Here is a 57,549-nt window from a genome sequence, read left to right as displayed (position 1 = left end):
AAGAAGAGTGCAACGCGGCAGCCGAGATCGGTGACGCAATATCGGAAGTTGTTGGGCGGCGCAATCAAGCCGTTGAGGCGAAGCCGTCGCAGTTGGTAGGTCATAGCGCCGGTGGTGATCGTCGTGGGATCGCGGCCGGACAAGGCCGCAAGATGCTGGCGCAGATCGGCAGCTTGGAAGTCTTGCGGGAGCTGTCGAAACAAGATGAGGGCCTAGTTGCACGCCTGGGTCGGCAAAACGCAGGCCGGACGCGCGCTGGCGACCAGCTGTCACCGGTCGGTTGTTGGCTTGCAAAGTATCTTCGCTGAGGATGCAATCGTGGCTGAGCCGCTCGACCTCGCTCATTGGGTGACATCCTGCGTGACCACCCGGGTGCGAAAGAGGGCCCTCGCAGCCGTAGCCATTTGCGTAGCAATGCATCGGTCATGGCTGCGGGAAGCCCGTCCCAAATTGCCTGCAGCCGCTTGGGATTGGTACACTTCAAGGTGCAGTTGTCGAGGGCCTCGAAGGCAATGCCTTTCCATGCAAGCTGACGCTCGGCCTATTCATGCCCGTTGAGGCAAAGCTTGGCATTGAACGGAAAGTAGCTGCAGAATTTGACCGTTCATCGGTCCTTGAGACGGGTTTTACCAGAGCTCGTCATGAACCGGCGACCGGAGCCACAACGCAACACGCCTAGTCGGTCTGAGGCTAACCCTCGCTAGAGACCCGGCAGCGGCAAAGCGCGCAATGACCTCGCGCTGCGGTTCAAGGCCGAGCCCGCTTTTGCCCTGCTTGTCGGTTGAAACGCGAATGTAGCCAATGATCGCTGCCGGCATGCTCAACCCTATAGCATTGGAGGGAAAAGCAATTGCGAGGACGTAAGATTTCGCGTCAACGCGAACCGATGGTCAGGAATGGCCGCGTGGTGAGACTGTCAGGATTTGCTCTGAGAAGCTCGAGCAGCTGAACACAGCTGTGTAGTGTCCACCGGGCGTTTCTGTTGTTGCGGCCATGGCAATCGGAAGATTAGCTTGGCAGCATCAGATCATCCGGGAAGACCGCCATGCAGCCGAGCAACAGCTAAACCAAAACGTAGCATTGGCCTAAGGGAATGCAGGGTGGGCGCTGAGGAGGCCACCCACCCTGCTGTGGTGCGCGCTGAGGGGCCTCCCACCCTGAGATCGGGCAAGAACCAACCGCCACGGGCACGCTAACTCGCTGGCGCGGCTGCAGGGAGAGATCCCTTGAGACTCGAGAGCCTCCTTCAGGGCCCGCCACAAATGGCGGGCCACTCTTTCATCGCGATCGTAATCGCGAGCATCCTGGCGCGGGTCGCTCAAGGCATTTCGGGAAGGGTCTCGACACCAGATGCTCGGTGAGGCGAACATGTCCACGATCGCATAAATTGCGGAATGCCTGCACACCTCGGGAGCAGCCAAGGAGTGTGCGGGCACCCGCAATTTAGGCGATAGCGCTGAAGTTCGTCGTCTGAAGACCACCGAAGTTCGCAACGGTGGCGTTACTGCCGACAGCCACACCAATCTGCACGGTAATGTTCTCCTCTATGACGATATTGCCGAAATTGACGATATTGCCGAAGTTGGAATTGCCCACATTGCCGAAGTCGAAGAGCCCCACCCGGTCGAAGAGCGCCTGATGTCCTCCGTAATGCCCGTGATGACCTCCCCACACGGCGTCCATCCGGTCCAAGGGCGCCTGATGTCCGCCGCAATCCCCGTGATGACCTCCACTCACGGCGTCGAGTTCCGTATCGATCAGTTCACGCATTTCACTCATGTATTCCCTCCTCAGGGGTTGCAATGAACAACGTCTGGCTCGAACCATACCGGAGGGTGGCTTTTCTATCTGTGACGGAAATCACGGGCGGCAATGGTAACGCGCTCACGGCTCGACATGCTCGCGGCCGTCGCACACAACGAAGACTGCCGCCGGTAAGCGCAAGGGTAAGCCAAGGCCAGGCAGAGGGCCGCTAATGCCGTCCGGTCGATGTCGAGCGCAACAAGATTGCACGCGTGCTGACGGCCAAGGTGTCGAGGTAGATGGAACAATTTTCGACATTGTGAGCGCCGTCACGGAAGATTCGGGTTGATCTCCTTATGGTCCGGCTCATGGCTGCATGATGCAGCCGTTAAAAGGGCGACGAGGCACACAGATGAACCTGAACTACATTGTTAGTCTTATCATCTTCGCGATCGGAGCGCTGTGCTTCGTGGTGTTCATGACCAACTTAAGGCCACCGCTGCACCGCGCAGAAATGGCCGTGGGTTCTATTTATTGCCGCGGGATGGCGACCTAGACTAGCCGATGGATGTAGAAATCATCGTACGGCCTCTGTAATTCACGGCGGGGCGATTCAGCCCCCGCCACCATCAATACAGGCCTCCGAGCTTCTTTTCGGTATCGCGTTTGCAAGCACTGCAAGATGAACTTCAAACCAATGCGCATGGACGCAGTTCTTGCTATCTCTGCCGGCAACGCCTCCGTTTCCAACGGCGGCGGGCGAGCCGAAGCCTCCGCGGCAGCCGTCTATTGTACCTAGGTCCCGTCGATCTCGACTCGAGCGCTGACGTGGATCCATGCCTCGTCCGTGGATGAGCGGTGCGCGTAATTTGAGGCCGGACCGCTCACGGACCCAAGAGGCATCCAAACCGCACCATGTGCGGATGATCACGGATAATCCCTTTTGCGGCCAAGTATGACTCCGACACGTAGGGTCGAGCTTGCTCACCCGGATGTTGCAAGGAGGCGTACATGGCTCAGGTCTATTTTCATTGCTCGAACGCTAAGGAGGTACTGATGGATCGTCGCGGTACATTCGTATCCGACCTGATCGAGGCGTGTGAGGAGGCCACCTGCAGGGTGCGATCCCTCGTCGCAGCCGCCAACCTGGAAGATTGGCGTCAGTGGGCCCTGCACGTCAGCGATGAGGCCGGCGACGAGATTTTCGTTCTGCCGTTCGCATTCGTGCTCGGCAGGCCGCATTGAGAGGATGCCATGCCGTCAGAGCTGCCATCACTTCTTCGTCAGTGGGTGAATGCGATCACGACAGCAATCATCCGGCGTGCCTTCGCCGGAGCGATACTCGCCCAATGGCGCTTCCGCCGCAGCCCGGACACAATCTCAAGAACAGCTTACGGTTCCAAAAGGTATATTTGGGAAAGAATGACCACGTAAGCTCTTGTAGAGTCGTGTAGCGCCTCTCTAATCGAAATGGAGTTTGCGGATTAGGCGGAGCAGCCGAGCCAGTCGCGGCCGCAGGAGCCTGTGTTGGCGCGGGCGCCGGCATCCAAGTAGTCGTGGACTACTGGGCGGCGAGCAAGCAGCACTTCGGAAAACGCGCGCTCTAGAGCGTTAGCCGATCAGATTGCAAATAGCCGGCGGCGGCGAAGTAGTTCCTAGACTCTGCGGGCGTGTAGGTGTCGACGATGCGCCCGATCGCATCCCAAAGGCCGCCGATGGTCCGTTCGGCGGCCTTTCGCAAGTGTGCTTTGAGCTTGGCGAAGGCGTTCTCAATCGGATTGAGGTCGGGGCTGTAGGGCGGGAGATAGAGGAGCGTGGCGCCGGCCGCCTCGATCATCTTGCGTATGCGTGGTCCTTTGTGGCTGGACAGGTTGTCCATGATGACGATGGCGTGTTCCGGCAGCTCGGGGACGAGCACTTTTTCGACATAGGTCTCAAAGGCGTCGCGGTTGATGGGGCCATCGAGCACCCATGGAGCGATGATGCCGTTCGTGGTGAGGGCGGCTACGCAGGTTGTCGTTTTCCAGTGACCGTGAGGAATGCTGGCCCGCAGGCGTTCACCGCGCCGGCAGCGGCCGTGTGTTCGCGCCATGTTGGTCGATGCCCAAGTCTCATCAATGAAGACGAGGCGATCCCGGTCGAGCTTGTCCTGGCTCTCGCGCCAAGCCTCGCGGTCCTTCAAAACGTCCGGACGGTTCTGCTCTGCGGCATGGGCAGTCTTTTTTTGCGCGTGATCTTGTGACGTTCGAAGAAGCGGCGGATCGTGCCATAGCCAAAGGATAGGCCTTGTTTGCTCAAGCTGTGCCGCAATTCCTCAATGGTGATATCGGGCGACGCCTCGAGCAAAGCTATGATCGCCGCCTGGTGAGCATCGATCCGGTGCGATTTGCGATCACCGCCTTGAGCCTTTGGCAGAGCATCGCCTTGCTCCCGCTCGCGCGTTCGCCAACGGCTTACGCTGGCCGGGCTCACTCCAAATCGCTCAGCAGCCTGCCGGCCTGAAACGCCGCTCTCAATACAGCTAAGAACACGTTCGCGAAGATCCATCGACAACGGTTTCGCCATGCTCGCCGGCCTCCGGTCCCGGCCAACAGCTTGAATCAGGAAACCGCTGATTTGGGAATCCCCAACGATTCAGTAAGATGGGCTACCGCTCTAAAATAGCGCGCGATCAGCCGCTACGGCCTCAATCGCTTTTGCCGATCAGGAGATTGATCGGAACGTTTTGGCCGCTGCCGCAGATCAACAGTCCCGAGCCTGATGATCCAGATGCGACAATGCGGCATTGATCCTCGTCCATGATCAACATACCTTCCAGCCGCCCGGACGAAACTTTCAGCTGCATGCGCGCCTGCTTTTGCTCTACGCCGTTGACGCTGCACAGGCCGACATGGCGCAGCGTGATCGTCCCTGAATATTCTTCACCTAGACGCGCAACCGTTTTCGCGAGATTTCCCGTTATCTCCCATTCGTGCAGATAGCCGATTTGCCCGCTTGCGGAGTAGGACTGCGCCCAAGCGGCAGGAACTGCAGCAAGCAACACAAGTATCGCCACGACGATCGCGCGCATTGTTTCTGCGCGCGGCATGATTACGGCAACTCCCGAACGACGCGAAAGCCGTTGGCGTAGTAACGCACGTCAATGTCGTAGCGAAACCTCGCCGAAGATCTGACGTCGCTGGCCTTGCTGAGGAAGTTGCCCCCGCGCAGCACCCGCAGGCGGCAGTCGCCCGACGTCCAAGGCGACGCGTCCTTCGGCGCATTGCGATAGGAATCGTTCCAGCAATCCTCGACCCATTCCGCAGCATTGCCAGAAGTGTCGTAGAGCCCAAAGCCATTTGGCCGGAACGAGCCCGCTGGCACGACCTGCTGCTTGATCGGACTACCACAGCCGTCGCATTGCGCATGACCCGCGCCGGCCTCTCTGCCCCACCAGAATGGCGTTTTGGTCCCCGCGCGCGCGGCATACTCCCATTCCGCTTCGCTGGGCAGACGGTATTTTTGTCCGGTCTTCTGCGACAGCCAGGCGACGAACAGTTTGGCGTCCTCCCAGCTGACATTGATTACTGGGCGGTCGCCGCGCCCCCAGCCGTGATCCTCCGGGCGCACTTTGCACGTGCCGGTATCGGCGCACAGATCCCACTCCGCGAAGGTCACCTCGCGACGCCCGATGGCGAATGGCTTGCGAATGCTGATCAGGTGCTCGGGCTTCTCATAAGGCGTGTCACTGGATCCCATCACGAAATCTCCCGGCGGCACGACCACGAGCTCGGGGCAGTTATCGCAATCGCGAAACAGCTCTCCAGGATCCAGACTGGCGCCCTGTTGTTGAGCCACCCTGGTGTCGGATGACGCGGACCGTGGGTCGCCAGACGGACCGCTGCTCAACCCTCGCTGGGCGCTTGCCGCAGTACTTGCAAATAGCGCTGTGAGAAAAATCACAGACAAGACGGCGGATTTCATCTTGTGATCTCCGGTCGGCTCGAACGATCGGGAGTATGCACACGTCACATTCAATGTGGCATAGAATGCTTCATTCGGCCGCGACCGGCAAGGCGACGGTCGCGCCGCAGGATTTTGGTTTACATTGGGCGGCAAAGGAATATCGTTTCATCCCCGTTCGTTTTGCCCGACGGGCATATTATCGATGTTTGCAATTATTTCAGATTCCCGCGGCTCCTGCGGTCGAGATTGTGGTCTATGCATTGGGAAGATTGCGACGATGCAACGATTGCTCATATCGGTTCTGGTTCCATTTGTCGGCGGTTTGATGCTCTGCCACGCCGCACGGGCCCAAGCCCAAACGGGCGGACCGACGCCGTCGCCGCCTGGGGCGGCCGTCTATTTCATCGGCTTGAAGGACGGCGACACGCTGCCAACAAAGACCACTCTACATTTTGGCCTGCATGGCATGGGCGTTGCGCCGGCAGGTTCGGACCGCGCCAACAGTGGTCACCATCATCTGATCGTTGACTCGCCAACGCCGCCGCTGAATGTCGAGATTCCCAACGATTTCCAGCACCTCCATTTCGGCGCTGGACAGACCGAGGCAGAGATTTCGCTGACGCCCGGCGAGCACACCTTGCAGCTGGTGTTCGCCGATAAGAATCACGTTCCGCATTCGCCGCCGGTGATCTCCGAGCGGATCAAGGTCAAAGTGGCTGACCAAACCGGCCCCGCGATGGCTCAAGCAACTCCCGCGGCGGGCGGACGTCGTCCCTCGCCGAAGGATGCTAAGGTCTATTTCATCTATCCGAAGAACGGCTCCTATATTTCTCCGAACCCGGTTATCCGTTTCGGTTTGTTGAACATGGGCGTGGCGCCGGCGGGCTACGACAAACCCAACACCGGCCATCATCATTTGCTTGTCGATGCCGAGTTGCCTCCACTCAACCAACCGATCCCGAACGACTTCAACCACCTGCACTTCGGGGCTGGCCAGACCGAAGCGAAGATCACGCTCCCGATCGGCCAGCACAAGCTGCGCCTGCTGTTCGCCGATTCTGCCCACGTGCCGCACGATCCAGCAGTGTTCTCCGAAGTCATCAACGTCACCGTGACGGAGAGCGGCCAGCCGCCGAGAAAGCGCAAGTACCGCCATCGCTCCTGGCGGAGTTACGGATATTGATGCAGCGATGAAACCGCGCCGGCTCTTGATCTACGTCCTCTGCCTCATCGTCAGCGCGATGTTCGCCGATGCGGCCGCAGCGGAGCGTCGGGTCGCGCTGGTGATCGGAATCTCCGCCTATACGAATGCACCGACGCTGCCCAATACCGGCAACGACGCCAAAGCGATCGCAGCGCTGTTCAAATCTATCGGTTTCGACGTCGTCATTTCGCGCAACGATCTGGGCGTCGTCGACTTCAAGCGCACTGTGCGCGATTTTCTCATTACTGCAGAGGACGCCGATGTCGCGGTGGTCTATTACGCCGGCCACGGCATCGAGATCGGCGGTATGAATTATCTGATACCGATGGATGCCAGGCTGAGCCACGACTACGACGTCGAGGATGAGGCTATCGCGCTCGATCGCATCATCTGGGCGCTGCAACCGGTGCGCCGCCTGCGTTTGATACTCCTCGACGCCTGCCGCGACAACCCGTTTGCGGCCAAGCTGCGGTCCGCAAGCCGCTCGCCGACCAGAGGCGGGCTTGCGAAGCTTGATGAAATCAGTGCCGATACGCTGGTGGCCTTCGCGGCGAAGGCCGGCTCGATTTCCTATGACGGCGACGGCGGGAACAGTCCCTATGCAACCGCGCTGCTCCGGCACCTTGCCGAGCCCGGTGTCGACGTTCGGATCGCGCTTGGCCGCGTGCGCGATGAGGTTATCACTATGACCGGTGGACGGCAGGAGCCGTTCATCTATGGCTCTCTCGGCGGCGCAACCATCTCCTTAGTGCCGCAGTTGGGTGCAGCAAATGTCGCGCCGGTATCGCCGCCCCTGGCCCGTCCGCCAGTTCCGGCGCCGGCCCCGCCGAAGCCGGTCGTGGTCAATCCACCGCCGCCAAGCGCGCCACCGGCGGTGAAGGCGGAACTGCCCAAGCCGCCGCTTCCCGCGCAGCCGACCCCCGATACGGACCCCTGTGTCCGCGACGAAGCGAGACTGGCGCGTCTGCGCGCCAACCCTGCGCCGGACGAAATCACCAACTTCCAACGCGAGGTCGCCTGCAAGCGCCTGCGTCCACAAGTACAGCGTCTGTTTGAGAGTATTGTTGGCAATACCGCTCTGCCTTCTGGCGGAAATGCGGCGCCGCAACCGGCTCCGAAGCAGCAGGCACAGAATGAGTCTGTCCGTTCCGAAGATACTTGCACCCGCGACATGGCGCGGTTGCTGAGCGTGCGCGCTGAACCGACGCTTGAGGCGATCACCAAGTTCGAGAGGGAATTGGGCTGCGAGCGGCTCCGGTCCCAGCTCCTCCGATTGCGCGAGAGCGTCGCTCCTTGAGCTCGTCTGGACACTTCGCGATGTATCCATAACATTTCTCGCACACCGAGGAGTCGCCTAAATCGGAAGGCGGCATCTTGATAGTCCGCGAAAGCCGCCGTTTGCGCGCAATCGATCGCCGCCTAAGATGTCCCGATACAGTGATTTCAAAGGAGGCGCGATGGCGTTAAGTCGACCGCGGTGACCGGATCGCAGCGCTTTCCAAACGCGCCCTAAGGATTTGCGCCTAGTGTTCCGCGCCAAGAGCGGCCTCTTCTGCGAAATTGCCAGTCACTCAAGTGCGAGAGAACATTCGCTCGAGTGCGTCGCTGTTAAGATCAGTCGCGTTCGAAGACTTTGGCGCCAGGGTAAACTCGTCGGGCGTACGTAACGACCAGCTCCCGGTCCTGCGTCTCCAGGAAGGGAGTTCTGAGCTGGCACGACCCGACGACGAGGTGCCACAGGCCATTAAGTCTTTGAATCACGACGTTCATGGTGTGCTCCTTGAAGAACAGCAAACAACTGATCGACTCGACAATCCTACGAGGCACGCGTTAGGGCCGTGATCCTAATCACACATCGCGGAGCGCAACTCGAGCGGCACCATCGATCGCCGTTGGATCGCCTGCTTTGCGCTCATTCAAGTTTGCAAGCATCGCTTCGAAAATTATGATCGGCAACCAAAACACAAGCATGGCAATTTCCTCCATCGCATAGCAACCCCTCAGCTTTCAGGGCTCGTTTCCCAAAATAAACAGCCGAGCGCCAGGAACGCTTTCGCTTCTCATCAAAACTAAACGCGTGGTTCATCGTTGCCTTACGGAGCGATAGTTAGCCGGCTTTTCGTAGTTGAGAAGTCCCAGCGGCCGCCGCCCGGCCGTATTGATCGTCAGCGATCGTCCAAATTACCTGCAGCGTCACTGAAGGTTGGTCACCTGCCGGCCCGTGTCCGGCCTCGATCTCATTGGCGCCCGCGATAGATTGCGCAGCCTGCCGTCGATAATAGTCAATCAATTCCTAGGAAATGCTCGGCGTCGATTCGTATTCAATCCCAGCGCGCATCTGTCTTGCTGTCGCAATCCGCGGTGCCACATTGCTCGCTGCGGTGATGCTTAGGAGCACCTTCGTCATGTAGTCGAAGTTCCAGTGACGCGCATCACGGTCGTTGACCTTGGGATCGGCTATTCCGGGCGTGTGTTGAAAAGCACGTTGCTGAGACAACCGTTACTGTTCATTGAACCTTGGAGGTTAAATGACTCGGATTAGAATTTCCCATAGCTGGCGGACCATTCGCGGTGCGCGTATCCGTATCGTCCACCGGCGTAGGGTTGCGGTTAAGTCAAGCTCAAGTATTGTCCGATTTGCACGTCAGGGAATGGCCACTTATGGCGACGAAGGGGCCACCATACGGGTGAATGTATCGCCATCATCGTGATCGCCATCCGGCTAGCGGGTGGCGACAGCAGTTAGGCCGTCTTGGTAGGCGGCCTCTTTTGTTTTAGTTTTGCCGCAACCGTCGGCGGTGTGTCGCAGCCGCTGGCGGTGCTTCGTGCGGTGAGATCGGCGCCTGCGCTTCATACGGCGAGTCTCTTCGCCCTCGCCGAGCGATCGCCCGCCGATATCTGTCTCCAGTCCTGCCGCAGATAAACCAGTCGCTTTCGTCCTTCCGCTTTCGTCGCGACCATCGGTTCTTCGCTAAAGTATGACCGCAGAACCATGAGCGCTGAAATCTAAGCGCCTGGATGTGCGTCTAACAGGAAAGGCGGTCAAACCAGAATTCCCCGCGATGCCCGTTAGGGCGCACGAGTGTGAGCGCGATCACATCTCGTAGCCTCCACGTCTGGCAACGTGAGAAGCGGAGCGCTTCTGCGGACCCTATTTCAGCACCCAGAGACCAGGAAACTGCTCATGATCGACGACAGCAAAGTTGCCAAGGACGACGCCAAAGGCCTCGTGCCTGCGGCTCCACGGATCCTCGCCCGCCAGCTCGCGCGGCTGCTTACCATCGACGAGATCGACCACATTGCCGGCGGCATGATTTCGCGCGGCGTGATCGGCGGCGTCACGGTCTCGACTCGTGCCGATACGTGCACGTGCACGGGCTGCCCCACGAACGACAGCGACGCGTGATTTACTTTCTCCCCGCCGACTTCTTGCGTCGGTCAGCGGGGATGCCTTCACTCGAGCCATATTCAAAGCAAGGGGTCGATGTCCGATGACCGTCCTCATTCTAGGCTTTCCACTCGATATCCATATTCATGCGGTCCGCTGGGCGATCGAGCAGGCAGGGGGGCGGCATCAAACCGTCTACACGCCGGACCTGCCGCTGGTGCTGCGGTCATCAATGCACATTGCGCAAGCCCCGCAGGCCGTCTCCGTTGGTGATGGCCGGAGCCATGGAGTCAGCGGCGACTGGAGCACGGTATGGTTCCGCCGCAGCGGGTTACCGATGCGGCCGCCTGGCATGTCCGACGCGGATTGGGCAGTAGCTTCACGCGAATGCGACTACCACATCCGCAACGTGCGGCGGCTCATCGCGCCCGACGCCTTCTGGGTGAATGATATCGCGGCACGTGAGGTGGTGTTGCTGAAGATGCCTCAACTCATTGCAGCAGCGCAGTGTGGTTTTGCCATCCCGGAGACGCTCTATAGCAACGATCCCGATGAGATCCGCCGCTTCTGGGGTGAGCATTGTAAGGCGGGCGTCATCTTCAAGCTGCATTTGCAGACGCATTGGCATGGGCAATCGAGCGGCGAGCGCCACGCGCTTTTCACCACCGAACTGCGCCAGGAGAACCTTCAGGACGATGCGCCGCTTGCGGGCTGCCCAGCGATTTATCAGCGCAAGGTCGAGAAGGCCTACGAACTGCGGGTCATCTGCATGGACGAGCGCTGCGTGGTCATCCGTCTCGACTCGCAGTCGCGCGATTCGACGCGGCTCGATTGGCGATCGGATATGGTGGCGCCGCTCAAGCCGGCGCTTGTAGCATTGCCACGCACGGTCGAGGAGCGGTGTATCGCGCTCATGCGCAAGCTCGGACTTGCCTTCGGCTGCATCGATCTCATCGTTACGCCCGATGGGGAACATATCTTCCTCGAGGTCAACGAGATGGGGCAGTTTCTGTGGGTGGAACAGGACGAGCCAAGATCAGACCTACTCCGCTGCTTTGCGACGCTACTTCTCAATCAGCGGCTTGGGCCGTCGACTCGGCTCGTCGGGGATGAAAGATTGCGTTACGCGGGCTTTCTCGCTTCTGGCGCGTGGGAGCGAGGCTACGCCGAGGACGGCGAGAGCCATGCCAAGTATTCTCCACCGGGCATCATCAACGAGCCTTAACCGGCGATAGGCCCTACACGGGCGGCTGCGAGTTTTTATTTTCGACGCCCCTTCGCCTTGGCCGCCTCCGCCAAACGCGCCTTAGACGCCGTCACCCGCCTCGCGCGCGCGGAAATCCGGGTAACAAAGGCTTCAAATACAGGAGGCAGGAGAGATGAGTCTTCTTTCGGTTATCGGCTGGGATATTATCGGGTGGGATAACCTCACGCCACAGGGCATTCGGTTCGGCATTGCGACCATCCTTGCGCTGTTAGCGGTGGGCCGCCCCGGACCGTCAGTCTTTGAGCTTTTTGCCGGCCTAATCTGCATCCTAGGTGCTGGCCTCATGGTGGCGCAGGCGGTCTCGCTTGGTTGAATCCTTGCTGCCGGGTTGCTCTCACTGACGCTGCCTATGAGCTGCCTATCCTTCGTAGTACTGAGAGGGGGGATGTCCCGATCGCTGTTGAACTACGTCGGGCCGACGTTGCCGGAATGAATGTTACGCGGCCCTCGTGACGTGGGCAACGGGGTTGATCGTCATGCGATTGTGGCGAGCTTGAAGGGCCGCACGCAAAACCGACAATTGCTTATGCGCCTTCAATCGTCGGAAGCCCTTGTTGGCCTCGATCATGCCGGCCGCGACCCATCGCAAGGCCATGCCGGCATCCCGCCAGCGTTTGATGTTGCGCGTGACGCGGCGAATGGTGCCCATCATGTTCTCGGCGATGTTGGTACAAGCGAGCGATCGACGAAGCTCCTTCGGCAGCTTCAACCGGACGACAGTCAGGATTTCGTCGAGGCCTTCGAGGATGCTGGCCGCTACGCCGGGCCATTGCTGGTCGAGTCGACGCGCGAGATTGCGGATCAATTTTTCAGCCTTGTCGGCGTCATCGAGCTCCCAGGCCTGGCGCAGCACCCGACGGGTGGCCGCATGATGCTCTTTCGGCAGGCGTTCCATGATGTTGCGCGCCTTGTGGATCTGGCAGCGCTGGATCGCAGCGGCCGAACCGAAGGTGCGGCGGATCGCCTTCGACAACGCCTTCGCGCCGTCGGCGATGAACAGTCTTGGCACCGTCGGGTCGAGCCCGCGCGAGACCAGGTTGTCCAGCAGGGCCTGAACCGTTGCGGCGTTCTCGGTCGCCCCTTCCACCAGCGCCAGCGGATGCTTGTTGCCTTCGCCGTCAACCCCGATCGCGGCCACCAGCACGAGATCGTCGCCGAGATGCAGCCCGTCGATTTGGACCACCAGAAGGTCGAGCGCGGACAGATCGGCAGCCATGAAGTCGGCCAGCCGCGCCGCCGACAGCGCTACGAACCTCCGCGAGGCCGCCGACTTCGAAACCCCCGATCCGGGCGGTGCCGGCACGTCACCCTCGGGCAGCCGGACAGCGCGGCCGAACCGGCGCGTCGACACATTGATCAGCATCAGGTTCATCGCCCAGCGACCGAGCCAGTCCTCCTCCGCCGCCGTTTCCCAGCTCGGGATCGTGACCTCGCGGCCGTCCACGCCCCGGACCCGCGGGCGCTCGACCTCGATCTTGCCGCCGTGGAAGCCGATCCGTCCCCGCGTTCGGCCCCAACGGTGCGCCCGCCGCGCCGCGTCGCGACCGTGGCGCGGCCCGCAGGCCGCCGTGACATCCGCCTCCATCATCGTGCCGAGCGCCTCGATCCCTGCCGCAAGGCAGAACCGATCGAAGCTCGCCCGCACTTCTGCAAACGCTTCGTCCACAGCCCCGGTCGCCGGCCAACCAGCCGGTGTGATATCTCTCGTCATGGCGTTGCTCTCCTTTGTGGAATCAGCACCCCGAGCCTACCGGCTCAAGGTGGGCAACGCCGACCTCTTCAGAAATTCAACAGAACCCGGGACATCCCCCTGAGAGGGTCCTCGAGGGCATACTCCTGAACGCCTAACTAAGGGCACTGGGTCAGCCATCCTCTTGCCACCCGCTTGGCGGAGAACAAGCTGGTGCAGCTACATGCCGCGAAGCGCGCCGGTCCCGGATCCCGGCCACGCTCGTCGGTCAAGATCCAGTGCACATTTGCCGGCTTTGCGCGGCGCATCCGGGCGCGGTCATCAAGCCCGTCGCGACGCCGCGTGGCGTCGAACTGGCGTCGAACAGCGGTAGTCGGCCAGGAGCTGCTCGCAACGAGGAAGTCCTGGCCCTGACGGCATCTATCTACCAGGAATGCATCCCAGGCACGCGCCAGCTGCGCATCTCGGTCGTTGGCGAGCGGTGCCGCGCACAGCTCTGGATTTCGATCTCGCGATGTCAGATAGCATTGACGTGCTCGTGCAATATAGCGGCACTATGCGTATAGATTTATCTCTTCGATCAGTAACGTCACCGATTGATATTTGGTGCGCGTAATTTCACGGCTCAGCGACAGCGATGAATGGACCCTCGTCGAGCGAATTTGCCGTTGGTTCTCGCATAGAGGTAAAGCTCTCAGCGGGGCCGCGTTTGGGCGGCAAGACCGGAACAGTGGTTGGTCTTGGCTATCATCCGAAGAGCCTCCGTATCCTGTTGGACGGATCAAAATCACCGATAACCCTTCACTTCACGTACCTTCTAGTCGTGGACAAGTGATCCCGGCTCCCGGACTTCGAGGCGCCCCCCGCCCAAGAGCCCCTCCCCAAGAACGCTGCGTTAGACCGAGACCCCTCTCGCAATTTGATTGCTTTCCTCCACAATTTCCGAATGGCTTTTTTGCAACGCTGGGCCCAAGAGCGCCGGACCATAGTGGCGGCGAAGGCCGCGGCACCGTTTAGCACCCCAATGATAACCCCGCACGTCGCCGCCATCGCGCCTTTCGGACAGGCAGCACCTTCAGATGCCACAACAACAGATTGCACCAAATCCACTTCGCCAACGTGTGGTGTCGAGGACCCGTCCGATCGCCAGTGCAAGCAAGGCAAGCAAATGCTTAAGGGGGCTGCGGGTGGATTCCTCAGCCCCCTTCTGACCCGCGACTGGACATGAAAGCCCGTGGGTGCCGATGCCGGCGGGTTTTGCTTGTTATCTTAAAGCTCTGCCGGCGCGACAATCACGATCGGTAAGCCGAGGGGACGAGAGTGAAGCCCCCGCCGATGGCACTCGACGGGGGCCGTGCAGGTGGATGGCGCGAGGCTCTGGCTGGAGGGCTCGAGGTGTCGCAACAAGGACCCGCAGCATCACCAATACAGGATGACGATTGCCCAGAATGTTATGTAGGTCACTTAGCCCACCGATCAGACTGGCTTAATTGGCTGGCGGAACGTGAAGGCTAAACTGATGCGGAGAATCCCGCCGGCAAGCGAAAACGAGCGGGTAGCCGGTGCAGAGCCGCAGCTTTTTCCCACCTCTGGAGAGGAGGTCTGCACTGTGAACAGATGGAACTGAATCCTTTGCACAAGCTTGGTAAATCGAATGCGTGGCCAGCCATATGACCGTTGATGAGTAATGCTCCCCATAATTGGTGGAAATCTGCTGCGATCTATGAGATCGCACTGGTCTCTTTTCAGGATTCCAATGGAGACGGTAAGGGCGATCTGTCGGGCCTTCTGTCCAGAATTGAGTATCTCAAATGGCTTGGCATTGATGCTGTTTGGTTGACACCGATCTACAAGAGCCCTTTTCGCGACTTCGGCTACGACATTAGCGACTACTGCGCTATCGACCCCGTATTTGGCAGTCTCGATGACATCGACCGCCTGATTGCAGAGCTGCACGATGCGGACGTACGGCTCATTCTCGATCTGGTGCCCAATCACACGTCCAGCGAACATGCCTGGTTCGCTGAAAGCCATAGATCGCGCGATAATGCAAAGGCAGACTGGTATATCTGGGCCGACCCGTCGGAGACGGGGAGCCCGCCGAACAATTGGCTGAGCCGATTTGGTGGCAGCGCTTGGGAATGGTGCGAGGCGAGAGGCCAGTATTACTACCATTCGTTCCTCGTCGAGCAGCCCGATTTGAACTGGCGTAGTGCAGAAGTGCGCGCGGCAATCGCGGATGTTATGCGGTTTTGGCTGGATCGCGGCATCGACGGCTTTCGGGTCGATGCCAGCGCTGTCCTGATCAAGGACGCCCTGCTCCGCGACAATCCACCCAATCCCGAAAAGAAGAACAAGCCGCCCACGCAACGCTTGACACCTGTGTTCACCGATGATCGGCCCGAGACGATGCGATGCATCGAGTTCATTCGCGAGGTGCTGGACGATTATGATGACAGGCTGTTGTGCGGCGAGGTTCAGGGCAAGATTGACCGGATTGGCCACTTCTACGGCACGGAACGGCCGCGCCTTCACTTACCGTTTAGCTTCGCGTTGCTCGATTCTCATTGGGACGCACTTTCGCTGCAGGCAGCAGTCGACGCATATCTCAACGCCTTGCCCCAGGGGGCGTGGCCCGTCTGGGTGATTGGCGGACACGACAAGCAGCGCATAGCCAGCAAGGTCGGGCCAGATCAGATGCGCGTACTGGCGATGTTGCTGATGACGCTCAAGGGCACGCCGTTCTTTTACATGGGCGATGAGATCGGCCGCGAGCGGGTTACCATCCCGTCTGATCGCGTTCACGATCCCTTCGAAAAGCTCGTCAAAGGCTTCGGTCTTTGTCGAGATCCCGAGCGCGCACCAATGCGATGGGATGCCACCCCCACCGGCGGATTTACCTCGGGTGATCCGTGGCTGCCGCTGGAGGCCAACGGCACGCCGAATGTAGACCAGCAACGACGCGACGAGCATTCGATCCTGCAACTGTTTCGGCGATTGCTCGCGCTACGACGGGCGAATGCCTGTTTGCAGCACGGCGAGTATCAGGCGATCCGGTCGCGCAATGACATCCTGGCATTCAGGCGCGTCCTCGGCGAAAGTGAACTGTTGATTGCGCTCAACGTCTCTGCCGAACCGCGAAAGTGGGAATGGGAGGGGTTCGGTAGCGTGCTGTTGTCTACGCATTTAGATCGGCCGGCCGAAGCTTCACCGCGCACGTCGCTGCTTCTGCGTGGCAATGAAGGCGTGGTTATCGAACTCCATAAGCCGTGACAATTGGTGAACATTTCGGACTGCGTTGTGGCGAGAGGATTCGACGTCCAACAGTTTCAATTTGAGCCTGGTCAAGGCTAAGCCGCGCGCATGGCGCGGGAAGCGATGCTCGGGTCAAGCGCTAGCCGTTGGTCTGGGCAGCGGGAGTGGATTGCGAAAGTCAAAGTGCCGCCACGGTTGCAAAGCCGTGCTCCGCGGCCTCGAGAGCAGCGGCGATGTCGGCCTCGGTATGGGCGGCGCAAAGGAACATGTTGTGCTTGGGATGAAAGTAGACGCCCCTTGCAAGCATCGCGCTGCAGAAGGCCGAACCTTTCCGGTAGTCTGGGTCCCCGTCAAACAGCAGGGTCGGCATTTGCGCTGGCCCCGATTGACGGATTGAAAGACCGAACCGGGGTGCTCAGCGAGGCCCGGCGCGCCGAGTTGCTGGCAACACCGGAGGAGCGCTTGCACGCGCCCGAATCGCTCGCGCTGTGTTCGCAGACCTGAATCGGTACGCCGCCACGATGCATTTCGTCGGGCAGCGCACGATCTTCAGCCTGAATGGCGATCGCGCAACGGGCGAAGCCTACTGCATTGCGCATCACCTCACGATGGACGGGGAAAAGCGACGCATGATGGTCGCCTATCTGCGCTACCTCGACGCCTTCGTGAAGATCGACGGCGCGTGGTTGTTCGCCGAACGTCTGCTCTACGTCGACTGGCTGGAGGAGCGCGGCCTTTCATAAGGGCGACGAGCCAGAAGTGTTAAGTAAGGGCTCCGTCGCTGCCTGGATGACTTGAATAGTGTGTTCACCGATTTAGACATGCAGCCTTCGCCTCGGACATTCAAAAATGGATTCTGCAATCCTTTCAGCAATCGCCGGATTGATCGGCTCACTGATCGGCGGAGTGTCGACATTTGCCGCTTCCTGGTTCACACAGCACAAGTTGCTCGGTACTCAGACGCGTTTGCACCATGTAGGGCAACGCCAAAAACTCTATTCCGAATTCATCATTGAAGCGACGAGATGCTGAGCGCAAGCATGGAGCCACCAAGCCGAGGGACCCGAGGTTATCAGCAATCTTTACTCTGCGGTTGAGCGCATGCGACTGGTATCGTCGAGCAGAGTAGTGAACTGAACCGAGGAATTATTGCGCGGTGTTATCGCAGCCTATGCCGAACCCAACAGAACACTTCGATGAGTTGAGGCAGCGCTTGCAGCAGCGCAGTGAGGAACACGACCAACTGAGGGAATTCACGGAAGCCTCTATAAGGGAATTGAGCTCAAGTGTCTAAGCCTGCATTCGCCTTTAGAGGCGTGCCTCAATCCGGACGCTCGGCGACCTTCACGATGGGCCAACTGATCCGTACGCCGGGCGATCTCGTCCGCCCTTCCGCGGCGCGCTCATAACGCGCCACGTGGGTGGCTTGGTCTCCATAGGCAGGTCAATATTTTCTACGCGAGCCTGTGTGGGGTCTCCCATTGCTGGAGACTGCAGAATGGGTCTTAAAGGAGGTGTACGCCATGTCTAGCTACCTTGTTTATGTCTGCCAGGCGGTGAAGAACCCTGCGGGGCTCGAGCGCTACTGGCAGAAAGCGCGGTACCCCGAGAATGTAGATGTGCTCGCAGGGTACGCTCCATTCGAGGTGCTCGACGCGGATCAGGATGAGCACGTCGAGGAATCGTGTTGGCTGAATTCCCTCCGTTCGAGCGAACGGTCGATTGGTTCAACGGTGATGCATATGTCGGGAGGGCAATGAATATCTCGGCATGCTCGTGGAGAGCGGAGTCGCGCCTACCGGCAAAGCCAGTGCTCGCATGCCTGCGTATGTCGTGTTCGTTTGCCGTGAAATTTTTGACCGGGAGGTACTCAATACCTATCGGCAGCGCGTGAATGAAGCGTTGGAGGGTCACCCCGCTCGGGTCTAACCACACCCTGGAGGGACAGGATCCAGTGGAGGGAGTGACTGAGTACGAGTTCCCCTCAAGGGAGGCCGCGCGAAGTTCGTATGACAGCATGGCCCATCGGCAGACCCTGCAAACATCGGAAAAATGGGTGCAAAGTATCTGGTCATCCTGACGGAAGGCGGCGTGGGGTGACCGTCGAGCAGCGGATGCCGCACACCAAAGTCGCTGGCTCGCTGGCGAGCTGCTCCCTCCTTTTCCTTGTCGCCAGCGATCAAGGTGATATGAATTCGGATGTTGAGCCGGCGGTGAGCTTTGAATGACCGCGTTCGGCCGGTCGGAGCCGCCGAACAGATTATCTTACCCTAGGGGTCGCTGGGACGACCCCGGCGCCAAGTCCGTAAGACAACGTCAGAGGTGGGAGACGAGAATGGCAAACGCTTCCGAGCGACGGAAAGTAGTTCGTGCGGCCTGCCCGCATGACTGTCCGGACACCTGTGCCATGCTGGTGACTGTCGAAGATGAACGGGCGGTTGATGTTCGAGGCGACCCAGAGCATCCCTTCACGCGCGGGGGGTTATGCGTAAAGGTCAACAACTATGAACAGCGGGTCTACAGCCCGGAGCGACTGCTTCATCCGCTTAAGCGCTCGGGGCCGAAAGGCAGCGGCCAGTTCGAACGTATCACTTGGCACGAGGCGATGGACACAATCCGCCGTCGCTGGACCGACATCATCGATCAATTCGGAGCGACTGCCATCCTGCCCTACAGCTATCTCGGCACCGAGGGCATCCTCAACGGCCTCAATGTCGGCGATGCATTTTTCAACAAGCTTGGCGCTACCGTTAGCGAGCGGACTTTTTGCGATTCGGGCTCGTGTACGGCCTACTTCATGACCATCGGTCCCTCGCCCGGCATGGATCCGGAAAGCTTCAAGCACTCGAAATACATCATTCTCTGGGCCTGCAACACGATCAGCACCAACTTGCATCACTGGCCGTTCATTGCCGAGGCAAAGAACAAAGGTGCAAAGTTGGTCGTGATCGACCCGTTCAAGACACGTACTGCCCGAGAAGCCGATTGGCACATTCCTATTCGTCCCGGGACCGACGCGGCTCTGGCGCTCGGCTTGATGAACATCCTCATCGGCGAGGACCTGGTCGACCACGATTACGTCCAGAACTACACGACCGGATTTGACGAACTCAAGGAGCGCGCCAGTGCCTACACACCGGAGATGGTTGCGAAGATCACCGGGATTCCGGCGCAAGATATCAGGACGCTCGCGCGCGAATACGCAACCACCCAACCGAGCGTGATCCGCATCGGCGTCGCCATCGAGCGCCACGCCGGCGGCGGCCAGACGGTGCGCGCCGCCGCTTGCTTGCCGGCGCTGGTAGGTGCCTGGCGCCATGTCGGCGGCGGCATGTTGCAGTTGCCGATCTGGGCTTTCCCGGTCAAATGGGAGAACTTGATGCGCCCGGACTGGATCAAGCCCGGCACGCGCGTGCTGAACCAGTGGCGACTGGGACCGGCACTGACCGGCGAGGAGCCGCTCGATCCGCCGATCAAGTCGCTGTTCGTTTACAATTCAAATCCCGCCATCGTGGTCCCGGAGCAGGAAAAAATTATCCAAGGCCTCAAGAGCGAGGACCTTTTTACGGTGGTCAGCGAGCAATTCCTCACCGACACGGCCCGGTACGCAGACATCGTACTCCCTGCCACCACGCAGCTCGAGCAGTTCGATTTGATGTTCTCGTGGGGGCATCTCTATTTGTCGCTGAACCAGCAGGCGATCGCGCCGCTCGGCGAGTCGGTATCCAACACCGAGTTGTTCCGGCGGCTTGCCCACACCATGGGCCTCGATAATCGCCAATAGCAGCGGAGCGATGAGGAGATGGCAATGGATGCTTTGGATTGGGCGAACCCTGCCCTTCAAGGAATAACAATGGATCTTCTGAGGGAGAAGGGTTGGGCGCGCCTGAATATAGGAACGCCGGACACATACGCGCCCCATGCCAACGGCAACTTCCTCACGCCGTCCGGCAAATGCGAATTCAAGGCCTCAATGGCGGCGGGCGGCAACTTCGTGCTCCCGCTCTTCCGTCAAGGCTCGAACGAATTCCAAGCGGGCGAGCCAGTCGATCCGTTGCCAACCTACGTTCCACCTAACGAGTCGCCGGCGACCAACCCAAGGCTCGCCGCCAAATATCCGCTCAACATCATCTCCCAGAAGAGCCACGCATTCCTCAATTCCTCCTATGGCAACTTGCCGCGTCAATTGCATCACGCCGGAGAGCAGTTCGTGCTTGTCAATCCGAAGGATGCCCTCGCGCGGAATGTTGGAGAAGGGAGCCCCGTTCGGATCTTCAATGATCGCGGCAGCTTCGAGGCGATCGCGAAGGTGAGCAGCGACGTCATGCCAGGTGTTGTCGTCGCTCCGCTAGGATATTGGCACAGCCTGAGCCGAACGGGTGCGACCGTAAATGCTCTCAACCCATCAGCCTTTGCAGATCTTGGACGCGCGCCAACTTTTTCCGACACCTTGGTCGAAGTTGCGATCGCCGAGTCAGCGATTGCAGCGGAATGATGAACCGTTCGGTGCTGCCCAGGGTCATCTGTCTGATCTGGCTCGTCACAAGCGCTAGACTGAAGGCGCCTAACGGCGTTCAGTAACCACCCCATTCCGCGAAGGGACTTCACGTCTAGACCGCGGCTTCGAATGTTACCATCAAGCGTGGGAAATCGGGGAAGATCGTAGGCGTAGGGGCGGGGGAGCGAGCGAACCCCCGATTCGGACAATCCGGCTCTGGTTCTGCAGTAAGTGGCACCGTTCGATTGTCCGTTTTGCTCGCCCTAATATCCTATTCTACGAAGAGCACGTAATAGCGCTGTACCATCGGATCTGCGCACTGCATCGAATGGGGTGAAGATGCATAAACAAAGGAGAAGATACAGAAACAAAGGAAAGTCGCACAGCGATCCAGCCGTGCGACGTCCGACTAAAAACGTCGCACGAGACCCGTTTTGGTCTCAATCGACATGTGCGAAGCTATTGAAAAACCAGGATTTTTACTTTGGTGGGCGCACCAGGGCTCGAACCTGGGACCCGCTGATTAAGAGGCGTATGATTTCCTAGTAAAATCAATAGCTATTCCGACAAACCTCCCCCAACAGGTTTTACCCTTGTCGGAATGGCTCGGTAGGAAACTCTCGACGAAGAGCAGCTCGTGTTTGGATGAGTTCTTGGAGTTGTCGGCCCCCGACAGTTTTCAGCCGAGTTTTTGGTGTCCGCGGGCTAATCGCCGATCGAGGCCCTGAGGGTGTCCATCCTTTCGCCAGCCCGGCGCCGTGCAGGACCTTTTCGTCTTTGGAAGTCGCTCATTGAGGCGATGCCCATCACCCTTCGGGGAATGGTCAAACGAACTGTCGTTGAAGGCTGTCGGCTTCGCGATTTGATCAGCGAGGGGACTGGCTGCGATTGTAAGAAAGCGGCACTCGTCGAACCCGGTTGTGCCGCGGGTCTTGTGATCTGCTCCAACGGTCTCGCCGATCAGTACCATCCTACCGAGCAACTCGAAGAAGTACCTGATTGCTCCGCGCTTACTTCGTCGCTTCGATACTTCCCTGTGGATTGTGCGAGCAAACCTATAGATTTGCAGCCTTCAGTCGTGCCGACTTACAGGCGCAGGTGCTTCTCTGTGTGTAATAAGTTTCAGGAGGGTGCCGACCGATGACCCAGCTCGGCTCTGTCTTAACTGCTCTTGCCCTGGCGCTTACCGCCTACTTTGCCGTAGCTGCTTGGCAAGCGACTGCTGAGGATCGCCGAGATGTGGCTCCAGTGATGATGTGGGAATCAACTGAGGCGCTGACGCAACAGTAGACGAGGAACTCGCCTCTACCATCATTTGTGAACGGCGAGAGCACCTCTGTACGACTAGGATTACGTCCATTGCGAGAACGTGATGGATACGCCAAAACCGATCATCCCAATCGATATATTGCTTATAGTCGCGATCAACGTGATCGCTGCCGTGGTGGCTTACTACCTGATCGTACTCTGGGGTTTGGTAGGCGGGTAAGCCAGCAGCTTATCGGCCGGCGTGTTTACAAACTTTGCTCCTTCTCCCCTTGTGGGAGAAGGCGCCTCGTAGATTTGCGAGTGAGATCAAATGGTTGCACGACGAGTGTCCCGATCGTGTCCCGAACAGCTTGCCGACTTGTACGCGTACCGAGCTGCTACTTGAGCAACGACTATGATCGAGCAAGCGGTTGTGGAAAGGCAGTTTGGCAGCCCTTGATTGGCGGTCAAGCGCCGGGCACTTTGGCGAGATGAATATCTATACTTGGGCAGTGGTGCTCGCAACGATAGTCGGCCCGTTCGCGGCCGTTATCACGCGCTGGAATGATCAGCGCCGGGAGGCTCGCAACAGACTGCTGCACGTCTGCCGGGTGCTGATGGCTACCCAGCGCTCAAAAGTGTCCCAAGATCATGATGCCGCATCAATCTCGTCGAAGTCGAGTTTCGGAGTTAAACCGGTCATCGAGGTGCCGTTGCTCTAGCCCATTTTCATGCACATGGATCGGATCGTTCGTGACCTCACGCCGGGTAGGCGCTCCGAAGAAGACCGTCCGCGGTATTTTTCGGAATATGCTCCGCGCGAAAACATCGTGCTCTTGGGCGACCCGGGGGCCGGCAAATCGCACCTTTTTCGCATCTTCGCCGGCACCGAAGGCGGACGCTATGTGACCGTCCGTAGCTTCCTCGCGACTCCAATCACTACGAAAGGCGAGGTTCTTTTCATCGACGGCTTGGACGAGAAGCGCGCAGGGCGCGGCGATCGCGACACAGTCGATGCCTTGCTCACCAAGCTGTTCGAGACCGCACCATCCAAAGTCCGGCTGTCTTGCCGGGCCGCCGACTGGCTGGGTGAAAGCGATCTCGCCTCGCTGAAGCCATTTTTCGACAAAAGCGGCGGAGCGCCCGCGGTGCTCGGCCTCGCGGCACTGAACGAAGGTGAGTGCCGCGCCGTGCTCACAGCGCAGAGCCTAACAGTGGATGAGGCAAACGCGTTCATGAAAGCGGCAGCTGACCGCGGTCTCGGAGAATTCCTGCGGAATCCGCAGAACCTCCTGATGCTGTTGCGCGTGGTCCGCAGTGGTCAGTGGCCAGAGACGCGATCAGAGCTTTACATGATCGCCACTAGGCTCCTGCTTGAAGAAGCCGACCGCGACCATGCGTTGAAGAAATCGGGAGCGCTTTCGGCGAGGGAGCTTCAGCCGGTTGCGGGGGCCGTCTTAGCTGTGAGGCTTATCAGCGACGTCGAGGGCATAGGGCTTACGGACCAATCCGGCACAGACGCTGTTCCTGGCTATCGCAGCCTCAGCTTCCTTGATCTCGATTCTGTGCGTGCTGCCCTGACCCGGCGAGTGTTTGAAGTGGGATCTGCACCGGGGAGCGTGGACTACGCTCACCGCGTAACAGCGGAATACCTCGGCGCCTTGTGGCTATCGGAAGCCGTTCGGGACGGCCTGCCCCTTCAGCGCGTGCAGGCTCTGCTTGGCGTCGATGGCCATCCAGCGCCGGAACTGCGCGGCCTGCACGCGTGGCTTGCAGTGCACCTTCCAGAATTCGCGCCGCGCCTCATCGAAGCCGACCCTTACGGCGTCCTGACTTACGGAGACGCGGCTTCGCTTTCTCCATCGAACTGTGCGTATCTCGTCGGCGCTCTCGGCCGCTTATCGCAGACCGACCCTTGGTTCCGGCGAGGCGCGCGGGAAGAGCCCGCGGTGGGTGCGCTTTCGCGTGCTGACATGGTCGGCGAGTTTCGCAAGGTGATGCGCTCGGAGAATGCCGGCTTTGGCGTCCGCTCCATCGTTGTCGAGGCGTTGGCGCTAGGCACACCGCAGCTTGCGCTAAAGGAGGACCTCGCTGCCGTTGTGCTGCGGAGCAAATCGGCTTATGCGGAGCGTCGCACCGCCATCCACGCGCTGGTCAATCTGGGCGCCGGCGGGAAGAAGGCGCTGGCGCGACTCTATCCGCGCTTGGGAAAGAGCGTCGCCGAGCTGCGGCTGCGTGCCGACATTCTTCGTGAATTATACGGAGACCCGTGTGACCCGGCGGACGTGATCGCCCTGATTGACGATGTCTGGACCAGCTCGGACGAGCTGCCGGGCGGCGTGCTCTGGTTTCTCGCGGATGCAATCCCGCTTAGTGACGTTCCGGCCATTCTCGACGGCGTGAAGCACCGCAAGCGCACGGGGAAAATCGCCCGCCGCAACGCTTGGGAAATCGCCGGCTTTTACAAGCGCGTTCTCATGCGTGCCTGGAATGAGCTCGCAACGATCGCGCCTCCGCAGGCGCTGCGGTGGCTTCTGGTTTGGCACACGTTTCGCGATAGCTACAGCGCCGGCGATGAATTTCGCGTAGCTATCGGCGCCAAGCCTGACCGCGTGGCCGCCGTTGTCGATTATTTCCTGACGATCTGCGGCGCAGGAAAGAACATCTGGCTCGACTTCTATAATATGCAGGAAGCGACGCTCCACATCCTCAGTCCCGACCAGATACTTAGGCTGCTGATCGATCATGCGCAGAAAGAGCCTCTCGGCAGCGCCAAGCGCGCCTTCTTATATGAAGCCGCTTTTCCGTTCACATGGCGTAACGGGGCGATGTCGGGCCCGTTGACCTTTGCGGAGCTTTACGCGCTCGGGGAAACCGACGCCACGCTGCAGCCCATTCGTGACCGCGCTGTCGCGGTGAAACTTCCCGACCGCTATCTTGAGCGCAAGCGCGGCCGTAGCAGCGACGACAAGGAAGCAGAAGAGAGTCGCGCGAGGCATCGCGCCGAATTTGAGGCGAACGTAGAATCCATTCGCTCAGGTCAGCATCTCGGTTGGCTCAGTTTCCTCGCGGAGATTTATTATGGGTTGTTTTCCGACCTTGATCGGAAGGCGCCGCCGCGCGACAGGCTTGCCTTCATAATTGGTGACGCCAATGTCCCAGCTGCGATCGAGGGACTTAAGGCAGTGCTCACGCGTCACGATCTGCCAACGCTCAAGACTGTGGCGGACCTTGCGGCAGAACGCAGGCTCTACAACTGGTGGCGCGCAATTCTTGCGTCCTTGGATGAACGTTTCGCTGCCGAGAAAGCCCTCGGATCGTTTTCCGATGACGTACTCTCGGCAGCCATCGCATTCGAGTTGACGGAGCCTGTGTACGTAATCCGCGACGGAACGGAGGGCTGGCGGACTGCGGCGTGGAAACAGGCGGCCATCGAGCAGCGGCCAACGTTGGTGCATGATGCCTACATGGCGATCGCGCGAGTACGTTTAAGCAGGGGCGATCAGCACATCGACGGATTGCATGAATTGCTGACCGAGCAACCGTTTGCTCCCTATCGCGCCGCGACGGTGATGGAGTTTCTGCGGGACTATCCCAACGCAAATATCTTCAGGCTGGGCGAGATGCTCGACGCGATGCTGACGACGCCGGATGCCCATCGAAGGTTCATTGACCTTGCGGCTACAGTCATCGAGAAAAAGGTTGCCGTCGACTTGCCGCAATACGACAAGTGGATCGCGGCGGCTTACATCGTCGCGCCCGCGCGATTCGAAAGCGCGGTTGACGCGCTCGTACACGCCCGGCCCGGCGCCATATTTGATCTCCGTGATTTCGGCAGCGGTCGCCACGCAAATGGTAGGAAGGGAATCGCGCTCACGCTCAGCCAATTCGAATTCTTGGCGCGGCTGGGTGGGAGCTTGAACCCTTATGCCTCGCCCCCGAGCGGTGGCTGGAATGGCGACACCAATGCGTGGGATGCCTCGGACTACGTCAATTCGTTGATCAATTCGATCAGCGCCAACCCGTCCGAAGTGGCGACGCTGGCGTTGTCACGGCTTGAGGCGGAGCCGGCGCTCGCCAGCTACAAGCCATTCATTCTCAATGCCAAGGCCCAGCAGAAGGAGCGACGTCGTGAGGCCGACTATGACCGCCCCGATTGGCAAAGGTCGGTCAATGCTTTTTCCAAGGGGCCGCCCGCAACCGTCGCTGACCTTCACGCCGTGCTTCTTGGCCATCTGGACGATGCTAGGACCACGTTAGGACATGGCAACACAGACGGTTATAAAGTGTTCTGGAATCTCGATCGTTATGGTCGTCCAACGGAGCCCTTGCCGGAAGAGACCTGCCGCGACCGGCTTGTTGACCGCCTGCGTCCAGGGTTGCTGCCGCTGTCGGTAACAGTTGAGCCCGAGGGACATATGGCGCACGACAAGCGCGCCGACATGATGGTCGCCATGCCGGCTCGCAAGATTCTCTGCGAGCTTAAGCGCGATTATCACTCTGATGTCTGGACAGCCGCCGAAGGACAGCTTGAGCGATTTTACACGCCCGACCCTGACGCGGGCGGCTTCGGAGTTTACGCCGTGTTCTGGTTTGGTGATAAGCGGCCCGCCAAGATCTCTGCGGCGCCCGGCGGCCAGGTCACGCCCTCCTCGGCGACAGAGATGGAGCAGATGCTAGTCGAACTGGTGCCACCCGAGCGGCGGACGCGGATCGCCGTGCGCGTGATCGATGTGTCGGGCATGGTGCCTCCCTTCGCCAAGCCAAAACGCAAGCCGAAAAAGGTAAGCCGAGGGCGCAAGCATCCAAAAGCCGCGAAGAAGACTCGCAAAGCGGCCGCTTCTAAAACGAAGAAGCGGTCGCCGGCAAAGGCCGTCAAAAAGAAGAAGAGCGCGACGACGAGGACGGCATCCAAGCCACGTGGCCGCAAGCGCGCACGATGAATTTGTTGCTTCGCAGCTTTAGCGCAAAGCAATGACCGAGGTCCGCTTCTAACGTGGCCTCGGTGCTCTTCGTCAGGATGCACCCACTTGTACGGCGTGCTGCTCGGTCAACTTGATCATGCGACGGGAGGCTTGTAGTTGCGCGTGCCGCAGGATCGGCATCGGAGAACGGTTCTAGCCTCCAGATCGGCGTATCACACATCCTCGCGCTCTTCCGCGTGATCAACCGCTACGTCGGTAACTTGCAGCCCATGCCCGGCGTATTCCCTGACTACCCGGCTCCAGTGATCAGCAACACCGATGCCGGGCACCGAGATGGTACCATGCGCTGGGGCATGCCGCCACCACCGCGCACAGGCGGGCCGCCGGTCACCAACATCCGCAACACGTCATCGCCGCACTGGAGCGGCTGGCTGAAGCCGGAGAACCAGGCGCTTTCCGCAGCGCTCACATCAAACATCAACCAACCGCGCGGCGGACGAGGTAATTGGCCTCACTGCTGCCAACAATGATCTAGTGCAGCGTGCCCCGATGCGGTGGAGCGATGTTGGATTGTTCATAGAAGTATTGCAACTCGGCCTCGAGACGCTCGTTGAGCAAGAGGAGCGCCTGCAAGGCCCCGTGAACGTCGCCCCGGTATTCTTCGATCAATCTGTCTATCAAGTCGTTAATCGGCATCGTTCGCTCCCACGGCGTCTGGTTCCATCAACCGCGCCTAGTGGGTTCAACTTGCCTTCAATGCACAGCTTGTTCCCTTGGCTGGGGCGCAAGCCGTGAGGCGTTCACCGCGACGCGATGCGGAAATCTGTTGGTGTGTACGTGTGACATCCGAACAACATACAAGCAGAAGAATGCGCCGGATTGGATGAACACCGGGAGTCTTCCCCGCTATTCACAGGACGCGAGCCGAAAGCCAGGTGTTATCGTCAGAGCGACAGTGCTGCCCATGAAGCGGCTCTTGCAACTGCGCTTTGGAACCGAAACGATAACGCTAGGTTGGCTCGGGGGGGCACATGTTTGACGTTTATTTAAACGAAAGACGCGACCTGCTCGTCGTTAGTAAGGGACTTCCTATACCCGCACACAAGCCGGGGCGATGGCGCAAATCCAGGAAGAAGGTTCTCAAAGTCAGTGACGAGATCAAGTCGGCGGTTCAAAGGCAAGGCTACTACATTCGGAAGCTGAGCGACGCAAAGGGGACCGTCACGTCTTCTGATCGCTAAGCGAGCGCGGTCGTCGAGCCGATCCATCCCAAGGCATGCCGGTGATCCTGACGACTGTCGAGAAGCGGGACGTGTGGATGCGCGCGCCATGGGATGAGGCGAAGGGGTTGCAGCGACCATTGCCGGATGATGTGCTCAGGATCGTGATGCGCGGGGCGGAGAAGGAAGAAGGCGGTGGGTTGATTGCGAATAGCCTGGTTGGTTAGCTCGTCGTTGCCCCATCCAACCGAGCCAGCCCAGCCTCGATCACGATGATGTCTTCCTCGATTTGCTGGACGGTACTCGTGGAGTCGATCCCGGTGCACGCATCCAGGTCCGCGATTAGTTTCCGGCGCTGTATCCGAAGCTCATCTAGCGCCGTCCGGTCCTTGAGGGAAACAAAGCCCTCCACGATCAGCTCAATAGCTCCTGACATCTCCCATACCCCCTGGGCCCTATTCATGCCCTCAGCCGTTCTGAAACAAGTTGGCTTTCGAAGCGTGCAAACAGAGTTACAGCACGCAATCACGCGCCCCCGAGTTCGCCGAGAACAACGACTCTTCGCAAATCGCGTGCGGCGGTCGTCAAATGGGAGCCTACAATCAGACCGAGCCGCCTTAAGGTCAGGAGAGCAACGGGGTCACACAGCTCGATAGAAAGTCCGGCTCCCAATATCGCAATGGCGCGTTGCTCATCCGCGTCGAGATCAGCCCATGAGATGCCGCCTTCCATCACGCGCCTCAAAGTTGTCCCCCGGTATCTCAAAACCCAAACGCGTGCCTGATTTGCCGTAGCATAGCCATGGCCGCGTCGGTGTACCGACCGTTGGTTAGGTATTGATCCAGCTGCGCTGTACGAATCAGCGCCACAACTGCCGCCGTGAGGCCTTTAAACATTGGGCCTCTCCTGCAAGAGACCGCCGACCGGGCGTGTTTAAAACCGTTTTCAGAATGCCTTGCCGCGAACAGTGGCCAATATGCAGATGGTGACAGTGACTAGTAACCAACTGCTTAACCGGCGGCGTTAAGCTAGCGCCACATCGACGGCTTGGCCGCTATACCCCCGAAAGCGACCAAATTCTGCATCGCAGCGAAATGACGCGATGGGCCCAACAGGAGACTCATGCGCCGCAGCAACGTGCTTCTCTATTCGACTACTTCGTCGGCGGCTGCGAGCGGGGCAGGCGGCACAGTGAGTCCGAGGGCTTTTGCCGTCTTGACGTTGATCACCAGCTCGAATCGGGTCGGTCCCTGCACCGGCAGGTTCGCAGGTTTCTCACCGCGCAGGATACGGTCGACATACCCTGCGGCCTGCCGGAACAGCTCCGGGATGGAGACGCCATAGGCCAAGAGACCCCCCTCGTCGGCAAAGGAACGCAACGCGGATACGAGCGGCAGCCGATTGCGCGCCGCCAGCTCGACGATGCGTTTGCGGTGCCCCGTCGTCAGGGGATCGGGCGGCAGAAGCAACGCGCCACCCGGCTCTCGGGCAATTCCCGCGATACCCGCCTCGATCTCCGCGATATCGCGCACCGGCGTATCGAGTAAGTTGAACGAGAACTCTTCGGCCGCTGCCCGCGCCGATTGAAAGGTAACTTTGGTGCCGGGATTATTGGGATTGTAGATATATGCAATACGAGTCACTTGTGGCGCGACCTGCTTGAGTAGATCGAGCCACTTCGCGCCGAGCGTCGGCTCCAGATGCGAGAAACCGGTCATGTTGCCGCCGGGATGCGCGAGGCTCGCCACAAAACCCCGCTCCACCGGCTCGCTCACGCCGATAAACACGATCGGCACTTCGGGGGCCGCCAACTCGATCTCACGCAAGCCGATGCTGCTGTTGACTGCAATCACCTCCGGCACCCGTTGCCGCAGCCGCTCTGTGATTCCGCTGTCCAGCATTCCCCAGAGATAATCGACGGCGATGTTGCGACCGGCCACCCATCCAGCCTTTTCCAATCCGTCTTGGAACGAAGCGGCGCGCAATAGTCCTTGCTTGTCGCCCTCGACGTATCGCATCACAACTGCGACCCGCCGCAGCTGATCACGCTGCTGCGCGCGTCCAGCGACAGGCCAAACAACCGCCGCACCAACGAGAAGCGCAATGAACTTACGTCGCCTCATCAGTTTCGCCGTCGAAGAGAGATCCCATCATGCTCTGGCGAGTGGCAAGGATACATCTCGCCGCAAAATCGGCCAATGCCCGCCTTGGGGTCACGAGCGTCGTGTTCTGCAAAAGACGGCTGCCTGCCAACTTCCGCTATGCCCCGTTAGTGACCTACTTAGTGTCGCGATGCACTATCTCGCGACGGGCCAGGAGGTGAGATTCGCAAAACGAAGGAGGCCGCTTCAATCGTCCCAGACGCGCTGGCCGCACTGGCATTGATAGAGGCGGATGAGCTTGCCGGTCCGAGTGTCGAGAAAGCTATGAGTTAGCTGGAGCGCGGAGCCAGCACAATTCGGACAACGCGGTCCCGAACGTTGGACGTCAGTCCTTGGCGCTCTTTCTCTTCCGTCATCGTTTGTTTCAGGGTTGAGCTTCCGAGGGCGGCTTTTGCCTTCCCGGAAGCTGCGCCTCCAGCCATTCGGCGAGCAGTCTGTATTCCCGCTCCATTTTTTCGAGTTCTTGGCGGGTCTCTTTGTGGCCCGTTAGGGCCAACTGGATTTTGCACTGACGTTCCAACAAACGATATGTGCGGTGCATGGCGGCTCCCCCGAACCGATATTCACTCTCATCTCAGTCAAAATCGCTTTTCAGATGCCTGTGATCGAATGTTGCTCTCTTGGGGAAACGGCTCTTGCGTTCTGCGACCAAGGAACGTGTCGGGTTTCGGACACCTCTTCAGGAGTTGACCGTCTCCTCGACCACTTTTCGCAGTCGATCCATTTCGTCTCTGTCATATCGCGATGGCCTAGATATTCCGCGTCGAGACAGCATTGCCGCGCTCCGTGCTTGTGCTAAGGCGGGGAGCGCAATCGGTCTCTCAGTCACCGAACCCGAAATGGAGCCGTTGTCGGTGATATGGCGGATTAGCACATGGTTCCGTCGTCCGAACTAACCTATGACGGTTTCAAATCTGATTTTTTCGCGGCTAATGTCTGTCTCGGGTCACGTACAGCCGCTGCACCCCAGATAGCAGCCGACTTGCTGCGGTGCCAGAGGTCGGCAGCCTCGGGCCAATTACCGACATACCGCGCGGTGTCGCGGGCGAGGAGCGGCGCGCAGCTCGCTGGAAAATTCTTTAGAATCCAACACCCGCCAGTTGTTTGAGATATTCACTCTTCTGTCTTGCCGGGTCGGCTTCATCAGCACCGGATTCAACGTGGCCAACGTCGTCGTTTTTGATGTTTGAATCCTGTTCGACAAGCCCGATCGCTTCGTCAAGCATCGCGACGCGAAGCCGACACAGCCGGACTAGGCGAAAAAAATAATCTATGAACGATTGGTGCATCTGTCGCTCCAATCGAGTCTCAATGTTACACGGCTTGCCCCGTCATCACGCAGCCCTTGGCAGCAAACAAGAACACGCCGGGTCTGCGCAAACCGTCAGCGAAGGCAAAACGAACCTATTGCTAGCTCTTCCATCCTACCACTTCCGTGTGAGAGAAACAAAAAAACGCGTCCGGATGGCGACCCCAAGTGCGCCAACCATCCGCAATAGTATCCAGATCGGCGCGACTCGAAATACCGTACTCCAGAGATTTGGCAGCAATATTGGATTGCAATGTGCGGTTGGCAAACGTGTCGGCCCATTCTCGTGTCGCGACCGGATCGGTATATGACCCCCGTCGAAGTCGTGACGCGAATTTCGAAAAATCCTGCTTCATGGAACCAATGTGGAAGAAATCGCCCCGCATTTGCTTCCCCTCCATTGAGACGAGCGAGTTGATCATAGAGCGCCAGAAAGTGGCGCATCCCCCGATTTTCCGGGTAGAACGTCGTGCTCCCCCAGTCGACGTCACGTGCCCCAACCACCCCGCCGGGTTTCAGAAGAGAACGAAATTGTCGCAGCGCATCAATTGGTCGACTCAAGTGCTGCAGCACCTGATGCGCAAACACCGCGTCAAAGCTCTCGGGAGTAAAACGATGCTCGTAAATATTGCCGGTCTCAAACGTAACGTTATTTGTCAGTTGAGCTTTTGCTCGTAACCTGGCCATCTCGATTACGTCTTCCGATGGATCGATCCCAATCGTTTGGGCTGGCGCGACACGCAACGCCAAGCCAGTCGTAATCGATCCCGGTCCGCAGCCGACGTCGAGCAAATGCATCCCCGGTTTTAGATATGGGAGAAAAAATGCTGCTTCGACTTCGGCGGTTCGCTTGGCGTGGTTGGTCACCACCGAGGCGTGGTGACCGTGCTGATAGACTTCATTTGGAATTGACATAACACCACCCAATCATAAGAGCGCTGACGTTGGTGCATTTCCAGTGTATCGTAACCGCGACATCTCCCAAGGCAATGCCCCTGCCGAGCAAATGATGCGGACCGTCCCCGACGCCTTGCGCACGGACCCCTCAAAGACGTAGCGCTCGGACCTGTGAGCGGTAATCGCGGGAGCGCTCTATTTGTCCTGAGCGGCATTGGCGGGCCCGTGGCACGGGCTGCGTTCGCCTTTTGTCAGCAACTGGCTGCGCCCCTGGGATTTCGATCCGCTCTATGTCGGCTCGGGGTCAAGAGCGCCGTTCGGATCGGCCCAGACCGACGTCCGGTCGAGACCTGAGACCGGACCTATGGCAGCTCCCGAACCTCTTCGCCTTGGCCCAGAAGGCGACAATCCAGGCGCGGGACCAATCTTGCTTTTACCCTCGCCCCCACATCGGCTAGACTGATCGGCCTGGCGGTATGGGGTGACCATGGACATCCCATCGATCACAAGGCGATTGGCGGCGATTCTGGCGGCAGATGTTGCTGGCTACAGCCGCCTCATGGAGGCGGACGAGGAAGCGACCCTGCGGACCTTGGACGCGTACCGTCGCGCGATATCCGATCTCATATCTGAACACGCCGGGCGCATTTTTGGGACCGCCGGAGACAGCGTGATTGCGGAATTCAGCAGCGCAGTGCAGGCCGTCCGCGCCGCGGTTGCGATCCAGCGCGCTCTCGATCGCCATAATGCCGATCTTCCCAATGACCGGAGGATGGAATTTCGAATTGGCATCAATCTCGGCGACGTGTTGGTGGACAGCGACAACCTGCTCGGCGACGGAGTAAACGTTGCTGCGCGGTTGGAGGGCGTCGCCGACCCGGGCGGAATTTGCATTTCTGGCGTGGTCCGCGATCAGATCGAAGGCAAGTTAAGCTTTCCCCTTATGTCAATCGGACAACGATCGTTAAAGAACATCAGTCGTCCGGTTTCGGTCTACTCGGTGGACTGGCGGCTCCAGCATCCGGCCGCCACCGGGATTTTGAGCGGCGAGCTTGCGCTTCCGGACAAGCCATCGATTGCGGTGCTCCCATTCTCGAACATGAGCGGTGATCCCGAGCAGGAGTATTTCGCGGATGGCATTACAGAAGACATCATTACTGCCTTGTCTCATCACCGATGGTTCTTTGTCATCGCGCGAAATTCGACGTTCGTCTACAAGGGGCGATCCGTCGACGTGAAGCAGGTCGCTCGCGAACTTGGCGTTCGGTATATCCTCGAAGGAAGCGTAAGAAGATCCGGTCAGCGCGTGCGGATTACAGGCCAGCTGATTGAAGCGGAGACCGGCAATCATCTGTGGGCCGAGCGTTTCGATCGCGACATGGCCGACATCTTCGCTATCCAGGACGAGATCACCCAGAGTGTGGTCGGCTCGATTGAGCCAGAGATGTTGCTCATCGAAGGAAAACGAGCCTTTCGCAAGAGCGTGAAAAATTTGGATGCGTTCGATTGCTGCATGCGCGCGATGTGGCATTTTTCACAAAAGACCCCCGAGAACGCAGATCAGGCTATCACGCTGTTGCGGGAGGCCATCAGGCTTGATCCGACTCTCGCCCAGGCACACATGGCGCTTGCACGCACGCTGAACAGCCGGACATGGGAGGGCTGGAGCGGCGATCTCGCAAACAATGCATCTGAGGCTCATGCGGCTGCGGCGCGCTCGGTCGCGATCGATGACCGCGACCCCTATTGCCACTACGCGTATTGCTGGACGAGTTTGGTGATGCGAATGCAGGCGCAGGCGCTTGCGGAGGCGCAGCGTTCTATCGACCTCAACCCGAATTTTGCGCTCGGCTTTCTCGCTCTTGGCTTGGTTCGGGTCTATATCGGAAACTTCAGAGAAGCTATCGATGCAATGCTGCGTAGCCTCCGTCTGAACCCGAACGATCCTCAGGCCGGCGCCTTTCTCGGCTTCGTCGCGCTGGCTCACTATCATCAGGAGAACTACGAGGAGGCGGTCCATTATGGCCAGCTTGCAAACCGTCCGCGCCGGTTTTACCCAGGCCTCAGAACTCTCCTGGCAAGCCTCGGCCAACTTGGACGTACCGAGGAAGCCCGGCCGTTGCTAGATGATTTCCTCTCCCGTCCGGCGGACCCGCAGCAGCTTTTCGATGCTACTACCCCCTATCTTAACATGAAGTACCGGGAGCACCTTGCAGAAGGCTTGCGTCGTGCAGGCGTGACTAACTTGCGGTGACAGTCGTTCGGTAGAATGGCTGGTTGAGCAAACCGTCCGGAGGCCAGGGTCAATCTCGACATTTTTTCAATTGGCAGCCACGTTCGATCTACCACCAATTTCAGACATACCGCTGCACTGCGCCAGCTGAAGCGACGCGGCATGAACGGACATCGGATGCTGGGGTTAACTCAACTTGCTATCCGCAAGCGCCGTGCGCAGGAGCATATCATAGTGGTCACCCAAAGCGCTTAGTGCTGTAGCCCCATCACCGGAAAATGACGAGCCATGCATGGTGGCCAGTACCTTCGGCTTAAGCGCCGCCAACTTGCGAACCGTCGCGCCCGTGGTCGGGCCAAGACTGGTGTAGTGGAACAGATTCTCCGCCGCAATTGACTGTTCGATAATGTCGCTCTCGGTGATAGCTGGGCCGTTCCCAACGCGCGTAAATAGGTCTCCGCACAACAAGGTGCTTGTCGTTTCCTCGAATATGACGCCAGCGTCCCAACCGTGCGGCACGTGCGGTGTATCAATGTAGCGAAAGCGCTTGCCACCGATATCGATAACCTCGCCGTCAGAAAGCACGCGCGGCTCGCGATCAGCCATATCGCTGACAGAAACGCGACAGCCCACCATCCCGTGGGTAAGCTGAGCCACAGGCGCGGCTGCGAGCCATTCGTTCATCGATCCGCATTCATCCGCTTCGAAATGGCCGAAACCAAGCCAGCGTAGTCGCTCCACCGGGATGACCCGAGCAACCGCAGCGGAAACCAATGGAAACATTTTTCGCTTTCCGCAGTGAAACAGCAACGGTTCGTCACCGGTGAACAGGAAATGATTATACGTAAATCCGGCGGGCGGAGCGGCATCGGGCACGAAGATGGAGAGGCGATATATGTCTGCACCGATCTCATCGATCCTAGCTTCCATGACAAGCTCTCCCAAGAATGGCCCTACGACCGGTTGATCGACCGTAAAGGATGGCTTGAGGCTACGAGGTGTTCCGCGCCTTGAAAAGCCGCGGCGATGAGAAATGTCCGCCGTGGGGCCGGCAGCGGACGAAGGCTGGAGCGCTGCGTGTGACGTGCAGTCCCGCTGACCTTTCGAGTTCCTTATCCGAACCTTTGCGGAATTTTGGAGCACTAGTGCATCGGAGACCCCTGGAATAGTCTGGGCCGACCATGCGCAGTCTGGAATTCGAGGAGAGAGCCATGTCGTTCATCAATTGGGACGCTACATTCCACTTCGACCCGCACGACCCCTTGAATGCCTTCGCGACCCACGGAATCCCGGTGCCCACTACGGCGGCCCTGGCTACACGGCAGGCCAGTTCGGTGCCACGACGCCTGAGCCTTCGCAGCTCGGGCCCGAAACACAGCCCGTCGATCAACTAGATCAGCTATTCTACCAACATGACCTCGTGCATCAGCACTTCAGCGACGGGAAGGCTACGTTGTGATTCCGCGTCCTTCGGTCGCAAGAGCCGCGGGCGCAGCCGCCCTTTCTGTTGATCTGTCATAAGAGCTGAGAGCTGACTGCCGAAATACTGATAGCCAATCACGGAGGAGATGCCATGACGCAGATCCGGCTGGCCTCGCTGCAGGGCGAGGCGCCGATGAGGAGTTCGGTGAGACGCCGTAGACGCTGGCGAAAACATCGGCCACTGGACGGCGATCTTCGCCAGCGTGTGGCCGGTATGGCGCTTATCGCGCTGCCATGCAAAGCGCACGTTGGCTGCCATCGCGCGGTCAATCTCGGCCAGAGCAATTTCCGGCTTGGATCGTGGCGTTCGGTATTCGGCCGGTACGCGGGCGCGCTTCAAACGAGAGGTGTCGCTTGTCCAACTCTCAGGCAGAAAGAGACGCAGTGCGACCATCACCGGCACTTCGCCGCGCGCGAGTGTCAGCGACACCAGCGTTTGGCAATTTGCCGTTTTGCCAAGAGAGGACGCGTATTGAGGCGCGACACCAACCGAGCGTTCGCCCTTCTTCGGCATTGCCGTGTCGTCAATAACGAGCACGGCATCCTTGCCGCCGACAAGCCGGTCGGCCTGATTTAACAGTTCAGATTCCAACGGAGTCGCATCCCAGACACCGTCGGCAATGAAATGGTGCAGCTGATCGTAGTTGCCCGCGGCAAGGCGCTCCGCCATCGGCTGAACGCTTTTGCGGTCGCCGGGACCGATCAATCCCGCAACGTACAATGGACACATCTGCCGCCGGGTCTTATGACCCAACCGATCCAGGAACGGCTTCAGCCAGCGTTCGAGTTCGTCTTCCCACTCCGCCATGGTCAGCCCTCCGAGAGCCGACCACCCATGAATCATTGAAAAATTGATTCGGGAATCCTAAAAAGCGCCGCAAAACCGAGAATCTGCCAAAGTAGTGCTAGACCCTCGTATCGGCTGCGCGCTGCCCAAAGCGCGCGCTCCTTTCAGAACATTCCGAGCAGGATGAAGAACCCGATCTCGATCAGGAAAGTGACGCTCATGATAGCGAGTGTAAGGAACACGTCGCCCATTGAGAACGGGGCCATCGCGCGCCTCATCGCTGACACGCCCCGTTGGTAGAATTCATATAGGTCAAGAAGGTTTCGGTTCCGAACGGAGCTTTGCCAAGCGCCCGATCGAGGAAAACAGAGGCCGCCAACTAGACGGCCTTATCCTTCTTGTTCCGGGTGAAGCGCGGCCTTTTCGGCTAACAAATCAGCAATCAGTTGAGCTATTCCCTCGCTCGCCAACTGATCCGTGACATGGGAGAGAAGGCTGCGGTAGTGCTCGATCTTCTCATTGAGTTCATCGCACTTTTCGCACATTGCCGCCTCGTCGAGTGGTAACCAATCTTTATCAGGTCCGTTCCCAAGAACGACAAGTTCGTCGGCCCAAGTCCGGGACGGGGCGTGGCGTAGGTACTTTGGGCTGCGTGATCCGGCGCGGGTACGCGGGACCGCCTGCCTTTAGCGTATTTCGGGACCGCGTTTTTGGGCTTTGGTTCCTCGCATGAGGCTTTCTCGCCGCGTCCGTCAGATTTCTGCATCACCATTTCCTGTAGTGGTCACCCCTCCAATCAACAGCGGCAGGCGCTATTCCGGCAGATCATCCTCGCAGTAACAAGCGGAGATCGTTGCGTTTGTTGGGCACGGAGGATGTCTCCGCGGCCGAATTCGGAGCCTCGCGGCATCACAGCACCGTGAGGCCGAGTAACAATACGCCTCTTCATTCAGAATATAGCTGCGGGAAAAAAGATCGGGCGAAAAGCTACGTCTTGCGAACACTGACCATTGTTGTCGGCGTTGGCAAAAAGTGTTCCAAACAGCCAACTCAAACCCTCTCGGTAGCCACTCCAACTTTACGCAAGGGAAGACCTCCATGAAAAGCCAAGACGATCTTCAGCCGCAACGTCCAGTGAATCGACGCACATTTGTAAGCATGGTAGCTGCTGGGGCGGCAGGGGCTCTTATCCAGGGCACCGCCGCCGCTGCACAGCCCGCGCCGAAGGCTCGAAATGTCGTCCTGGCGCACGGGCTGTTCGCCGACGGGTCATGCTGGTCCGAGGTGATTGCACGATTGCAGCGAGCCGGGGTCAATGTCACGGCCGTGCAAAACCCACTGACGACGCTGCCTGAAGCAGTAGCTTCGGCCGAGCGCGTGCTGGCGCGGCAGGATGGTCCGACGGTGTTTGTTGGGCATTCTTTCTCCGGAATGATCGTGACTGAGGCCGGTATGCATCCGAACGTATCGGCTCTTGTCTATGTGGCGGCTCGGGCACCAGATGCTGGCGAGGACTACACGGCATTGGCCAAGACCTTTCCCACACCACCGGCGTCGGCTGGGATTGTCTTCGACGGCGATGAAGGACGTCTCAGCGAGGCTGCCTTCTTGCGCGATTTCGCGGGCGACCTACCTGAAGCGAAGGCGAAGGTCCTCTATGCGGTCCAGGAGCCGTTCCACAAGTCTCTGCTGGGTGGCAAGACGACGCATGCGGCTTGGCGGTCAAAACCGAGTTTCTATGCCGTTTCGACAGAAGACCGGACGATCAATCCCGATCTCGAACGCTTCATGGCCAAGCGCATGGGCGCCAAGACTATCGAAGTGAAGGCGGGCCACCTTTCCCTCATATCGCACCCCGATACGATCACAAATCTGATCCTCGAGGCAGCCGGGCAGACCTAGACGAAACGCATTTCTGTCAGCGCTTCCGCGCCTCCATTCACAAATGTAGAATTGGGACAGTGCTGCTGGTTGGTTTGCGCAAGCCTTTGCGTAACCTGATGCATCATCGGCGCTTTCCTCCCTACTAGCAGCGCGGCGACGGCGGGGCCGTTTTGTTGAAACTCGCTGCGGGAGTTAGGGCGGCCAAATCATGGATGCACTGGCGAGCAAGCCGGCTGTGGAAACATGGCCGATTGAGCGGCTACGGCCCTACGAGCGCAATTCGCGCCGGCATTCGCCCGAGCAAATCGAGCAGATCGCGGCGTCAATCCGGCAATGGGGCTGGACCATGCCGATCCTTGCCGCCGATGATGGGATGGTGCTGGCCGGGCACGGCCGATTGGCCGCCGGCAAGCTGTTAGGAATGACCGAGGTCCCCGTTATCGTCGCTCGCGGGTGGAGCGATCAGCAGAAACGCGCCTATGTCATCGCCGACAATCGCCTGACCGACGCCAGCGATTGGGATGACAAGATGCTGCGGCTCGAATTGGCCGACCTCGTGGAAGGCGGTTTTGAGATCGCGCTGACCGGCATAACCGAGGACGAGCTATCGCGGCTGTCCGTAGGGGTCGGCGAGCTTGAGCAGATGCCCGAATTGCCGGACGGTGATCGGTCGCCATTCCGCGACATGACGTTCATTCTGTACGGCGATCAATTCGGGATCGTCGAGCGCGCGATAGCCAGGGCGACCAAACCACGTGAGCCGAACAATCCCAATCGATCGCCGCAAGGCAATGCGCTCGCCGCGATCTGCGCCGAATATCTAGAGCGCGTCTCTTAAATCGAGTTTGACCGGTGCGGCTTACTCGATGTCCGCTACGTCCGAATACCGACCAAATACCGGAGCGCAGCGAAATGACGCGATGGGCCAATTAGGCGACATGGCAACCGCGACGGCGGAGGTCCGCTAAGGGTGGTGAGCGGTCATTCGGATTTAGGGCCGGTGGCAATTCCGTTGTCGCGCGGCAGTGTAATGATGAACTCGGCAAAGACGCCAGGCTCAGTCTCGACGTCGATCCGGCCTCCGTGTTGCTTGACGATGATGTCATGGGTCATTGAGAGTCCGAGCCCCGTTCCTTCCCCTGTCGGCTTTGTAGTGAAGAAAGGATTGAACATCTTTTCGCGTACTTCAGACAGGATGCCTGTGCCGTTGTCGCGAATACGGATTTCGACTGTCTTGCCGAGGTTCCTCGTGGAAGCGCTGAGGACTGGTTCAAAGCTCTCGTCGCCCGTTTCGAGCTTGCGCCTAGTCGCGGCATAGAAGCCGTTGGAAATCAGGTTGAGCAGCGCCCGTGTGATCTCCTGCGGATACAGCTCGACCGCACCAGCGCGCGGGTCCAGGTTCTGCCGCAGCGTGATGGTGAAGCCCGACTTCTCTGCTCGCGCGCCGTGATAGGCGAGATTAAGGCTGTCCTCGACGATGGCGTTGATGTCGACTCGCCGATGCTCGCCGGAGCCTTCGCGCGAATGCAACAGCATGTTTTTGACAATGGAATCGGCACGCTTGCCGTGCTGGACGACCTTTTGCAGATTGTCCTTCAGAAGGCCGGTGAGCTCATCGACTTCGCCGCGAATTCCTTCGGCGAGCGTGGTCGAGGCGAGGATGTCGTTCAACTCGTCCGTCAACTCGGCCGACAGCGCGGCAAAATTGTTGACGAAGTTGAGCGGGTTCTTGATCTCGTGCGCGATGCCGGCGGTAAGCTGGCCGAGCGAAGCGAGCTTTTCGGTCTGGATCAGGCGATCTTGCGCCGCGCGGAGTTCATCGAGCGAGGCGGCAAGTTCCTTGGTGCGGGACTGCACTTCGTCGAACAGGCGCACATTCTCGATCGCGATGACGGCCTGGTCGGCGAAGCTGGTCACGAGCTCGATCTGCTTTTCGCTGAACGGCCGGACGGCGCGACGTGCGAGGACAATGGCGCCGATCGGGCTGCCTTCGCGCAGCAAGGGCACACCAAGGAAGCTGCGCGGATTGCCGCTGAGCTCCTGGCCTTCAAAGGAGTAGTCCGGGTCTTCGAGCACATCGGTGACATGGACCACCTTGTCGCCGAGCAAAGTCCGGCCCGTGATCGTGCGCTTGTCCGGCCGGACCGGGAGATCTTTCACATATTCGGCGAATTTGGTGGGGAAGCCGTAGGAGCCCGCCCGGAAGTAAATATTGCCAGTCTTGCGGGTGATCGCCGCCATATCGGCTTCGCATAGTCGTGCCGCCGATTCGACCAGCGTATCGAGCACGGCCTGCAGGTCGAACGCGGAGCGGCTGATCACCTTGAGCACGTCGGCGGTCGCCGTCTGCTGTTGCAGCGCCTCGGTCAAATCCTCGGTGCGATGGCGCAATTCGCCGAGCAGCCGCGCGTTCTCGATGGCGATCACGGCCTGCGCCGCAAACTGCTTCAGCAAGGTGATCTGCTTCTCGGAGAACGGCCGGTTCTCCTGCCTGAAGATCATGACGTTGCCGACCACGCGCTCGTCCTTGAGCAACGGCACCGCAAGCAGGCAGCGCGCACCGCCGAGATCGACCAGCGCGCGACGGTTCGGCTCTCCGCTGCGATAGGCCTCGGACTCGGCAAGGTCGGTGATTTCGACGAATGGCTCTCCCTTCAACAGCCGTGCAGGCGCGGTGGCCGGACCATAATCGAGCGGCTGTTTGCGCCGGAACGCATCGTAAGCGGGGGGCAGGCCGTAAGTGGCCGCCGTGTGGAATTGCGCTCCATCGTAGGTGTTGAGCACGCCGAAATTGGCGCCGCAGAGCTGCATTGCCTTGCTCAGCATCGCGTCGAATACCGGCGCGAGATCGCCGGCCGATCGGCTGATGACGCTCAGCACCTCAGATGTCGCGGTCTGCTGCTCCAGCGATTCGGTCAGCTCATGCGTCCGCGCCTGAACTTCCTCGAACAGCCGAACGTTGCCGATCGCAATCACCGCCTGGTCGGCGAAGGTCTGGAGCAGCGCGATCTGCTTGTCGCTGAACGGGTGCACCTCCTTGCGGCGGAGCACAATGGCGCCGATGCTCTCCTTTTCCCGCAGTAGCGGCACGCTCAAAATGCTGCGGTGGCCCATCCGGATCGACAGCTCGCGCCCGTCGGAGAAATCCGCGTGCTTCTCGTCGCGAAGATCCTCGATATGCACGGTCTTCTGGTCGATGAAGGCGCGGCCCGCGGTCCAGCGGCGGTTGATCGGCCATTTGTCGAGCCCGATCGGGATCGGGCCATGATGGGCGCTGAAGCGGAGATCGTCGCCGTCTCTCAGCACCACGGCCGCATCATAGGCATCGCACAGCTCGCAGGCGCATTCGACAATGGCTTTGAGAGCCGGGGCGACCTCGGTCGGCGACGAGGCGATCACCTTCAGGATGTTGGAGCTGCCGGTCTGGTAGGTCAGGGCCTCCGTGAGATCGCGCGTCTTGGCCTGCACCTCGTGGAGCAGCCGCGCGTTCTCGATGGCGATCACCGCTTGTGCCGCAAAATTTTCCAGCAACTCGACCTGCTTGTCGCTGAACTCTTGCACCTCCTTGCGGTAGACGGCAAAGGCGCCGACAAGCTCGCTCTCCTTGAGCATCGGCACAATCAGAACGGTGCGGGCTGCGGCGACCTTGTAGATCAGATCGTCGGGATGCTCGGTGGCAATATCGGCAATGTGAACCAGCGCCTTGGTCTCGACGAGGCGCCCCAGCGAAGGCGCCCCATCAAACGGCGCGATGAAGTGTGGCGGCGTTTCCTGGTCGGGCGCATACGATTGCGGCACGTTTTGAGCGGCCATTCGCGCCACCCGCCGCAACCTGTCGCCTTTGTATAGGAGCAGCGTCCCAAAACTGGCGCGGCAGATGCCCACGGCCTTTTCCAGCATGGCCTCGAACACCGGCCCAAGCTCGCCAGGCGAACTGGATATGACTTGCAGCACTTCCGCCGTCGCGGTCTGCCGCTCGTTTGCATGTTTCAGCTCGTGGGTGAGAGTGCGTACCTGCTTTCGCAGGTCGGCAATGGATGGGGCCTTAGTCGATGCTTTGCGAACCTTGGGCCTATTCGCGCGCCGACTCTTGATCGGACGTTCGCTTCCACTGCGTCGCCACATTTCGCTCGCCCCGAGGGGATCAGAACAGGACAGGGCCCAACCCTATACAAATCCCGGGTTTCGCGCCATGGGCCGAAGTCAGCTCCGGGTCTTGGCCGCGTGAAAACGTTTCAATGCGGGGGCGGCGCTTTGAACAGCCCCATGGGGTCGCGGATTGGCGCCGAAATGGCATAATTTCCGGCCAGGCCCCGGAAGCCAGCCCAATGGCTTGCCCGAGCCACTATAATCGATGATGAGGAGGTTGGTGGCATGCGCGCGACAGCGCTCCTGGCTCATGCCTGAATCGCCGCGATCAACGCACCAGCACCCATGATGTTCATCACGCGCGTGAGATTGTAGGCGAGCACGTGCAGCGCCATCTCAGTGGCGACCTTCGGCAAGCGCTTCGTCAGGAAGTGCGTCGCGCCCATGCGCATCTTCAGCGTGCCGAACGGATGCTCGACCGTCTCGCGACGGCGACGCATCGCCTGAGGATCAGCGTCGAGCCGCCTCTGGGCATCCTCCATGACGTGCTCATGCTCCCAACGAGAGATGACGCGGTTTTTGGCCGTGGTGCAGCGCGCCTTCAGTAGGCAACTCCCACAGGCTTTCGTGACGTAGCGCCGAATGGTGCGTTCGCCATCCACTGTTGTGAGCCAATATGCCAGCAACTCGCCAGCCGGGCAGCGATACACATCCTGCTTGGCCAGATATGCGAAGTCGTGCTTTCCAAACTTGCCCTTCGCCTCCATTCCGGTCGTGTTTGGCTTCGGTAGAGTCACAAGGATATCAGCGTCGGCGCAAGCCTTGATCTCCTCGCCTGTGTAATAGCCGCGATCGGCCACCGCCTCGAGCTTGTCCACGCCGAGCACGGCCTTGGCCTGCTTGCCCATGTTTGCCAGTTGAGCGCGATCCGAGCCGCTATTCGTTACTTCGTGCGCGATGATGAGATGATGCTCGGTATCTACGGCAACCTGCACATTGTAGCCAACGACGCCCGAGCCACGGCCACTCGTTGCCATGGACCGACTGTCGGGATCGGTCAGCGAGATCTGTTGATCTGGTGATGCCAGCATCGCCTCTTCGTAGGCTTCGAGCTTGTGCATCTCGCTCTTGAGCTTGGTGAGCTTTTCCTTCAGATGCGCCGTCTTCGCGGCGAGAGTCTCAGACGGCTCCTGCAGATCTGCCGTGTCGAGCTGCGCGAGATAACGCGAGACGCTCTCCTCCAGTTGCTGGCGACGGCGCTCGACCTTGCCCTTTGTGAAGTTCTTGTCACGCGTGTTGACCGCCTTGAACTTCGATCCGTCGATGGCGACGCTCGCCTGCGTCAGCAATCCCATCCGCCGGCAAAGCTCAACGAACTTCGCGCACACCTTCCTGATACCGAGGCCGTTGTCGCGACGAAAGTCGGCGATCGTCTTGTCGTCGGGCGAAAGCCGTTGTAACAGCCAGATCACCTCGAGATTGCGTCTTGCCTCCCGCTCCAGCCGGCGGCTCGACTGGATGCGGTTGAGATAGCCGTAGATGTACAGCTTGAGCAGCACCGCTGGATGATAGCCGGGTCGCCCGGTCGCCGACGGTTCGATGTCCTCAAAACCCATCTCGTCAAGATCAAGTGCTTCGACAAACGCATCGACAACGCGAACAGGATTGCTCTCACCGACCCAATCATCGAGGCATTCCGGCAACAACGTCGATTGATTGCGATCCGCGCCTTCAATGAACCGTCGCATCGACCGTCTCCGAAAAACCCAGAGACGATCTCTATCTGACTCGTTGTTTTCACGCAGCCAGGGTCATTCTCGACAGAACCAGCCGGACCTGCCTGCCACCTGATGTCCGCCTTGACCTGGAAGCGACCGAAGCACCGCGTCGCAATAAGATGACGCGACGGGCCAAAACGCGACATTGCGTTGCTTGCCGCGTCTACGCAAGTCCCCGTTCGCGATCTATAACTGTTTCAGGAATTCCAGGAGCGCATTGCTTACGTCTTTGGCGCGCTCTTGCTGAGTCCAATGACCGCAACCTTTCAAGACTATTGTCTCGCGAAGCAAGGGCACGAACTGTTTCAGGCTAGGGACGAGATGGCTCCAACTCGGCGATCTGTAAACCCCGTCTCGATCGCCAACGACATAGAGTGCCGGGACCTGAACCTTTGCGCCGGACCATGGTGCGAGCAACTCCCAATTGCGATCAATGTTGCGATACCAATTCAAACCTCCTCCAAAGCCGGTGCGCTTGAACTCCTCAACGTAAAATTCGATGTCACTGTCCGTGAGCCACGGCGGCAATGATTGGGTTGTAGGCTTCCCATCAAGCCAACCCCCTTCATTAGGAATCATCGTGAGCGACGCAGGATCTTCAACCGGCGCATCGCCAGAGAGGGCGAACAATGTCGTCTTGATTGCGTTGTGGACGTCTTTTTCGAGTTCTGCCTCGGCAACGCCCGGCGTCTGGAAATACAGTTGATAGAAGCGCTGCTTTTCGGCCCTCGGCATGACAGTGCTTGGTCGGTCGGGACCACGCACCGGAAACGGCACGCTCAAGCCAACGACAGCCCTAAATCGATCCGGTCTAAACAGAGCGCAGCGCCAAGCGACCGGCGCTCCCCAATCATGTCCGACAACGACTGCTTGATCCGTGCCGATCGCGTCGAGCAATCCGACCATGTCTCCGGTCAAGTGCAATAGAGTGTATTGATCGATCGCATCCGGTTTGTCCGTCTGCCCGTAACCACGCATGTCGGGCGCGATGGCGCGATATCCGGCGGCAGCGAGCGCTTCCAATTGGTGCCGCCACGAATACCAGCACTCCGGAAAGCCATGGCAGAGAAGCACGGTGGGGCCGCTCCCTGCTTCGGCCAGGTGCATTCGAATGCCATTTGTCTCGATAAATCGAAGCGAGATCGTCATTGCCAACCTCCGCAAGATCATTGATCTGATAGCTAATCAGTCACATTGTGAGCTCCAGCCACAACCGAAGTGGCTCCGCCGACACCCAGTCGAACGGCGGACCGCCAAAACGACATGCTCTACGAATTTATTTTCGAGCCCGCACCCGCCTCCGGCAGCATCGGCGCAAGGTCGGCTATTGGGATGGTCCGGCCGTGCTCCGGCCCTGCCAGCACGAGAAGCTGGCAAGGGGCGCTCAAGACAAGGAGCACGCCATGTCTCAGAAACTCAACGCAGCGATCGCCGTGATCGGCATCGATATCGGCAAGAACTCGTTCCACCTCGTGGGTCATGATCCCCGCGGTGCCATCGTGCTGCGGCAGAAGTGGTCACGCGGCCAGGTCGAAACGCGGCTCGCCAACCTGCCGCCGTGCTTGATCGGGATGGAGGCCTGCGTCGGCGCCCATCATCTCAGTCGTAGGCTCCAAGTGCTTGGCCACGACGCCCGCCTGATGCCGGCGAAATACGTGCGCCCGTATTCGAAGGGACAGAAGAATGACTTCCGAGATGCGGAGGCCATCGCCGAGGCGGTCCAACGCCCGACCATGAAATTCGTCGCGACCAAGACCGCCGATCAGCTCGACCTTCAGGCGCTGCACCGCGTCCGCGATCGATTGGTCGGTCAGCGGACCGGCGTCATCACATCCGTGCGTTCCTGCTGGAGCGGGGCATCGCCGTGCGGCAAGGCCTGCATTCCCTACGGTCCGAGTTGCCGGGCATCCTCGCGACGCGCACCGATGTGCTCTTGCCTCGCATGTTGCGCATCATCGAGGATCTGGCGGGCGACTGGCGCCGGCTGGATGCGCGTATCGAGGGGCTATCTGGCGAGATCGAAACGCTGGCCCGTCAAGATACGGCCTGCGAGCGACTGATGACAGTGCCCGGCATTGGCCCGCTTATCTCGAGCGCCATGGTGGCCGCGATCGGCACCGGAGACGTGTTCTCGAAAGGCCGCGACTTCGGCGCCTGGCTTGGACTGGTGCCGAAGCAGATATCGACCGGCGACCGCACAATCCTCGGCAAGATATCAAGGCGCGGCAATCGCTACCTGCGCGTTCTGTTTGTACAGGCGGCATGGGTTGTGCTGGTCAGGATAAAGGACTGGGAACGTTATGGGCTCAAATCCTGGATCGAAGCCGCCAAGAGGCGGTTGCACCACAACGTGCTGGCGATTGCGCTCGCCAACAAGCTCGCCCGGATCGCCTGGGCGGTTCTCAACAAGGGACGCGCCTTCGAGTGCGTCAACACGGAGGAGACAGCGTCCCGACCTGCTTGATCCTCGCGCCGTGCTCGGGACCGTCAAGGCGCGGCCTGGCACGGTCGAGCAAGACGTCAGGACAGCCACGACGGCCGGCCTTGACGGTCCCCTTGCGCGCGGCGCGTCTGCGCGCGCAGGCCGGGACGAAGGAACGACCGCTAGGCACGAACAAAGGAACAGCGCGAAGCGAGGAGGAGATCGTTGATGTAACCACTACCTCTTACCCGCCGAGGTCTGCGAGAGGGATGAGACGACGATGGAGGATCGGTCTTCCCGGCGCATGCGAACACTGGTGACCCAAATGGCCCGGTCGAGGCCTGTCCGGTAATGAGATCGCATGCGCGCTGATATCCATGATGGCCCGGAGCACCACACGCTCCACTCAGAGGCCGGATACATTGATGCAAGACCGCATCTACCGGATCGTCGAAATCTTCTTGCAACGCGCGGCCGGACCATACATGTGGGTCACGAGCGCCGAGAGGGGATGTCCCGGGTTCTGTTGAATTTCTGAAGAGGTCGGCGTTGCCCACCTTGAGCCGGTAGGCTCGGGGTGCTGATTCCACAAAGGAGAGCAACGCCATGACGAGAGATATCACACCGGCTGGTTGGCCGGCGACCGGGGCTGTGGACGAAGCGTTTGCAGAAGTGCGGGCGAGCTTCGATCGGTTCTGCCTTGCGGCAGGGATCGAGGCGCTCGGCACGATGATGGAGGCGGATGTCACGGCGGCCTGCGGGCCGCGCCACGGTCGCGACGCGGCGCGGCGGGCGCACCGTTGGGGCCGAACGCGGGGACGGATCGGCTTCCACGGCGGCAAGATCGAGGTCGAGCGCCCGCGGGTCCGGGGCGTGGACGGCCGCGAGGTCACGATCCCGAGCTGGGAAACGGCGGCGGAGGAGGACTGGCTCGGTCGCTGGGCGATGAACCTGATGCTGATCAATGTGTCGACGCGCCGGTTCGGCCGCGCTGTCCGGCTGCCCGAGGGTGACGTGCCGGCACCGCCCGGATCGGGGGTTTCGAAGTCGGCGGCCTCGCGGAGGTTCGTAGCGCTGTCGGCGGCGCGGCTGGCCGACTTCATGGCTGCCGATCTGTCCGCGCTCGACCTTCTGGTGGTCCAAATCGACGGGCTGCATCTCGGCGACGATCTCGTGCTGGTGGCCGCGATCGGGGTTGACGGCGAAGGCAACAAGCATCCGCTGGCGCTGGTGGAAGGGGCGACCGAGAACGCCGCAACGGTTCAGGCCCTGCTGGACAACCTGGTCTCGCGCGGGCTCGACCCGACGGTGCCAAGACTGTTCATCGCCGACGGCGCGAAGGCGTTGTCGAAGGCGATCCGCCGCACCTTCGGTTCGGCCGCTGCGATCCAGCGCTGCCAGATCCACAAGGCGCGCAACATCATGGAACGCCTGCCGAAAGAGCATCATGCGGCCACCCGTCGGGTGCTGCGCCAGGCCTGGGAGCTCGATGACGCCGACAAGGCTGAAAAATTGATCCGCAATCTCGCGCGTCGACTCGACCAGCAATGGCCCGGCGTAGCGGCCAGCATCCTCGAAGGCCTCGACGAAATCCTGACTGTCGTCCGGTTGAAGCTGCCGAAGGAGCTTCGTCGATCGCTCGCTTGTACCAACATCGCCGAGAACATGATGGGCACCATTCGCCGCGTCACGCGCAACATCAAACGCTGGCGGGATGCCGGCATGGCCTTGCGATGGGTCGCGGCCGGCATGATCGAGGCCAACAAGGGCTTCCGACGATTGAAGGCGCATAAGCAATTGTCGGTTTTGCGTGCGGCCCTTCAAGCTCGCCACAATCGCATGACGATCAACCCCGTTGCCCACGTCACGAGGGCCGCGTAACATTCATTCCGGCAACGTCGGCCCGACGTAGTTCAACAGCGATCGGGACATCCCCCGCCGAGACCGGCGCGGCCTATGTCAGTTCAAAGGAGCTTGGCGGCCGCCGCTACAAGTTTGAACGTGATACTAAGGGCGAGGTCGTCAGGGATGCTAAGGGTAAGCCGATCTACAGCAAGGTGAAAGCCAGCGGGGCCGAGTTTGGCGAGGGATCAAGCACGCCATCGAACGAGGCTGGTTCGAGCTGCACGAGAGCGGGACCTATGCGCGGCTCTTGAAGACAGGGGCCGCCAACTGAGGCGGCCTCAGTGTTTTTGTTGTTCTTGTAGTTTCTGCTCTAAGAACTCAGCCATCTTACGGTATTCCTCGCCTAGATTCTCGAACGCCCTGCGCGCTTCTTCATTACTAGCAACGATGGCCTGTCGTTCACATACTAGCTGCAGGCGTCGATAGTCGGGGACCGTTCGATAGGCCATTAAGTGCAAAGCACGGCTGGGCCGATCGTTCCCAGTACTCCAGATGAAATTAAAGGAGACCGCCAACACCGCGGCTGGCCATATGGGAAACAACACCGACATACGAACGACGCTGGCTCTACGATCCTTGTAGCAGCGGCTTCCGCTGCAAATGCGCGCGATTGTCTATGGCGGACATCTTGGCTATTCTGTTGATACCGAAACCAGGGAGCAATGCTTGACATCCCGCATCTCGGCCCGTAGCGGAGGGCTCGAACGGCACCACGTTCTCAGTCTGCCTTTCCACACCGCAGTAGCTCGCATCGTAAGGGGCAAAAAAAAGAAACCCGCCCGAAGGCGGGTAGCGCAAGGTGGCGCACTTGGTCTGCCAATCTCAGTCAGAGTCACACACCTCTCCGGCGCTCCGCTGCAAGCGCGGCCGCGCTATGCCTACGGTGAGTTGGCTAGGATCCGCCGATGCCGCAACTATCCGTGGTTTTGGGCGCGGTCTCAGAATCTCGGTCTGAGCTGGAGAAGCGGGCATTCCAGCCAAGGTTAGCTCTGGCGGAGCTGAACTCTCCTCAACTTGGCCCGCTCCCAGCACTGCTACTTGGTGCCGCGAGATCGGGAAGCCAGTCACTTCAAAGGCCGGAAAGCGTAGAGTGCACGCGCTAACTTGATGGGTCGTTGCGCTTGCTACGGAGGCGATGACGGTTGCGATCAAGAACAGATTTTTCATGATGAACACCCACTTGGATTAGAGATATTCCCACCACGAATTCAGGTAATCACCTTAGTTCCAAATCGGCGACGCAATATGTCTGCTCTCTAGCGGCGCCAATTCTGTTTACGCAATCACTGTTAAGTGCGGTGGTCCCCCCGATGGAAGAAACCCCGCCCCAAGTCATGGGAAGAACGGACGCTCCGAATTAGGGGGCGGGGTCTAAAATAGGCCTACTCATACGGCAGTCCGTAAGCCTGTCGCCAGCTGAGCTCTTAGCATCACTCGTTTGATGCGGTCTGCCTGATAAGCAACCTTCGCGGAGAAAATTTCGGGGTAGAGACACGGACAGTAATTCTCCGGGGTTCGGGGACGACGCGACAACGCAAAAGAGAGAAAAGCAGTTCGCGAAACACAAGCGTGTAGCCATTTTCATTTTCGGCCCACCTGATCAAATCGAGTAAAGGCCCGACAACGTAAACCGCCTACCACGCACAGGGTATCGCGAGCAGTCAAACGTCGATACACAAGGTGGGCCGGCCACTATCCGCCCCGCAGTCCTGCTGAATGGCCCGACGGCCACGTCTCCTGCAACATCCAGTGCCTGAACGGCCGTTGCAATCGCAAGGTCGACGTTCGGCTCGACAGCTTTCCTTGCGATGGGCGGGACGACTTGCGGTCCCTGACCACCACGTCGTCCAAGCCTGGCACGAAATCGCCGTGCGCGCTCCTCGTTTGTGGTCGGCTGCTGAGAAAAGGTTGCGCGTCATCCCTGATGGCGAACGGTGGTCCTTGAGCACGTCAAACCCGCACTGACGGACGGTTAGGACTTCGGTATCCTTGCCGTCGCACTTGGAGCAGCGCGCAGAGATTCGGGCTTCTTCAGCAGAGGAAAACCCATGCGGTTGCAGGCGTCGCACCTGATCTCGAGTGGCCCTGTCCATGCTTCTCCGACTGGCCCTGGTCGACCCGGCTCACGCGTGCAACCGGCAGCAGACGCTTGGACGACAAGGTGATCGCGGCCATTTCGGCACCGATCGTGTCCCATTTGTCGGAAAGAGCGCCATCTTGCCGCGATTGAGCTCGGCGAGTTTCTGCGATCTGAGCCGAAAAGGAGCCGAGCACAAGGCTCTACTGCGGCTAATCGGCTCTCTCGTAGAGATACCGGCTTCCACTTAAGTGGAGGTCATCGCGAGTTGAGCATATGACGACAGCACTCAGTATTAACAACTCACCTCTCTCATGGGTTTCATGTTGAGGATGGTCGCGTCCTTGAGGTTCAACTTCGCGGTCCGCCTTTCCGGATTTACATCAAGGACGCAGCCTACAGCCTCCTCACGGGGCGTTGCTGCGAGGCAAAGCCGCCATTCGCGATCATCCGTGCGCGAACGAGGTGGACTTCGTGAAGGCGGTTTTCGTCCGTGCCTAATATGGATTGAACACTGGATTGGTTTCTATTCCCGTGCCGATGCCAACCGCCGAGACGCGGCGAAGGCAGATATGCGTCCGCTACACGTATCGATCCTACCTGTTCTCGGGCTCAGGAGCGGGCCGGTTTACATTCCGAGCCGGCTGCCCAGTCAGGGCGCCCGTGCCCGTTGCCCTTATTTCCTCTTGCCTGGAGCCAGGCTCGGCTGCCAAGCTGCTGCTTTCTGGCTTGGCGCCGCGGCGATAATTTTGACTTTCTCCTTCTTTGGCTTCTTGGCTTCCCTAATGCCCCGTCGCTCCCCGTTAGCCACGTCGGTCTCCTTCTGGTTCTCGAGCTGATTGAATTCATCCGGCAACAGGATCTGCCCGCGCGGCGTGCAGATCCTTACGTCGATGTACCCCTCTTGCAGAAGCTGCCTGGCCTTCCTCAACGCGGCCGCTGCCGTGGCGCGGCCGAGATTTTGGCGGGTACCGTGAAGAGCGAGCGGTACGATGACGGGTGGCGCGATCCACTCGGCCAGGCGAAACTGTCGCAAGACAATGCTCCTGCTCTCAGCGGCGGGAGCGCGCGGCCCTCAGTCACCGGCGGATGCCATGGAAAACTCGGTGATCGCCGACCCTACGCCGATGCTCCGGGAATAGCGAGCCGATAAAGCGCCTGGTGCCGGAGCAAGAGCGCAGAAGAGGATGCGTGCGCTTTTGTTTGCGCCGGCTGAGAAAGGGATCGCTATTGCGAAGAGGCGCATGCTGTTGCCGGGGCTGCGCAGAAGGGCTGCCAAGGTGCGCTTCGTACAAAGTATGTCGCAGGACTAATGCCAGAAGACACAAAGCATCCCGATGTTGTCTCCGCCATTCCCTGGGATTTGCTCGGCTCACCTAGCAGGGCTGAGGCTGATCACTGCGCCGATTACAGGGAGTAGCTCAGATGACGCTCATGCGCGGCTGCTCATAAGCTACGAATACAACAGGATGGTCATCCTGTTCTCGATGCTTGATGGTGAAAGGGAAGTTGCCTGCGCGATCTCGACCACCGCGATGGATGCGCTGGAAGATCGAGCGCTGGCCGCCTCAAAGCCTGGCCAGCGCGAGGAGCAGTTCACGCGTCTGCGCGATCGCATCGAAACGTGTGCCGTCGGCAATCCGGCGAGCGAGTTCGAGGGAACGCCCCCAGGCATCATCCTGCGCAGCATCGATTTCAAAAAAGGCGATAGACGACGCGCCGAGCTGCCGGCCGGCGCGCTTGACGCAGTTCATCAACATTATCCCCGGTATGCGGCATGAAACTTCTGAGAACAGACCTATCAATCAGACTGCGCAAGCACTATCTTATAGAAATCACTGATCGTAAATGGCTTCAGTGACTGAGAGACCGTACCGCGCTCCCGCCATCCAGACTGGAGGGAGCCCGTGAGTATCATCTATCCATTGCACTTTCAGCGAAGGTTCGAGCGCCGCTGGGCGTTGAGAATGGTTCGCGTGGAGCCGCAACGCTCTCCCTCACAGCGGACCATTGCCCGTCCCTCCGTACACCTCAATATTGGTCCCGTCAGCTCAACCCGTTTGCCATCGGAGATTCTCCACGAAGGGCACCGTTCCGCTTGCAGTACAAACTGCGAGACTACTGCTATTTCCGGCGCACTTCCACGCAGGCCGGCTCAATGAAACACGACTGCAATCCTGTGTGCTCTTTCGGGCATACGCGAGCGCGATTGCGCATAATCTTATGATCGCCAGTTCTTCCTCAGTGGAATGATTGATAGTGTTGGGCTCCCGCCTCAGAACCAGGAGCATCGGATGCCAGACGCGCAACTCACGAACAAGCTCTCGCCACGCGAAACCGTCCGGCCCCTCTGTCCCATGTGCCGGGCCAACATGGAGGTGCTGCGTGTTGTCCCGGGAAGACACGGCTTCGAACATTGGACCTTGAGATGCCGGAGCTGCGGGGTCATCCTTGATGCGCAAGCTCCTTCGGATCCGATCAACGCCGAAGCCCTTGGCTGGTGCGGCAGCGAACTGACGCCGCCTCGATAAGGATAGCTCGGATACTGGCGATTTGTCTCGCTATTTCCCGCGAAACAGCGCAGCATCCACGGACTTTCAAGCAGGAGGCTCTTGTGAAAGGTGACATCTTCAACAGCAAGGGAGTTCGTGTCGGCATCATCGTGGGCCGGGAAATCTTCGACCTGAATGGTGCAAAGCTCTACGATCTCAAAGGAACCAACATCTACCGGCCATCCGGTGAATTGATTGGCCATTTCAATGATGCCAGCGGTTCGGACAAGCGGCTCGACAAGACGACAGATCGCCTGTTCTTGTAGTCACTACAGATGCGTTCGGTCGAGCTGCCCGAAAGGTGGCGCTTGGTGAACTGGACTCTCTCGCCAGCACGCGGGCGTTGATCACAACGAACGGTATCGTCTACTGTTTAGCCATTTCCTGAAATCCATCTGCCGAGGCGTAGCAATGCGAGCCGCTGCGACCCGAAGGAACCTTGGCGATCGCAATTCTCAGGCTTGCCAAAAGAAGTCTTGTATTCTCGCGAGAAGTGTATAGTCCAAGTGGCCCTTTTCCAGAGACATCGTCGGATTGAGTGTTTTGGAATCGCGTGCGCCTTGGCGTTTCGGAGAAATATTATGGCTACAGGTACAGTGAAGTGGTTCAACGGGCAAAAGGGCTTCGGATTCATTCAGCCCAATGACGGCAGTAGCGATGTCTTCGTTCACATCAGTGCGGTCGAGCGGGCGGGGCTCCAAGGACTTGCTGAAGGTCAGCGGGTGAACTTCGAGCTCAGGACCGACCCGAAGCGTGGCAAGTCCAGCGCCGAGAACCTCTCTTTGGCGTAAGCAGCTTTCGTCATTTCACGGATGTACTGGAATGACTGTGCGGCCCACTCGATCTCGCGATCGAGTGGGCCTTTGCGCTTGAGGGGCGATGTGTCCTTTCATCTTGATCGGACGGGCCGGACTTTCTTCGAAGCGTCGTTGCGGCTTCGGCGGCCATGACGTCAGCCTATCTGGCGCGACAACTGTAAGGGAGCAACGCCGTTGCAAGTAATTGTACGCGATAACAACGTCGACCAAGCGCGTCCTCAAGAAGAAGCTGCAGCGCGAGGGCGTCTTTAGGGAAATGAAGCGTCGTCGCTCCTACGAGAAGCCCTCGGAGAAAAAGACCAGGGAGAAATCCGAGGCCGTGCGCGGGGCCCGTAAGCTTGGCCTTATCGCCGCACCACCCAAAAAGGAAAGAGTCTTTATTAAGCCTACGCAAACGCTGGCCACCACGACCAGCGGCGCACGAAGACATAACGAGCGAGGCGGATCGTCGTCGGCTGTCACGAGCAAAGCTCTGGGTGTTGCAGCCACATAGCCGTGTGGCGCAGTTGCCTAGTCCAGGACGAGTGGCGAGCAGACGAAATGGCTCAGATGCAAAATATCTTATCTAGGAACTGGCCATGAAATTAAACGAGGCTCAGATAACCAAAACGCTATCTCAGTTTCAAGCGCAGGTGCTTGCTGAGGATCATCCAGCAGTTGCGCAGTTTCGCCAATTGTTCGGGCAGCATACCTTCTTTCTCGACGCCAGGGGGCTGTATGTACTGGAGCTGCTCGAGGTCCCTGGGATGGAAGCTGAGGAAGGAGAGGTCATAAGTCTCGCGGATTGGAGCGATACGGACTTTAGAAAATTGACCACACATCAGCCAGAACCCACCGGCGTCGTCGTTCGCTTGAAAGAAATCCGAAACTGAGGACAAAGCGGGCCCATAGTGCTGTCCGCGCGATCAGGTTCGCTTTGATCCGAACTCCGGCCGATCGATTGCATAAGAGGCCAGCTCCTTTGCGCGGTTGCGAGAGCTCTCGCGCTCTGACTTGGGAGCTGCCCGCTTGGGCCGAGCGCGCAGGGTGTCCAGCGCCGCCTTAACCAGCAGCTGTATGGCTTCTGATCGGTTGGGGCTTTGCGTTCAGCCGCAGATGGTTATCCTCCATTGTGAGCTCATCCCGGGCTCCTTTTCCTTCGACGCACCGTCTCCGAGGTGGGCGCATCCGGCCGCTCGTGAGGTAATCGACCCAGGCGCTCAGGGTTCCAGTGGACGCGTGCCTTTGCGCAGTGCATGACCTGCTGGCTCCCGCTCACAGGACATCCAGCTTGTTCAAGCCTCGCGAGTGAGCCGCGCAAAATCCTCGAATATAGCCGCGACAAGGGCGCGATGGCGGCTATCTTCCGGCGACAGTCCTGCGGCGTACAGATTCAGTACATAACGCGCCTTGGCGGCGGCGTCCGGCCACGACGCTGCCGGCACCGAGAGAAGTTCGTTTTCGACGACCGCCTGCTGGTCGCGCAGCCTCCTTGCGTTGTTCTCAAGCACTGCGAGGGAGCGACGGAGTTTGGTTGCCTTCTGAGCCTCTATACCGCGATGGCCATCCAGATCGAGCGGCTCGTCAGTCATGGGGCGTCCTTGCGTCGATCAGCAGCGCGTCCGACAGTTCAACCGAGCCGATCGATATCATCTCTGTAGCCAGCCCGAGCGTGCCCTCGGCCGGTACGATCATCATGGTGGCGACGCGGCGGAATGCCTCAAACGACAGCCCGTCGATCGTTTCCTCGTCCGTGATGATCTCGTAGGCACCGGCCGGCAACAGACGATCGATGCTCTTGATGCGGAACGGGCGCTTGAAGGTGACGACCTCACGACGTGAGCGGATGGTCATGCGCACCTACCTTTCGACAAGAGCGCCGCTGGCGCTGCTCGGGAGCATGCGCCTCCCAAGCTGCGATAGCCACAACTTTCTCGGACTCGCAGCGAACGGACGGACCTTCGAGTTGGAGCGTCAAGAGCGCCGATTTCGCTGGCTATTCCCCGTCAGCAAGCGCAGCGTCGTCGGCGGGGCTCCGACAAAGGAGGCCGGCCGTGAACGGCATCACGTTCGGCAGCGAGGGTGCCCACGATGGCTGAACGTGTTCTGCTCTCGCCTGCTCCAGAAGGGATCCATCTCCCACGCAATCCGTTGCCAGTACCGACAGCGCGCCCGAACACACCCCGCACTGCCACCGACGCCAAACACGACCAGTTGTCTAGCGCGCGTCTCGCGGCGGGTTAGCAATAGTGGCGTCGCATGAAGGCCATCACCAAAGAAACCATGGATCTTGCGGCCGCGCGGCATCTCGTGGATGGTTTCATTTTCCGTGCCTACACGCCACATAAGATCGCCCACGAGCTGATGCGTTGGGATGAGGAATTCAGAGACGCCAATTACAACCAGCTCGTCGCAGCCGTAACGCTCTGGCAAAGCGGCGCGTGTGACTAGGCAAAGCGGCCGTTGCCGATCGCGGGGCGGACGTGCAGCCGCACGCAGATCGAATATCATTTACACCGTCACGTTAAAGATATAGTGTTTCGCCAAAGGTTGGCAGATGCTCACCTTGAAAGCTGCCCAGGAAGCAGCGACCTCCGAAGTCGCCGCGCGTCGTCGTAGCAGCAGCTCACGTGCCATCGGAAGGCGCAATCATAACATTGGTTTACCAAGGCGCGACAGCAGCGCAGGTGCGCGCCTGGATGCGATCAAGAAAGGCGACCTTCATGAAGCTTCCTGCAATATTGCAAGGCGAGGCGCGTACTCGCTTCCTTCAAGGAATCGCATTCGGCGCG

The 57,549-nt window shown here is 59.5% G+C and carries 49 protein-coding genes and 6 pseudogenes (2 of these 55 running past the window's edge); 32 read left to right on the top strand and 23 right to left on the bottom strand.

The window, feature by feature from the left end; genetic code table 11:
- Both QA640_RS44630 and QA640_RS44620 read right to left on the bottom strand, forming a co-directional pair.
- Positions 1-143: the start of a hypothetical protein gene (locus tag QA640_RS44630; RefSeq protein WP_283043664.1), read on the bottom strand. It extends 511 nt beyond the left edge of the window; the window shows 143 of its 654 coding nt (coding positions 1-143); its start codon is at positions 141-143; its stop codon lies beyond the left edge, outside the window.
- 1,300 nt (positions 144-1,443) lie between these two features.
- Positions 1,444-1,779: a hypothetical protein gene (locus QA640_RS44620; RefSeq protein ID WP_283043663.1), complete on the bottom strand. Its 336-nt coding sequence runs from the start codon at positions 1,777-1,779 to the stop codon at positions 1,444-1,446.
- Positions 1,780-2,155: 376 nt separating this feature from the next.
- On the opposite strand from QA640_RS44620, the gene QA640_RS44615 reads away from it, so the two are divergent.
- Entirely contained in the window at positions 2,156-2,299 is a 144-nt protein-coding gene (locus QA640_RS44615) for a hypothetical protein (RefSeq protein ID WP_283043662.1), read from the top strand.
- Positions 2,300-2,754: 455 nt separating this feature from the next.
- Positions 2,755-2,988, top strand: a complete 234-nt coding sequence (locus QA640_RS44610) for a hypothetical protein (protein ID WP_283043661.1) — start codon at positions 2,755-2,757, stop codon at positions 2,986-2,988.
- Between the two features lie 358 nt (positions 2,989-3,346).
- Here the strand turns inward: QA640_RS44610 and QA640_RS44605 are convergent.
- The 3 genes from QA640_RS44605 to QA640_RS44595 form a co-directional block, all read right to left on the bottom strand.
- Positions 3,347-4,308 (bottom strand): IS630 family transposase gene (locus QA640_RS44605; RefSeq protein WP_283037252.1). Its coding sequence is split into 2 segments (ribosomal slippage): positions 3,347-3,972 and positions 3,972-4,308, totalling 963 coding nucleotides; the frame shifts between segments, so codons are not numbered across the junction.
- A gap of 121 nt (positions 4,309-4,429) precedes the next feature.
- Entirely contained in the window at positions 4,430-4,831 is a 402-nt protein-coding gene (locus QA640_RS44600; protein WP_283043660.1) for a hypothetical protein, read from the bottom strand.
- 2 nt (positions 4,832-4,833) lie between these two features.
- Positions 4,834-5,481 carry a formylglycine-generating enzyme family protein gene (locus QA640_RS44595; protein ID WP_283043659.1) on the bottom strand — a complete coding sequence of 216 codons (648 nt, stop codon included), beginning with the start codon at positions 5,479-5,481 and terminating at the stop codon, positions 4,834-4,836.
- 409 nt (positions 5,482-5,890) lie between these two features.
- Here QA640_RS44595 and QA640_RS44590 point away from each other — a divergent pair, with 409 nt between their 5' ends.
- Both QA640_RS44590 and QA640_RS44585 read left to right on the top strand, forming a co-directional pair.
- Complete coding sequence (locus QA640_RS44590) at positions 5,891-6,871, top strand: DUF4399 domain-containing protein (protein ID WP_283043658.1); 981 nt, start codon at positions 5,891-5,893, stop codon at positions 6,869-6,871.
- Between the two features lie 7 nt (positions 6,872-6,878).
- The gene (locus tag QA640_RS44585; protein WP_283043657.1) at positions 6,879-8,189 is read left to right on the top strand and encodes a caspase family protein; all 1,311 of its coding nucleotides are present in this window, start codon (positions 6,879-6,881) and stop codon (positions 8,187-8,189) included.
- Between the two features lie 551 nt (positions 8,190-8,740).
- Here the strand turns inward: QA640_RS44585 and QA640_RS44580 are convergent.
- Entirely contained in the window at positions 8,741-8,878 is a 138-nt protein-coding gene (locus QA640_RS44580; protein WP_283043656.1) for a hypothetical protein, read from the bottom strand.
- 1,198 nt (positions 8,879-10,076) lie between these two features.
- On the opposite strand from QA640_RS44580, the gene QA640_RS44575 reads away from it, so the two are divergent.
- The 3 genes from QA640_RS44575 (at position 10,077) to QA640_RS44565 (ending at position 11,860) form a co-directional block, all read left to right on the top strand.
- A complete protein-coding gene (locus tag QA640_RS44575) occupies positions 10,077-10,298 on the top strand; it encodes a hypothetical protein (protein ID WP_283043655.1) in 222 nt (73 codons plus the stop codon).
- Positions 10,299-10,383: 85 nt separating this feature from the next.
- Positions 10,384-11,505, top strand: coding sequence for a hypothetical protein (locus QA640_RS44570; RefSeq protein ID WP_283043654.1), 1,122 nt, complete (start codon positions 10,384-10,386; stop codon positions 11,503-11,505).
- A 154-nt stretch (positions 11,506-11,659) separates the two neighbouring features.
- Positions 11,660-11,860, top strand: coding sequence for a hypothetical protein (locus QA640_RS44565; RefSeq protein ID WP_283043653.1), 201 nt, complete (start codon positions 11,660-11,662; stop codon positions 11,858-11,860).
- A gap of 123 nt (positions 11,861-11,983) precedes the next feature.
- Here QA640_RS44565 and QA640_RS44560 read toward each other — a convergent pair whose 3' ends face one another.
- A complete protein-coding gene (locus QA640_RS44560) occupies positions 11,984-13,258 on the bottom strand; it encodes an IS256 family transposase (protein ID WP_283041364.1) in 1,275 nt (424 codons plus the stop codon).
- A 1,659-nt stretch (positions 13,259-14,917) separates the two neighbouring features.
- Here QA640_RS44560 and QA640_RS44555 point away from each other — a divergent pair.
- Positions 14,918-16,510 (top strand): alpha-amylase family glycosyl hydrolase, encoded by a 1,593-nt coding sequence (locus tag QA640_RS44555; protein WP_283043652.1) that lies wholly within the window; start codon positions 14,918-14,920, stop codon positions 16,508-16,510.
- Positions 16,511-16,670: 160 nt separating this feature from the next.
- Here QA640_RS44555 and QA640_RS44550 read toward each other — a convergent pair whose 3' ends face one another.
- Complete coding sequence (locus QA640_RS44550; protein WP_283043651.1) at positions 16,671-16,862, bottom strand: hypothetical protein; 192 nt, start codon at positions 16,860-16,862, stop codon at positions 16,671-16,673.
- 118 nt (positions 16,863-16,980) lie between these two features.
- Between QA640_RS44550 and QA640_RS44545 the strand changes: the two genes are divergently transcribed.
- The 9 genes and pseudogenes from QA640_RS44545 to QA640_RS44505 form a co-directional block, all read left to right on the top strand.
- Positions 16,981-17,235 (top strand): nuclear transport factor 2 family protein, encoded by a 255-nt coding sequence (locus QA640_RS44545; RefSeq protein WP_283043650.1) that lies wholly within the window; start codon positions 16,981-16,983, stop codon positions 17,233-17,235.
- Positions 17,236-17,341: 106 nt separating this feature from the next.
- The gene (locus tag QA640_RS44540) at positions 17,342-17,524 is read left to right on the top strand and encodes a hypothetical protein (RefSeq protein WP_283043649.1); all 183 of its coding nucleotides are present in this window, start codon (positions 17,342-17,344) and stop codon (positions 17,522-17,524) included.
- Between the two features lie 491 nt (positions 17,525-18,015).
- The gene (locus tag QA640_RS44535) at positions 18,016-18,252 is read left to right on the top strand and encodes a hypothetical protein (protein WP_283043648.1); all 237 of its coding nucleotides are present in this window, start codon (positions 18,016-18,018) and stop codon (positions 18,250-18,252) included.
- Between the two features lie 336 nt (positions 18,253-18,588).
- Positions 18,589-18,720 carry a hypothetical protein gene (locus QA640_RS44530; RefSeq protein WP_283043647.1) on the top strand — a complete coding sequence of 44 codons (132 nt, stop codon included), beginning with the start codon at positions 18,589-18,591 and terminating at the stop codon, positions 18,718-18,720.
- A 107-nt stretch (positions 18,721-18,827) separates the two neighbouring features.
- Positions 18,828-20,987 (top strand): annotated as a pseudogene (locus QA640_RS44525) (molybdopterin oxidoreductase family protein).
- 1,143 nt (positions 20,988-22,130) lie between these two features.
- A complete protein-coding gene (locus QA640_RS44520; RefSeq protein WP_283043646.1) occupies positions 22,131-22,280 on the top strand; it encodes a hypothetical protein in 150 nt (49 codons plus the stop codon).
- 404 nt (positions 22,281-22,684) lie between these two features.
- Positions 22,685-22,960 carry a DUF6680 family protein gene (locus tag QA640_RS44515; RefSeq protein ID WP_283043645.1) on the top strand — a complete coding sequence of 92 codons (276 nt, stop codon included), beginning with the start codon at positions 22,685-22,687 and terminating at the stop codon, positions 22,958-22,960.
- Between the two features lie 297 nt (positions 22,961-23,257).
- Positions 23,258-27,181 (top strand): hypothetical protein, encoded by a 3,924-nt coding sequence (locus QA640_RS44510; protein WP_283043644.1) that lies wholly within the window; start codon positions 23,258-23,260, stop codon positions 27,179-27,181.
- A 251-nt stretch (positions 27,182-27,432) separates the two neighbouring features.
- A pseudogene (locus QA640_RS44505) lies at positions 27,433-27,618 on the top strand (SOS response-associated peptidase); the annotation flags it as partial.
- A 76-nt stretch (positions 27,619-27,694) separates the two neighbouring features.
- Here the strand turns inward: QA640_RS44505 and QA640_RS44500 are convergent.
- Positions 27,695-27,859 carry a hypothetical protein gene (locus QA640_RS44500; RefSeq protein ID WP_283043643.1) on the bottom strand — a complete coding sequence of 55 codons (165 nt, stop codon included), beginning with the start codon at positions 27,857-27,859 and terminating at the stop codon, positions 27,695-27,697.
- Positions 27,860-28,194: 335 nt separating this feature from the next.
- On the opposite strand from QA640_RS44500, the gene QA640_RS44495 reads away from it, so the two are divergent.
- Positions 28,195-28,404, top strand: a complete 210-nt coding sequence (locus QA640_RS44495) for a hypothetical protein (RefSeq protein ID WP_283043642.1) — start codon at positions 28,195-28,197, stop codon at positions 28,402-28,404.
- Between the two features lie 35 nt (positions 28,405-28,439).
- Positions 28,440-28,610, top strand: coding sequence for a hypothetical protein (locus QA640_RS44490; protein WP_283043641.1), 171 nt, complete (start codon positions 28,440-28,442; stop codon positions 28,608-28,610).
- Here QA640_RS44490 and QA640_RS44485 read toward each other — a convergent pair.
- The 5 genes from QA640_RS44485 to QA640_RS44465 form a co-directional block, all read right to left on the bottom strand.
- On the bottom strand, positions 28,607-28,819 hold the full coding sequence (locus QA640_RS44485) for a hypothetical protein (RefSeq protein WP_283043640.1): 213 nt from the start codon (positions 28,817-28,819) through the stop codon (positions 28,607-28,609). The two genes, QA640_RS44490 and QA640_RS44485, sit on opposite strands and share 4 nt — an antisense overlap.
- 89 nt (positions 28,820-28,908) lie before the next feature.
- On the bottom strand, positions 28,909-29,115 hold the full coding sequence (locus tag QA640_RS44480; RefSeq protein ID WP_283043639.1) for a hypothetical protein: 207 nt from the start codon (positions 29,113-29,115) through the stop codon (positions 28,909-28,911).
- A gap of 413 nt (positions 29,116-29,528) precedes the next feature.
- A complete protein-coding gene (locus QA640_RS44475) occupies positions 29,529-30,401 on the bottom strand; it encodes an ABC transporter substrate-binding protein (RefSeq protein WP_283043638.1) in 873 nt (290 codons plus the stop codon).
- A gap of 1,223 nt (positions 30,402-31,624) precedes the next feature.
- A complete protein-coding gene (locus tag QA640_RS44470; RefSeq protein WP_283043637.1) occupies positions 31,625-31,834 on the bottom strand; it encodes a hypothetical protein in 210 nt (69 codons plus the stop codon).
- Between the two features lie 95 nt (positions 31,835-31,929).
- On the bottom strand, positions 31,930-32,769 hold the full coding sequence (locus QA640_RS44465; protein WP_283043636.1) for a methyltransferase domain-containing protein: 840 nt from the start codon (positions 32,767-32,769) through the stop codon (positions 31,930-31,932).
- 469 nt (positions 32,770-33,238) lie between these two features.
- Here QA640_RS44465 and QA640_RS44460 point away from each other — a divergent pair, with 469 nt between their 5' ends.
- On the top strand, positions 33,239-35,005 hold the full coding sequence (locus QA640_RS44460) for a tetratricopeptide repeat protein (protein WP_283043864.1): 1,767 nt from the start codon (positions 33,239-33,241) through the stop codon (positions 35,003-35,005).
- A 165-nt stretch (positions 35,006-35,170) separates the two neighbouring features.
- Here QA640_RS44460 and QA640_RS44455 read toward each other — a convergent pair whose 3' ends face one another.
- Positions 35,171-35,914 (bottom strand): MBL fold metallo-hydrolase, encoded by a 744-nt coding sequence (locus QA640_RS44455; RefSeq protein WP_283043635.1) that lies wholly within the window; start codon positions 35,912-35,914, stop codon positions 35,171-35,173.
- A 281-nt stretch (positions 35,915-36,195) separates the two neighbouring features.
- Here QA640_RS44455 and QA640_RS44450 point away from each other — a divergent pair, with 281 nt between their 5' ends.
- Positions 36,196-36,378, top strand: a complete 183-nt coding sequence (locus QA640_RS44450; protein ID WP_283043634.1) for a hypothetical protein — start codon at positions 36,196-36,198, stop codon at positions 36,376-36,378.
- A 326-nt stretch (positions 36,379-36,704) separates the two neighbouring features.
- On the opposite strand, the pseudogene QA640_RS44445 reads toward QA640_RS44450, so the two are convergent.
- Both QA640_RS44445 and QA640_RS44440 read right to left on the bottom strand, forming a co-directional pair.
- Positions 36,705-37,310: pseudogene (locus QA640_RS44445) on the bottom strand (IS701 family transposase); the annotation flags it as partial.
- A 332-nt stretch (positions 37,311-37,642) separates the two neighbouring features.
- On the bottom strand, positions 37,643-37,798 hold the full coding sequence (locus QA640_RS44440; RefSeq protein ID WP_283040386.1) for a hypothetical protein: 156 nt from the start codon (positions 37,796-37,798) through the stop codon (positions 37,643-37,645).
- Positions 37,799-38,351: 553 nt separating this feature from the next.
- Here QA640_RS44440 and QA640_RS44435 point away from each other — a divergent pair.
- On the top strand, positions 38,352-39,155 hold the full coding sequence (locus tag QA640_RS44435) for an alpha/beta hydrolase (RefSeq protein WP_283043633.1): 804 nt from the start codon (positions 38,352-38,354) through the stop codon (positions 39,153-39,155).
- Between the two features lie 190 nt (positions 39,156-39,345).
- The gene (locus QA640_RS44430; protein ID WP_283043632.1) at positions 39,346-39,975 is read left to right on the top strand and encodes a ParB N-terminal domain-containing protein; all 630 of its coding nucleotides are present in this window, start codon (positions 39,346-39,348) and stop codon (positions 39,973-39,975) included.
- A 143-nt stretch (positions 39,976-40,118) separates the two neighbouring features.
- Here the strand turns inward: QA640_RS44430 and QA640_RS44425 are convergent, their stop codons facing one another.
- The 3 genes from QA640_RS44425 to QA640_RS44415 form a co-directional block, all read right to left on the bottom strand.
- Positions 40,119-43,091, bottom strand: a complete 2,973-nt coding sequence (locus QA640_RS44425) for a GAF domain-containing protein (RefSeq protein ID WP_349253780.1) — start codon at positions 43,089-43,091, stop codon at positions 40,119-40,121.
- A gap of 443 nt (positions 43,092-43,534) precedes the next feature.
- A complete protein-coding gene (locus QA640_RS44420; RefSeq protein ID WP_283043630.1) occupies positions 43,535-44,974 on the bottom strand; it encodes an IS1182 family transposase in 1,440 nt (479 codons plus the stop codon).
- 216 nt (positions 44,975-45,190) lie between these two features.
- Positions 45,191-46,153 carry an alpha/beta hydrolase gene (locus tag QA640_RS44415; protein ID WP_283043629.1) on the bottom strand — a complete coding sequence of 321 codons (963 nt, stop codon included), beginning with the start codon at positions 46,151-46,153 and terminating at the stop codon, positions 45,191-45,193.
- A gap of 254 nt (positions 46,154-46,407) precedes the next feature.
- Between QA640_RS44415 and QA640_RS44410 the strand changes: the two are divergent.
- Both QA640_RS44410 and QA640_RS44405 read left to right on the top strand, forming a co-directional pair.
- Positions 46,408-47,468: pseudogene (locus tag QA640_RS44410) on the top strand (IS110 family transposase).
- Between the two features lie 564 nt (positions 47,469-48,032).
- A complete protein-coding gene (locus QA640_RS44405) occupies positions 48,033-49,307 on the top strand; it encodes an IS256 family transposase (protein ID WP_283041364.1) in 1,275 nt (424 codons plus the stop codon).
- A 2,777-nt stretch (positions 49,308-52,084) separates the two neighbouring features.
- Here QA640_RS44405 and QA640_RS44400 read toward each other — a convergent pair.
- Positions 52,085-52,444: a hypothetical protein gene (locus QA640_RS44400; RefSeq protein WP_283043628.1), complete on the bottom strand. Its 360-nt coding sequence runs from the start codon at positions 52,442-52,444 to the stop codon at positions 52,085-52,087.
- A gap of 433 nt (positions 52,445-52,877) precedes the next feature.
- On the opposite strand from QA640_RS44400, the pseudogene QA640_RS44395 reads away from it, so the two are divergent.
- The 5 genes and pseudogenes from QA640_RS44395 to QA640_RS44375 form a co-directional block, all read left to right on the top strand.
- A pseudogene (locus QA640_RS44395) lies at positions 52,878-53,108 on the top strand (DUF1488 family protein); the annotation flags it as partial.
- Between the two features lie 914 nt (positions 53,109-54,022).
- Entirely contained in the window at positions 54,023-54,226 is a 204-nt protein-coding gene (locus tag QA640_RS44390) for a hypothetical protein (protein ID WP_091889266.1), read from the top strand.
- 315 nt (positions 54,227-54,541) lie between these two features.
- Positions 54,542-54,751: a cold-shock protein gene (locus QA640_RS44385; protein WP_283043627.1), complete on the top strand. Its 210-nt coding sequence runs from the start codon at positions 54,542-54,544 to the stop codon at positions 54,749-54,751.
- A gap of 201 nt (positions 54,752-54,952) precedes the next feature.
- A pseudogene (rpsU, locus tag QA640_RS44380) lies at positions 54,953-55,271 on the top strand (30S ribosomal protein S21).
- Positions 55,272-55,356: 85 nt separating this feature from the next.
- Positions 55,357-55,650 (top strand): hypothetical protein, encoded by a 294-nt coding sequence (locus QA640_RS44375; RefSeq protein WP_283043626.1) that lies wholly within the window; start codon positions 55,357-55,359, stop codon positions 55,648-55,650.
- Positions 55,651-56,052: 402 nt separating this feature from the next.
- Here the strand turns inward: QA640_RS44375 and QA640_RS44370 are convergent, their stop codons facing one another.
- Together QA640_RS44370 and QA640_RS44365 are read right to left on the bottom strand one after the other, a co-directional pair.
- A complete protein-coding gene (locus tag QA640_RS44370; protein ID WP_283043625.1) occupies positions 56,053-56,349 on the bottom strand; it encodes a hypothetical protein in 297 nt (98 codons plus the stop codon).
- The gene (locus QA640_RS44365) at positions 56,342-56,611 is read right to left on the bottom strand and encodes a hypothetical protein (protein ID WP_283043624.1); all 270 of its coding nucleotides are present in this window, start codon (positions 56,609-56,611) and stop codon (positions 56,342-56,344) included. Before QA640_RS44365 ends, QA640_RS44370 begins: the two co-directional genes overlap by 8 nt.
- A gap of 405 nt (positions 56,612-57,016) precedes the next feature.
- Between QA640_RS44365 and QA640_RS44360 the strand changes: the two genes are divergently transcribed.
- Both QA640_RS44360 and QA640_RS44355 read left to right on the top strand, forming a co-directional pair.
- Positions 57,017-57,208 carry a hypothetical protein gene (locus QA640_RS44360; protein WP_283043623.1) on the top strand — a complete coding sequence of 64 codons (192 nt, stop codon included), beginning with the start codon at positions 57,017-57,019 and terminating at the stop codon, positions 57,206-57,208.
- Positions 57,209-57,480: 272 nt separating this feature from the next.
- Positions 57,481-57,549, top strand: the beginning of a protein-coding gene (locus QA640_RS44355; RefSeq protein WP_283043622.1) for a hypothetical protein. The gene runs 303 nt beyond the window's last position; 69 of the gene's 372 nt are visible here — the first part of the coding sequence; it begins with the start codon at positions 57,481-57,483; the stop codon falls past the right edge of the window.

It is taken from the genome of Bradyrhizobium sp. CB82 (assembly GCF_029714405.1).
Classification (GTDB): Bacteria; Pseudomonadota; Alphaproteobacteria; order Rhizobiales; family Xanthobacteraceae; genus Bradyrhizobium.
This window is presented reverse-complemented; position numbering and strand designations above follow the sequence as displayed.

What these genes read in the sequence shown, in the direction of transcription:
- QA640_RS44620 (WP_283043663.1), bottom strand. Translation starts at nt 1,779, where the DNA reads ATGAGTGAAATGCGTGAACTGATCGATACGGAACTCGACGCCGTGAGT.
- QA640_RS44615 (WP_283043662.1), top strand. Translation starts at nt 2,156, where the DNA reads ATGAACCTGAACTACATTGTTAGTCTTATCATCTTCGCGATCGGAGCG.
- QA640_RS44610 (WP_283043661.1), top strand. Translation starts at nt 2,755, where the DNA reads ATGGCTCAGGTCTATTTTCATTGCTCGAACGCTAAGGAGGTACTGATG.
- QA640_RS44600 (WP_283043660.1), bottom strand. Translation starts at nt 4,831, where the DNA reads ATGCCGCGCGCAGAAACAATGCGCGCGATCGTCGTGGCGATACTTGTG.
- QA640_RS44595 (WP_283043659.1), bottom strand. Translation starts at nt 5,481, where the DNA reads ATGGGATCCAGTGACACGCCTTATGAGAAGCCCGAGCACCTGATCAGC.
- QA640_RS44590 (WP_283043658.1), top strand. Translation starts at nt 5,891, where the DNA reads ATGTTTGCAATTATTTCAGATTCCCGCGGCTCCTGCGGTCGAGATTGT.
- QA640_RS44585 (WP_283043657.1), top strand. Translation starts at nt 6,879, where the DNA reads ATGAAACCGCGCCGGCTCTTGATCTACGTCCTCTGCCTCATCGTCAGC.
- QA640_RS44580 (WP_283043656.1), bottom strand. Translation starts at nt 8,878, where the DNA reads ATGGAGGAAATTGCCATGCTTGTGTTTTGGTTGCCGATCATAATTTTC.
- QA640_RS44575 (WP_283043655.1), top strand. Translation starts at nt 10,077, where the DNA reads ATGATCGACGACAGCAAAGTTGCCAAGGACGACGCCAAAGGCCTCGTG.
- QA640_RS44570 (WP_283043654.1), top strand. Translation starts at nt 10,384, where the DNA reads ATGACCGTCCTCATTCTAGGCTTTCCACTCGATATCCATATTCATGCG.
- QA640_RS44565 (WP_283043653.1), top strand. Translation starts at nt 11,660, where the DNA reads ATGAGTCTTCTTTCGGTTATCGGCTGGGATATTATCGGGTGGGATAAC.
- QA640_RS44560 (WP_283041364.1), bottom strand. Translation starts at nt 13,258, where the DNA reads ATGACGAGAGATATCACACCGGCTGGTTGGCCGGCGACCGGGGCTGTG.
- QA640_RS44555 (WP_283043652.1), top strand. Translation starts at nt 14,918, where the DNA reads ATGAGTAATGCTCCCCATAATTGGTGGAAATCTGCTGCGATCTATGAG.
- QA640_RS44550 (WP_283043651.1), bottom strand. Translation starts at nt 16,862, where the DNA reads ATGCCGACCCTGCTGTTTGACGGGGACCCAGACTACCGGAAAGGTTCG.
- QA640_RS44540 (WP_283043649.1), top strand. Translation starts at nt 17,342, where the DNA reads ATGGATTCTGCAATCCTTTCAGCAATCGCCGGATTGATCGGCTCACTG.
- QA640_RS44535 (WP_283043648.1), top strand. Translation starts at nt 18,016, where the DNA reads ATGTCTAGCTACCTTGTTTATGTCTGCCAGGCGGTGAAGAACCCTGCG.
- QA640_RS44520 (WP_283043646.1), top strand. Translation starts at nt 22,131, where the DNA reads ATGACCCAGCTCGGCTCTGTCTTAACTGCTCTTGCCCTGGCGCTTACC.
- QA640_RS44500 (WP_283043643.1), bottom strand. Translation starts at nt 27,859, where the DNA reads ATGCCGATTAACGACTTGATAGACAGATTGATCGAAGAATACCGGGGC.
- QA640_RS44495 (WP_283043642.1), top strand. Translation starts at nt 28,195, where the DNA reads ATGTTTGACGTTTATTTAAACGAAAGACGCGACCTGCTCGTCGTTAGT.
- QA640_RS44490 (WP_283043641.1), top strand. Translation starts at nt 28,440, where the DNA reads ATGCCGGTGATCCTGACGACTGTCGAGAAGCGGGACGTGTGGATGCGC.
- QA640_RS44485 (WP_283043640.1), bottom strand. Translation starts at nt 28,819, where the DNA reads ATGTCAGGAGCTATTGAGCTGATCGTGGAGGGCTTTGTTTCCCTCAAG.
- QA640_RS44480 (WP_283043639.1), bottom strand. Translation starts at nt 29,115, where the DNA reads ATGGAAGGCGGCATCTCATGGGCTGATCTCGACGCGGATGAGCAACGC.
- QA640_RS44475 (WP_283043638.1), bottom strand. Translation starts at nt 30,401, where the DNA reads ATGCGATACGTCGAGGGCGACAAGCAAGGACTATTGCGCGCCGCTTCG.
- QA640_RS44470 (WP_283043637.1), bottom strand. Translation starts at nt 31,834, where the DNA reads ATGCACCAATCGTTCATAGATTATTTTTTTCGCCTAGTCCGGCTGTGT.
- QA640_RS44465 (WP_283043636.1), bottom strand. Translation starts at nt 32,769, where the DNA reads ATGTCAATTCCAAATGAAGTCTATCAGCACGGTCACCACGCCTCGGTG.
- QA640_RS44460 (WP_283043864.1), top strand. Translation starts at nt 33,239, where the DNA reads ATGGACATCCCATCGATCACAAGGCGATTGGCGGCGATTCTGGCGGCA.
- QA640_RS44455 (WP_283043635.1), bottom strand. Translation starts at nt 35,914, where the DNA reads ATGGAAGCTAGGATCGATGAGATCGGTGCAGACATATATCGCCTCTCC.
- QA640_RS44450 (WP_283043634.1), top strand. Translation starts at nt 36,196, where the DNA reads ATGTCGTTCATCAATTGGGACGCTACATTCCACTTCGACCCGCACGAC.
- QA640_RS44440 (WP_283040386.1), bottom strand. Translation starts at nt 37,798, where the DNA reads ATGTGCGAAAAGTGCGATGAACTCAATGAGAAGATCGAGCACTACCGC.
- QA640_RS44435 (WP_283043633.1), top strand. Translation starts at nt 38,352, where the DNA reads ATGAAAAGCCAAGACGATCTTCAGCCGCAACGTCCAGTGAATCGACGC.
- QA640_RS44430 (WP_283043632.1), top strand. Translation starts at nt 39,346, where the DNA reads ATGGATGCACTGGCGAGCAAGCCGGCTGTGGAAACATGGCCGATTGAG.
- QA640_RS44420 (WP_283043630.1), bottom strand. Translation starts at nt 44,974, where the DNA reads ATGCGACGGTTCATTGAAGGCGCGGATCGCAATCAATCGACGTTGTTG.
- QA640_RS44415 (WP_283043629.1), bottom strand. Translation starts at nt 46,153, where the DNA reads ATGACGATCTCGCTTCGATTTATCGAGACAAATGGCATTCGAATGCAC.
- QA640_RS44405 (WP_283041364.1), top strand. Translation starts at nt 48,033, where the DNA reads ATGACGAGAGATATCACACCGGCTGGTTGGCCGGCGACCGGGGCTGTG.
- QA640_RS44385 (WP_283043627.1), top strand. Translation starts at nt 54,542, where the DNA reads ATGGCTACAGGTACAGTGAAGTGGTTCAACGGGCAAAAGGGCTTCGGA.
- QA640_RS44375 (WP_283043626.1), top strand. Translation starts at nt 55,357, where the DNA reads ATGAAATTAAACGAGGCTCAGATAACCAAAACGCTATCTCAGTTTCAA.
- QA640_RS44370 (WP_283043625.1), bottom strand. Translation starts at nt 56,349, where the DNA reads ATGACTGACGAGCCGCTCGATCTGGATGGCCATCGCGGTATAGAGGCT.
- QA640_RS44365 (WP_283043624.1), bottom strand. Translation starts at nt 56,611, where the DNA reads ATGACCATCCGCTCACGTCGTGAGGTCGTCACCTTCAAGCGCCCGTTC.
- QA640_RS44360 (WP_283043623.1), top strand. Translation starts at nt 57,017, where the DNA reads ATGAAGGCCATCACCAAAGAAACCATGGATCTTGCGGCCGCGCGGCAT.